We start from the raw sequence: 57417 nt of genomic DNA, 5'->3' as shown, positions 1-57417 counted from the left end.
ATCTGGCCGTGCAGGAGATCTCGGTCGAGCAGCTGGTCACCACCTCGCAGCACCGCTTCGTGCGCCACCAGGTCGACCCGGCGCTGGCCCCTCGTGCCTGGGTCGCGGGGGCCGCGGCCGTGGTCGAGAACCACCCGCGCTGGACCGGCCCGGCCCCCGGACCGCAGCTGGTCTGCCTGGGGCCCGCCGAGGCGCTCGAGCCGCTGATGGCGCGCGTCGCCGCGCTGCACCCCCGCCCCTGGCGGATCACCGTCGAGGCGGCGGCGTACGACGCGCTGCCGGCGGGCTGGGCGCACGACGCGGCCACGCGCTGGGACTGGATGCTGACCCACGAGCAGCCCGCCGAGCCGACCCCGCAGGTCGGCGAGGTCGGCGGACGCGACGACCTGGTCGCCCTGCTCGACGCCGGCAACCCGGGCTCGTTCGCACGCCCCGACAGCCCCGGCGTCGAGGCGTGGCTCGGCGTCGTCGAGGACGACCGGCTGGTCGCCGCCGGCGCGCTGAACCGCCAGCACGACGGCACCGGCCAGCTGCGCGGCATCACGGTGCTGCCGAGCGAGGAGCGGCGCGGCCTGGGCCGCCTGGTCTCGACGGCCCTGACCCGACGGGCGCTCGCCGGCGCGTCGGGCACCGCCAGCCTCGGCGTCTACACCGACAACGCGCCCGCGATCCACCTCTACGAGCGGCTCGGCTACCGCACGGTGCACACGTTCCGCTCGGCCGTGCTCTCCTAGCGTCCCTGGTCGGTCCCGCCGCACGCCGGCCCGAGACCTCGGCGCAGCACCACGGCGGTGGCGCCGTCGCGGTAGTAGCGCCGCCGCCGGTCGACCTCGACGAAGCCGCGCGCGGCGTAGAACGACAGCGCCCCGGCGTTGTCCTCGCGCACCTCGAGCAGCAGCCGGTCGGCGCCGCCGGCCCGGGCCGCGGCCACGACGGCGTCGAGCAGCGCGGTGGCCAGGCCGTCCCGCCGGTGCTCGGGGTCGACGGAGATCCGCTGCAGCTCGGCGATGTCGGCGACCACGCTGAGCACGGCGTGGCCCGCGACCACCGGCCCGGCCGCCGAGACCACCTCCGCCACGAGGTACGTCGCGTAGGGCACGCGGCCCTCGACACCCTCCTGGAGCAGCCCCGGCGGCCAGGCGTCGGCGCCGAGGTTGCGCTGCTCGAGCGAGACGAGCGCGGCCAGGTCGTCGGGGCGCGCCTCGCGGACGGTCACGAGACCGTCTTGCGGCTGCGCGTGACCTCCGCGTCGGGGCGGCGCAGGTACATCGGCTCGGGGTCGACGAGCTCGGCCCGCTCCTCGGCCACCACCCGCGCGAGCCAGCCGGCACCGGGCCGCTGCGGGCCGACCGCGAGCGGGAACGCCTCGGGGTAGAGCAGCGCGCCCTCCCCCACCACCGGCGCGTCGGTGCCCAGCGCGGCGGGCTTGTCGACCACCGGACCGTCGAGCCGCACGCCGTCGGCGTCGTACGACGCGAGGTAGACCTCCTTGCGGCGGGCGTCGGTGGCGACCACGAAGTCGCGGTCGACGGCGCCGGTGTCGACGGCCTCGACCGCCAGCACGTCGAGGGTGCAGACGCCGTAGACCGGGATCTCGAGCACGAAGGCGAGGGTGCGCGCGGTCACCAGCCCGACCCGGAGGCCGGTGAACGGCCCCGGGCCGACCCCCACGCCGATGGCCGTGAGGTCTTGGCGGACCACCCCGACCTGGCGCATCACGGCATCGACGAGCGGCGCGAGCTGCTCGCCGTGCTTCATCGCCCGCTCGGCCTCGAGCTCGGCCACCACGTCGGAGCCGTCGTGCAGGGCCACGGCCACCCGCGGCGTCGCCGTGTCGAAGGTCAGCAGCATGAGCGGCAGGCTAGCCCGGGTCAGCCCGCACGGCGCCCGGCGGCCCGCTCGGCGTAGGCGCTGGCGGCGGCGTGCACGGCCGCGACGTACTCGTCGGAGTGGTTGTAGGACAGCACCGCGCTGGCCCACCCGTCGCCGCGGGCCAGGTCGCGCCCGCCGGCGCACAGGTAGCGCGCCGCGGTCGCGGCGGCGTCGTCGAGGTCGTGCGGGTCGATGCTGCCGTCGCGGTCGCCGTCGGCGGCCCACGGCTCCCACGACGAGCGCAGGAACTGCATCGGCCCCACCGCGTGCTCCCAGGTCGCGTCGCCGTGCCAGGCGCGCGAGGCGGCCGTGGAGCGGATGGCGGCGAAGTCGCCGGAGCCGTCGAGGGCCGGGCCCAGGATCGCCGACGACGAGCGGCCCTCGGCGTCGAGGGTGCGCCCGCCCAGGGTGCCGTGCTGCGACTCGATCCAGCCGATGCCGGCCAGGGTGGTCCACCCGACGTCGCACCCACCGACGCCCGAGAGCTGGGCGTCGGCGTAGGCCCGCAGCGCCGGCGACGGGATGCCCGTGGCCCGGCTGGTGCGGCGCAGCCAGCCCTCGTCGACGAGCTGGGTGCGGCGCGCCTGGGTGCCGGGGTCGGCCTGGGCCGGCACCGGTGCGCCGACGTACGCCGCCGGCGGGGTCAGGTCGACGGTGCGCTCGGGGGTGTAGAGCCGCGACAGCGCGAAGGCCGCCCCCGACAGCGCCAGCAGCAGGCAGGAGAAGAGCACGATCGAGCGCGGGCCCGAGATCACGCGGCGCCCACCTCGCCGACGGGCAGGCCGTGGCCGACCAGGGCGTCGAGCAGCACGTCGTGCCCCTCGTCGAGGTGCCAGTGCACGGCGTGCAGCCCGACCGCGCGCGCGGCCTCGACGTTGGCGGCGACGTCGTCGACGAAGAGCACCTGCGCGGGGGCTGCTCCGATGCGCTCGACGGCGATCTCGAAGTAGGCCGGCTCGGGCTTCTTGGTGCCCAGCTCCCACGAGTAGCAGGAGACGTCGAAGTGGTCGTCGTAGCCGAGCCCGGCGCGCATCAGCTCGCCCCGCTGGCGGTGCTGGTTGGTGCCGAGGTGCACTCCCAGACCGGCCTCGCGCAGCCGCCCGGCCAGGGCCAGCGACTCCTCGGAGACGGTGATGTCGCGCCACAGCGCGTCGTAGACCTCGTGCGGCGCGACGTCGGCGTACGCCGGCACGATCCGCTCGAGCGCCTCGACGAAGTCGCCCTCGCCACGCAGCGGCCCACGCTCGGCGCGCCACAGGGCGTGCGCGAGCTCCTCGGCCCGGTCCCCGGCCCAGGCGCGCAGCAGCCCGACGGGGTCGGGGGCGCTGCGCTGCAGGACGCCGTCGGCGTCCAGCAGCACGTGCTCGACGCTCACCTCACTCGGTGCCGTGGGCGGCGATGAAGGCCAGGATTTGCTCGCTGAGCTCGGGGCGGCAGACCACGAGGTCGGGCAGGTAGACGTCGTCCTGGTTGTAGACCAGCTCGCTGCCGTCGACGCGCGAGGTGAACAGGCCGGCGGCGCGGGCCACGGCCACGGGGGCGGCTGAGTCCCACTCGTACTGCCCACCGGCGTGCACGTAGGCGTCGGCGACGTCGCGCACCACCGACATCATCTTCACCCCGGCCGAGCCCATCGGCACCAGCTCGGCGTCGATCTCCTCGGCCAGGGCCTGCACGAAGGCCGGCGGGCGGCTGCGCGAGACCGCGATCCGCGGCTTCTCGGAGGTGCGGGGCGGCACGACCGGCGCCTGCCCGGTGTTGAAGGTCTCGCCGAGCTCGGGCTGCGCGACGGCGCCGGCGACCAGGGCGCCGCCCTGCCACAGCGCGACGTGCACGGCCCAGTCGTCGCGCGGCGGCTCGGAGAACTCACGGGTGCCGTCGAGGGGGTCGATGATCCAGACCCGGTCGGCCGACAGGCGCGCCTTGTCGTCCTTGCCCTCCTCGGAGAGCACCGCGTCGTCGGGACGGTGCTGGGCCAGCAGGTCCATCAGCAGCTCGTGGGCGGCGGCGTCACCGGCGTCCTTGAGCTCCTTGCCCTCCAGGCCCTCGGCGCGGACCTCCAGCAGGCGGCGGCCGGCGGCCTCGGCCAGCCAGGTGGCCAGCACGTGGTCGTCAGCGGCGGGGGGCGGGGTTCCGGGCTCGAAAGTCACCAGCAGAGGGTAGCCGCGATCAGGAGTTGAAGCGCTGCTGGGTCTTCTCCAGGCCCTCGCCGACCAGGCACTCCACCGCGTCGGCGGCGGTGTCGACCACGAAGGGCAGCACCTTGCGCTCGGCCGGGGAGTAGTTGGAGAGCACGAAGTCGGCGACCTCCTGGCGACCCGGGGGGCGGCCGATGCCGACCCGCACCCGGTGGAAGTCGCCGGTGCCCAGCGAGGAGCGCATCGACTTCAGGCCGTTGTGGCCGTTGTCGCCGCCGCCCAGCTTGACCCGCAGGGTGTCGAAGGCGATGTCGAGCTCGTCGTGGATCGCCACGACCCGCTCGGGCGGCACCTTGTAGAAGGTGGCCAGCGCCTTGACCGGCCCGCCGAGCTCGTTCATGTAGGAGCGGGGCCGCGCCAGCACGACCCGCGGGCCGCCGGTGCCGGGAGCGCCGAGCCGTCCCTCGACGACGTCGGCGCGCCCGGACTTGTGGGCCCGGAACCCCGAGCCGAGCCGCGAGGCCAGCTCGTCGGCCACGAGGTAGCCGATGTTGTGCCGGTGCCCGGCGTACGTCGGGCCCGGGTTGCCCAGGCCGACGACGAGCCAGACGGCGCTGCTCGCGCCGCCGGTCTCACGTTCGTCGGTCATGGTGCTCCCCCGGGCCCGTCGCGATCACTCCTGCGAGTCGCCGGCCTCGGCGTCGCCGGACTGCTCGCCCTCGGTGGACTCCTCGTCGCCCGACTCCTCGTGCTCGATGCCGGCCTCGGCCTCGAGCTCCTCGAGCTCGGCGTCGAGCGACGCCTGGCTCTGCTGCTGGGTGACGTTGACGACCAGGATGTCGCCGTCGGTGAGCAGCTCGGTGCCCTTCGGCAGCTTGAGGTCGGAGGCGTGCACCTGGGTGCCGACCTCGGCGCCCTCGACGTCGACCTCGACGAACTCGGGGATGTGGGTGGCCTCGGCCTCGACCGAGACGACCGAGTTCTCGAGGACCACGAGGGTCTCGGCGACGGCCTCGCCGACCACGTGCACGGGGATGTCGACGGTGACCTTCTCGCCGCGGCGCACGGCCACGAAGTCGACGTGCTCGATGAAGCGCTTGATCGGGTCGACCTGGACCTGCTTGGTCAGCGCCAGGTGGCTCTCGCCGTCGACGTCGATGTCGAGCAGGGCGTTGGCGCCGCCGTGCTTGAGCGCGAGCATGATCTCGTGGCCCGGGAGCGTGATGTGGGTCGGCTCGTTGCCGTGCCCGTAGATGACGGCCGGCACCTTGTCCTCGCGACGGATCCGGCGCGCGGCGCCCTTGCCGAACTCGGTGCGGGCCTCAGCGGCGATCTTCTCGGCAGCCATGTGTGTCTCCTCGTGCGCTACAGCGGTGCGGGGTCCCGGCAGGACCCTCGCAAGGTCGGGTGGTCACCTGCGGGTGGGCCCGGACGCACGAAGCGCCGCGCCCGTCGGGATCACGACACAGCGCGGCGCGAGGGTCTCGCAGCCGACCGCGTCGATCACGGAGCGACCGCGGACGGTCGGCTCCCTCGCCGAGGCAACCGCAGCAGTCTAGCCGCGTGCGCGCGACGAGGGCCAATCCGTCGGCGCGGCCGGGTCGACGGGCCGCCACGGCCGCAGCCGCACCCCCGGTGGGTCGGGCGGACGGGGGTGCGCGGGCTCCGGGGCCGGCGGCCGCCCGGGCAGCTCCAGCGGCGCGAGGCTGCGGGCGACCCGGTCGGCCCAGGGGGCCGACACCCCGTCGAGCCGCAGCTCGCGCGGCGCCCGACCGGGTCGGAGCAGGCGTGCGTACGACGGCTGGCGGGCCCCGATCTCGACCACGTCGGCACAGTCCCGCGGCAGGGCGGTGACGTCGGGTCCGGTGACGACCACCGGCCCGGCGGCTGACGGGTCGGGGGCGGGAGGGCTGCCGTCGCCGGCGTACCCGTGACGCAGCCGCAGGTGGGGGCGGCCCGCCTCGGGGACACGGTCGTGGGGCAGCCAGCGCGACCACGACCAGGCCGGGCCCACCCGTGGGCCCGCGACCTCGAGCGAGAGGTCGGCGGGGGCGTGCAGCGCGCCGAGCTGCAGCAGCCACCAGCGCAGGGCCGCCTCGACCGCGTCGTCGGGCCCGACCAGCCCGACCGGGCCGCCGGACCCGTCGGGCCGCAGCGCCAGCAGCACCGGCTCGTCGTGGTGGCCCACCGTCCCGAGCCGCAGCAGGAGGTGGTCGGGGTCGGCGGGGCGGCGCTCCCAGCGTCGGGGCCAGTCCCGGCCCCTCGGGGTCGCCGAGGCACCGACCTGCGCGGGGTCAACCGGTGCCGGGGCGTACGCCGCCGGCCGCGGGGGCGGGCGGCGCCAGAGCAGCCGGCCGTCCCCGGGCGGGGTGGGCGCGGCCGGCTCCGGGTCGACCGGCCGCACCCGCGCCAGCGAGTCACCGACCGCGAGCACCTCCCCGGGCCGCCAGGTGCGGGGCTCGTGCGGCAGGAGGCCCCTGCCGTCGAGGCGGGTGCCGTTGCTCGAGCCCAGGTCGGTGACGCCGACCGCCGCCGGGGTCACCGAGACCAGGCAGTGCCGCCGTGACAGCGAGTGGTCCTGCCACGAGAGCGCACCGCTGCGGCCCAGCTGGTGCACGCCCTCCGGGAGCGGGTGCACCGAGCCCGCGTCGGGGCCGCTGACCACGTGCAGCTCGAGCCCGTGCGGTGGCGAGCCGGGTCCCTGGTCGAGCGGGTGCCGCTCGCCGAGCACCACCCGGGCCCCCTGCAGGAGCCCGACCTCGTCGAGGCGGGTGTGGGCGTCCCAGGAGTGGCGTGGCTCGCCGTCGCCCAGCAGCGGGTGCTGGACCCGCACGGTGCCCCGGGGTGCTCGCGCCAGGCGGCGCAGCGCGGCCTCCACCTCGGCGGCCGGGGTCGAGCCGGGCGCCTCGAGCAGGACGTCGGTGCTGGCGTCGCCGGACACGACGCTGATCGCGACCCGCACCGGCTCAGCCCCCGGCGCCCTGGATGGTCACCGTGGCCGGCTCGAGCCGGGTGAGGTCGCCGACCTGCGCGGTGACCTCGCAGTCGGCCGCGGGGTAGCGCGCCAGCAGGCTCAACCCGTCGGCCGAGACCGCGACCGCGTCGCAGGCCTGCAGCCGGACGCCGTCGAACCCGCCGGCCACGGCCGAGAGCGCGATGGTCGCCTCGCCGGCGGCGTCGGAGTCGAAGAGGGCACGCACGGGGTCGGGGCCCTCGCCCCAGTCGGGGAGCAGACGCACCCGCACCGGGGCGAAGCCGCTGCGCGCCTTGCGCACCACCGCCGGCACCTCCACGACGACGTCGCGCAGCCGCTGCACGGGGTAGCCGTCGCCGGAGCGCTGGGCCTCGAGGACCGCTCGCGTGCTGTCGGCGGCCTCCCCCACCCAGCCCTCCAGCGCCCCCCCGGGGTCCGCGCCCAGGTCGAGGTCGAAGGACGCCACGACCAGCACCTCACCGTCGGCCGGCACCTGCCCGGGGTCGACCGCGAACCCGCACGCGACCGAGATCCCCGTGCGGGCGGCGAGGTTGTCCTGCACCGTCGCGCCGGTCCAGGTCGGACGCGGGCACTGGGAGCCGCGCGCCGGCAGCACCTCGAGGAACGGACCACGCAGCGGTGCGTCGCGGGCGCTGTAGCGCAGCCGGAGGGTCAGCCGACCCGTGGCCGGGTCGTAGTCGGCCTCCCGGTCGACCCCGAGACCCGTGGGCAGCAGCTGGTCGGTGCGCTCGGCGGCGACGGGGTCGGCGGCCACGGGGTCGGGCTCGTCGCCGGTGGCGACGACGACGCCGGCCACCACCGCGACCAGCGAGAGCGCGGCCAGGGCGGCCGCGGCGACGAGTCCGCGGCGGGGGGCGCGGTGCCGGCGCGCGGCGGCCCGGTCCGGCGCGGGTGGTGCGCCGGGCGGCGCGGGGGCCGCGGGAGGCGCTGCCGCCGCGGACCCGTGCAGGAAGGTCGCGCCGACGTCGACCCGCGCGTCGTCGAGCTCGACCTGCACCGGGCCGGCGCGCACCACCGTGCCCTGCGCGAGGTCCCAGTCGTCGGGGGCGGGCTGCACGGGCAGGGCCGGGACGTCGCGCACCTGCGCGGCGACCTCCCGCAGCGCCGCGGCGGTGCCGGCGGCGCTCAGGCGGGTGGTGGGGTCCTTGGCCAGCATCGTCTCGACGACCTGCCACAGCGCGTCGGGCACCGGCAGGCGCGGCGGTCGCACCGTGGCGTGGCGGAACCCGACGGTGTGGGCGGTGCCCGCACCCGAGAACGGGGTGCGCCCGCCCAGCAGCTCGTAGAGCAGCACGCCCGTGGCGTAGACGTCGGAGGCGGCGCTGAAGCGACCGTGCACGAACAGCTCGGGCGGCATGTAGCCGGGGGTGCCCAGCAGCCCGGTCGCCTGGACCGTGCGCTCCTGGGCCAGCCGGGCGATCCCGAAGTCGGTGAGCAGCACCCGGTCGGCGTACGCGGGGCCGGGCCCCTCGCCGGTCTGCGTCTCGCCACCGCGCAGCAGCACGTTGTCGGGCTTGACGTCGCGGTGCAGGCAGCTCTGCTCGTGGGCGGCGGCGAGCGCGTCGAGGACCGCGCACGTGGTCTCGACGGCGTCGCGGGCGCCCAGGGTGCCGACCTCGCGCAGGTGGCGACGCAGGTCGGTGCCCTCGACGAGGTCCATGACGATGGCCAGCGCCTCGCCCTCCACGACCAGATCGTGCACGCGCACGATCCGTTCGTGGCGCAGCGACATCAAGATGGCACGCTCCTGGACGAAGCGGCCCACGATCTGCTGGTCGCGGGCCAGCTCGCGGCGCAGCAGCTTGGCCGCGACGTACCGCTCGCCGGCGCGGTCCCAGGTGCGCCACACCTCGCCCATGGCGCCCTCGCCGAGCAGGTCGACCAGCTCGTAGCGGCTGCCCAGCGCGCGTCGTCCGCCCGTCACGGGCCTCAGCCTGTCGTGTCGTCGGCGAACCAGTACAGCCGGGGCCCGGCGCCGGCGGCGACCGGACGGGCACCGGGGTCCTGGCCGGTGGCCCGCAGCGCGACGACGTCGGCCGCGGGCAGGGCACGCTCGCCCCCGAAGTCGAGGCCGGGACCGGCCAGGCCCTCGGCCGGGCCGGCCTGCAGGCCGCTGAGGGCCGAGAGCACGTCGGCCGTCTCGACCGAGCCGGCCGCGCGGGCCGCCGCGGCGATCGAGAGGACGGCGTCGTGGCTGGCGGTGTCGGCGTCGGCGGCGACCTCGGCGAACGCCGCGTCGCCGAACAGGTCGGTGCTGGCGTCGTCGCCGGCGGCCAGGCGCAGCGCCGCGAAGAAGGCCGAGACCGCCTCGGCCCGGGCGCCCTGGGCGAGCGAGGTGGCGTCGCCGGCGTCGGTGCCGGCACTCAGGTAGGCCCCCGCGGTGGTGCCCGCGGCCTCGTCGAGCCCCGCCGCGAAGGCGGGGCTGAGGGCCTCGGGCGAGAGCACCACGGGCACGGCGGGCGCGACGCCCTGCAGCGCGGCCACCATCCTGGCCTGGGTGCTGGCCGCGGCGGCCACCACGACGCTGTCGACGCGTCCTGCGTCGTGGGCCGCGGCGACCCGGGCGGCGACGTCGTCGACGTCGGCCCCGATGGTGGCGGCGTCGGCCGAGCCGACGTCGACCTCGACGTCGTCGGCGGTGAGCACGAACGGCCTGCTCAACCCGTCGCCGGCCATCGCCTCGAGCAGCACCCGGTCGACGTCGGCGGCGGCCGGGCCGGTGGCGAAGGCGCCCGCGGGCAGCTCGCCGTCGCGGTCGTAGGGCAGCAGCACCGCGGTGCCGGCAGCGGTCGCGGCCTCGACCGCGGCGTCGAGGTGGTCGCCCCGCGTGGCCGCGACGATGCCGGCGACCTCGGCGTCGAGCAGCTGCTCGACCGCCGCCCCGGCCCCCTCTGCGGTGCCCTGGTCGTCGACGACCTCGAGCTCGACCCGGCCCCCGCCCAGCCCCAGCCGGTACGCCGCGACCGTCGCGCCCTCGGCCGCGCCCACCAGGTCCTGGCCCTGGCCGGGCTCGGAGCGCAGGGTCACCACCACGCCGACGCGCAGCGGCTCGTCGGCGCTGACCTCGGAGACCGTCGTCACCGCGACGGCCGCCGGCGCTCCCGCGGCCGGCCCGCTCGCCGCGGGTGAGCCGGGCCCGGGGGCGTCGCCGCCCGAGCAGCCGCTGGCCGAGAGCCCCAGCACCGCCGCCAGCAACGCGGTCAGCACCGCCGCCGGGGCAGGGGCGTGGACCAGTCGCCGCACCGCTCAGTCCTGGCCGAGGTGGAAGGAGAACACGGTGAGCAGCGAGTCGTCGGCGCCCACGCCGTCGTCGAAGGCCCGGAACTCCTGCTCGCGCTCGAGCGAGCGGATCGTCTGCGCCTGCTGCAGGAACACCTCGTCGAGGGTCCTGCCGCGCACCGCGCCGAACGCCGACGCGCGGGCGTTGGCCAGCTGCACCGAGTCGTTGGCCAGCCCGGTCTGCCCGGCCCCGGTCGCCAGCGAGCCGAGGATGCCGGTGCCGCCGCTCTCCCGGGTGCCGAGGTCGACCAGGACCCGCTGGAGGTCGGCCTGCAGCCGCGCCTCGGACTCGCCGAGGTCGCCGGTGGCGGCGGTGATGTTGGTCCCGATGGTGCGCAGCGCGTCGCCGACGGCACCGCCCAGGCGCGACTCCGCCTGGCGGACCTGCCGGTCGAGGCCGGCGCGCTGGCCCTGGATGCGGCGTCCGCCCTGGGCGACGATGCGCTCGGCGGCACGGTCGGCCCCCTGGCTCAGGGAGCCGAAGAGCTCGGCGACGCGCTCGTCGGCCTTGCCCCGGGCCCCGTCGGTGGCCTCGATGCTGCGACCGATCTCCCCGCCGGTGCCGTCGAGCGCCTTGCGGGCCTCGGCGAAGGCCTTGTCGACCTCCTTCTCGAGCCCGGCCTGGTTGCAGGCCACGCGCTGGTAGGCGAAGCGCAGGGCGTCGACCGAGCCCGCGGGCTCGCGGCCGGTGAGGTCGTCGCAGGAGGGCACCTGCGCCTGCGCGCCCAGCGCGGCCACCCGGGCCACCAGGCCGCGCAGGTCGGCGACGTCGACGGTGTCGTCGATCGCCTCCCCCAGCTCGACCAGCGCGCCGTCGACCGAGGTGCGCAGGCTCGCGAGCGCCCGCGCCACCGAGCCGTCGCCGTCGACGGCCGAGGTCTGCTGCACCGAGACCCACGCCGCCCGCACCGACTGCAGGCGCTGGGCGAGCGTCGTTCCCCCGGCGCAGCCGGCGGCAGCGCGGGCGGCGTCGATGCGGGTGACGAGTCCCTGCTGCAGCTGCTCGAGGACGTCGGCGGGGATGCGTGAGGTGTCGGTGACGTCGGCGAGCCCGGGGATGGCGCACACGGCCGAGGTCAGTGCCTGGGCGCGCTGGGCGATGCTGCCGTCGACGTCGGGGGTGCCGACGGCCTCGGCCTGGGCGCCGGCCAGGGCGTGGATGTCGGCGAAGGCGGCCTGCAGGCCGGTGGCCGCGCCGGGCTGCAGCAGGGTCTTGAGCGACTCCAGCGAGTCGACCAGCGAGCCCAGCAGCAGCGCCAGGGGCCGCACCGGCTGGCCCGAGCCGCCGAGGATCTCGTCGGCGGCGGCCTCCACCGAGGCCAGCTCGTCGACGACCGTGGCCATCGACTCGCCCAGGTCGTCGACCGCGCCGGCGTCGAGGCGACCGGCCAGGTCGGTCCCGAAGAGCGAGAGCACGTCGGCCTGCTCGGCCAGGCGCTCGCGCGCCGCGGCCAGCACGCAGACGGCGGAGGTGGCCTCGGGCCCGCAGTCGGCGAGCTCGTCGGCCGAGCCGATCTGGCGCGCCAGGTCGTCGGCGATCGAGGCGCGGCAGGCGCCGCTGGCGTTCGACAGGGTGCTCAGCCGGCTGCTGACGGCGGCGAGCTGGCCGTAGACGGTCGGTGCGGACAGGTCGCGGCCGAGCTCGACCCGGCACCCCTCGGCGCCGTCCTGCGGCGTGGGGGGCTTGATCCTGGCGGGGTCGCCGAGCACGTCCTTGACCTCGGTGAGGCTGGAGGAGAGCGCCTGGACGGCGTCGTCCTGCACACCGCCCAGCTGCTCGCCCAGCGACCCGTCGAGCCGGGCCAGGTCGGCCGACAGGCTGCCGAGCTGCTCGCTGACACCGACCGAGGAGCTCTGGAGGTCGGCGATGGTCTGCGCACCCAGCCGCTCGGCCGAGTCGGAGAGCCGGGTCTCGATGTCGGTGAGCACGGCGCCGGCCTGGGTCAGCACGCTCGTGACGTCGCCGATGACCTCGATCGTGCGCGCCTCGGTGTCGATGGCCCCGCCCCGGTCGTCGCTGAACGCCTCGTCGAGCAGACCCGTCAGCGAGGTGTCGGTCACCAGGCCGGGCTGCACGCCGATGTCGAAGGACGGCACCTCGAAGTCGTCGGTGTCGAGCACGAGGCGGAAGGTCGCGCTCGGCGCCAGCCGCGGGGGCGCCAGCATCGTGGCCCACTGCACCCGCGGCTCGCCGCCACCGCCACGGCTCAGCACGCCGTTGGTGACGTCGTCGTCGCCCTCCTCGCCGGTGACCACCTCGGCCAGGCTGCCCTCCCCCAGCACGGCCGAGGCGACGACGGTGAGCGGCACCCCGACCAGGGCGAACTGCGAGCGCTGCACGCCGCCGGCGTCGTAGGTGACCTCCTCGGGGCGCACGGTGGTGTTCTGCACGGTCAGGTCGAGGACCACTCGGCCGCTGCGGCCGGCGATCTCGCCGAGGTCGGTGCCGGCCTCGTCGCCGAGCCGGTAGGCGGTCTGGATGCGCACCGGCAGCTCGTCGGCCGCCTCCTGGGTGTCGAGGGCGGTCTGCAGCGCCTCACCACCCTCCTCGCCGCGGCGCACCGACGTCGACTCGACGGCGGTCAGGGCCCCGTCGGTGCCCAGCCGCACGTCGACCTGCTGCAGCACCTGCTCGCCCACGGCCTGCGCGGGCGCGCCGCCGGCCGAGAGCAGCGCCCCCACCAGGGCGACCGCGAGGGAGGCCCGCACGGTGCGGCCGGCGCGGGAGGGACGGATCGCGGCGTGGCGCGCGACGGACATGGGGGGCTCCTCGAGACTCAGGCCGGCCCCTCACCGACGCAGGGAGCCGATCGGGTTCCTGCTCGCCAGGGCCGTCCGGCAAACCAATGTCTAGACATCATGGGTCACCGCGACGGGCGCCGTCGGGTCTTCCCACGATCTGCGTGTCCCGGGCCCGGGGTGCTGCCCGCGTCACCCTCCCTAGGGTGGGCGCATGTCGCTCCCCCTCACCGAGGCCCGCACCCGCTCCGCGCAGGTCACCGACGTCTCCTACGACATCGACCTCGACCTGCGCGACCACGCCGGCGAGACCTTCGGCTCCACGACGACCCTGACCTTCACCACCGCCGCGCCGAGCACGTTCGTCGAGCTCACCGACGCCCGCGACCTCGTCGTCAGCGTCGACGGCCGGGCCGTGGAGGCGGCGTACGACGGGCGGCGGATCACGCTCGAGGGCCTGCCGGTCGGGACGCCCGTGTCGGTGCGGGTCGAGGCGCGGCTGCCCTACGTCAGCGACGGCGACGGCATGCACCGGATGACCGACCCCGTCGACGGCGAGACCTACGTGTCGGCCTACCTCTCCCTCGACATCGCGCAGCGGGTCCTCGCCTGCTTCGACCAGCCCGACATCAAGGCCACGATGGCCGTCGCGGTCTCGGCCGACCCGCGCTGGCAGGTGATCGGCAACGGACGGGTGACCTCGAACGAGGACGGGCGCTGGGTCTTCGCCACGACGCCGCGGCTGTGCCCCTCGCTGTTCGTGGTGTGCGCCGGGCCGTGGCACTCGGTGACCTGGGAGCACGCCGGGCTGCCGTTCGGCTGGCACGCGCGCGCGTCGCTGGCCGCCGAGCTCGACCGCGACGCCGACGAGCTGCGACGCACCACCGACGCCTGCTTCGACCACTACGCGACGCTCTTCGACGAGCCCTACCCCTTCGACTCCTACGACCAGCTCTTCGGGCCCGGCCACAACTGGGGCGCGATGGAGACCCCCGGCTGCGTGACCTACCGCGACGAGCTGCTGCCGCGCGGGCGGGTCACCGACGACCAGCGCTCGCGCCGCGCCACCGTCATCGCCCACGAGATGGCGCACATGTGGTTCGGCAACCTGGTGACGATGCGCTGGTGGGAGGACACCTGGCTCAACGAGAGCTTCGCCGACTACATGGGCTACCGGGTCGCGGCCGAGGGGGCGGGCTTCGGCGGCACGCTCGTGGTGCACGAGGCGACCCGCAAGCCCGCGGCGTACGTCGCCGACGAGCGACGCTCGACCCACCCGGTCGCGCCCGCGCCGGAGGACGTGCCCGACGTCGACAGCGCCTTCACCAACTTCGACTCGATCTCCTACGCGAAGGGCAACTCGTGCCTGCGCCAGCTGGTGACCTGGCTGGGTGACGACGACTTCCTCACCGGTGTCAACGCGCACCTGACCCGGCACCGCTTCGGCAACGCCACCCTCGACGACCTCGTGGCGGCCCTCGACGCCGCCTCGCCGCGCGACGTGCGCGGGTGGGCGGAGGTCTGGTTGCGCCGCACCGGCTTCGACACGATCGCGGTGCGCCGAGGCGACGACCAGGTGCCGGTGCTGGTGCGCGAGGGCGTGCGTCCGCACCGCTTCTCGGTCAGCGCCCTCGACGCCGACGGCGCGCTCGTGGCGACCCGGGTGGTCGACCTCGCCGACGAGGAGGTGGCGCTGACCGGGTGGGCCGGGCTGGCGGTGGTGCCCAACAGCCAGGGCGAGACCTTCGCCCGGCTGCGGCTCGACGCCACCTCGGCCGATGTGGTCGCCCGGTGCCTCGGGACGGTCGAGGACGAGCTGACCCGCACGGTGCTGTGGGCGCACGCCTTCGACGAGGTCCGCACCGGGGCGCTCCCGGTGTCCGGCTTCCTCGACCTGGTCGAGCGGCACCTGCCGGGCGAGCCGCGGCCGGCGCTGGTCTCGGCGGTGCTCGACCGGGCGCTGGGTCCGGTGCTGACCCGCTCCACCCCGGCCGCCGAGGCGCCCGCGGTGGTCGACCGGGTGGCCGCGGCCTGCCGCTCGGCGCTGGCGGCCACCGCCGACGACCAGGTGGTGATCGCGCTGACCCGTGGCCTGGCAGCGACCAGCCGCGACGCCTCCGCACTGCTCGGCTGGCTCGCGGCCGGGCGCACCGACGCCGGGGTCGACCTCGACCCCGGACTGCGCTGGTCGACGGTGGCGCGTCTCGCCGGGCTGGGTGCGCTCGACGAGGCCGGCATCGAGGCCGAGCGGCAGCGCGACCAGACCTTCGCCGGCGAGCTGGGCGCCGCCCGCGCGCTCGCTGCCCGCCCGAGCGCCGAGGCCAAGGCCGCGGCCTGGGCCACGATGAGCGCCCCCGACGTCTCGAACCGGGTCTTCGAGGCCGCCGCCCAGGGCCTGTGGGACCCCGAGCGCGTCGGGCTGTGCACGGCGTACGTCGACGCCTACCTGGCCGACTCCCCCGCCATCTGCGAGCGCCGCGGCCAGGGCTTCTCGCTGGTCGTGGGCCGCAACGCCTTCCCGGCGGTGCAGCTCAGCCCCGCGCAGCGCCAGCGCCTCGCCGACACCCTGGCCTCGGGCTCGGTGCCCACCGTGCTGTCCCGGCTGTGGAACGACCAGCTCGACGACCTCGGCTGACCCGGCCCAGATCTCACGCTGACCCGGCCTGAACTTCGCGCTGACCCGGCCCGAACCTGCAGCTCAGTCGCGGGTCACGGTCGTGGGCACGTCACCGGGTCTCGACACGCTCCGTCGCGGCCTCGTCCCTCGGCCGCGGTCGCTGCTCGACCACCGACGATCGCTGCCGCAGGCTCGGCAGCGATCAGGCGTGGCCGTCGAACATCGAGGTGACCGAGCCGTCCTCGAAGACCTCGCGGATGGCGCGGGCCACCAGCGGGGCGATCGAGAGGATGGTCAGCTTGTCGAAACGGCGGTCCTCGGAGATCGGGAGGGTGTCGGTGACGATGACCTCGACCGCCGGGCTGTTCTTGAGCCGGTCGACGGCGGGGTCGGAGAGGATCGCGTGGGTCGCGGCGATGACCACACCCGCGGCGCCGTCGGCCATCAGGGCCTCGGCGGCCTTCACGATGGTGCCGCCGGTGTCGATCATGTCGTCGGTGAGGACGCAGATCTTGCCCGCGACCTCGCCCACGACGCGGTTGGCGACGGTCTCGTTGGGCCGGTCGGTGCGGCGGGTCTTGTGGATGAAGGCCAGCGGTACGCCACCGAGCTTGGCCGACCAGCGCTCCGCGACCTTGATCCGGCCCGCGTCGGGCGAGACGACGGCGAGCGGCTGGTCGCCGTACTTCTCGTTGACGTAGTCGGTGAGGATCGGCAGCGCCATCAGGTGGTCGACGGGGCCGTCGAAGTAGCCCTGGATCTGGTCGGCGTGCAGGTCGACGGCGATGAGCCGGTCGGCGCCGGCGGTCTTGAAGAGGTCGGCCATCAGGCGCGCCGAGATCGGCTCGCGGCCGCGGTGCTTCTTGTCCTGGCGGGCGTAGCCGTAGAAGGGCATCACCACGGTGATGCGCTTGGCGCTGGCGCGCTTGAGCGCGTCGACCATGATCAGGTGCTCCATGATCCACTCGTTGATCGGAGCGGTGTGGCTCTGGATCACGAACGCGTCGCAGCCGCGCACCGACTCCTCGTAGCGCACGTAGATCTCGGAGTTGGCGAACTCGTAGGCCGAGGTCGGGACCAGCTCGGTCTCGAGGATGCCCGCGACCTCCTCGGCGAGCGCCGGGTGTGCCCGACCGCTGAAGACCATGAGGTTCTTCTCGGTGGTCTTCTTGTATCCGGTCACGAGCAGCTCCTGGGTCGCCGACGGGTGGGGTGCGCCCGACAGTCTGCCCCGCGGACGGTCGGCCGCGAAACCCGAGACCGGGCTGCGCCGCCCCGTGTGACCGACGTGACGCGCAGTCTTTGCCTAGGCAGACCCCGGGGCCCCTCCGGAGCCCTCTCCCGACCCCTCGGCGCGGGCCGCGGCCTCGGCCTGGGCGGTGCCCGCGCGCCGCTGCTGGGCCCACCGCTCGATCACCCGCATCGGCCCCGCGCTCAGCGCCAGCGCACCCGCCGGCACGTCGCCTCGTACGACGGTGCCGCCGCCGGTGCTGGCGCCGTCGCCGATGGTCACCGGCGCGACGAACGTGTTGTTGGAGCCGGTGCGGGCGTGCCGCCCGACGGTGGTGCGGTGCTTGGCCACACCGTCGTAGTTGGCGAAGATCGTGCCGGCCCCGATGTTGGCGCCCTCGCCGATCTCGGCGTCGCCGACGTAGGACAGGTGCGGCACCTTGGCGCCTGCGCTGATGACGGCGTTCTTGGTCTCGACGAAGCCGCCGATCTTGCCGCGCTCGCCCAGCCGGGTGCCCGGGCGCAGGTAGGAGAACGGGCCGACGTCGGCCTGCTCGCCCACCACGGCGAGCTCGCCGTGCACCCGCACGACGCGGGCCCCGGCGCCGATCTCGCAGTCCTTGAGCGTGGAGTCGGGGCCGATGACGGCGTCCTCGCCGACCACGGTCGCGCCGAGCAGCTGGGTGCCCGGCAGCAGCACCACGTCGGGGGCGAGCACCACGTCGGCGTCGATCCAGGTCGTGGCGGGGTCCATCACGGTGACGCCCTCGCGCATCCAGCGCTCGACGATGCGGGTGTTGAGCTCGCGGCCCAGCTCGGCGAGCTGGGCCCGGTCGTTGGCGCCCTCGGTCTGGCGAACGTCGTCGATCGGGTGGGCGCCGACGGTCAGCCCGGCCTCGCGCGCCAGGCCCAGCAGGTCGGTGAGGTAGTACTCGCCGTTGGCGTTGTCGTTGCCCAGCCGCGGCAGCGCCTCGTGCAGGAACGCCGCGTCGAAGGCCATGATCCCGGAGTTGATCTCGCGGATCTCGCGCTGGTCGGTCGAGGCGTCCTTCTGCTCCACGATCGCCACGACCTCACCGTCCTCGTCGCGCACCACCCGGCCGTAGCCGAACGGGTCGTCGACGACGCCGGAGAGCACGCTGACCGCACGCTGCGCCGCCTCGTGCTCGGCCACGAACGCGCGCAGGCTCTCGGCGGTCAGCAGCGGGGTGTCGCCGTAGGCGACCAGCACGGTGCCCTCGCGGGCGTCGGCCGCCTCGACCCCCACGCGGACGGCGTGGCCGGTGCCGGCCTGCTCCTCCTGCACCGCGAGCAGCGCCTCGGGGGCGAGCTCGGCGATGTGGGCACCGACCTGGTCGCGCTGGTGGCCGATCACCGCGACCACCCGTCGCGGCGCGCAGCCGTGGACGGCCACCAGCACGTGGCCCACCATGCTGCGCCCGCCGATGGGGTGCAGGACCTTGGCGGTCTTCGACCGCATCCGTGTCCCGCCGCCCGCGGCGAGGACGATCACGGTCAGGTCGTGCAGCACGGGGTCGGCCACGGGTTCTCCGAATCAGCGGGGGGCAGGAGCGCGCTCACTGTAGAGCCCGCAGGTGAAGCGCGCTCAGGTAGCGCGATCCTGGGCGACGTGGCCGAGGATCCAGGTCGCCACCGACGCGGTGACGGCACCGACCAGGCCGATGCCGACGAGCATCAGCGCCACCGCCACGAAGCGGCCCTCGGTGGTGACCGGGTAGTGGTCGCCGTAGCCGACGGTCGTCACGGTGGTCGCCGCCCACCACAGCGAGTCGCCGAAGCCGGTCAGGTTGGCGCCGGGGGCGCCGCGCTCGGCGTCGAGCACGGCGAGCGCGCCCAGCCCGACCGCCAGGGTGGAGGCGACCGACACGTAGACCAGCACCCGGCCGGCCAGCGACGAGGCGGCCGAGCGGTCGAGCATCCGCACCAGCGTCAGCAGGCGCAGCAGCCGCAGCGGGCGCAGCAGCGGCAGGGCGACCAGCGCGACGTCGTACCAGTGCCGCAGGGCGTAGGCCCGGGCGTCGGGCGCCAGCACCAGCCGCACCGCGAGGTCGACCGCGAAGGCGATCCACACCGCGTAGGAGACCGCGGTCAGGACGGTGGCGACGTCGGCGTCGAGCCGCGGGTCGAGCACCGGCCAGGCGTAGGCGACCAGGAAGGCCAGGGCCAGCAGGACCAGCGGCACCTCGGAGCGTCGCTCCCACCGCTCGACGCGGCTCACCGCAGCGCCACCGGGTCCGGCTCGCCGGTCTGGACCCGCCACAGCGCGGCGTACGCCCCGTCGGCGGCCAGCAGCTCGTCGTGGGTGCCCGCCTCGGTGACGCGCCCGGCGTCGAGGACCCAGATGCGGTGCGCGTGGCGCACCGTCGAGAGCCGGTGGGCCACCACGAGGGCGGTGCAGCTGCGGGTGGCCACCCGCAACGAGCGCTGGATGGCCGCCTCGGTCTCGTTGTCGACCGCGCTGGTCGCCTCGTCGAGCACCAGCACGCTGGGCCGGCGCAGCAGCGCACGCGCCAGGGCGAGGCGCTGGCGCTGGCCGCCCGAGAGGGTCACGCCGCGCTCGCCGACCAGGGTGTCGAAGCCGGCGGCGGTGGCCTCGACGAAGTCGCGGGCGGTGGCGGCCTCGGCGGCCGCGACGACCTCCTCGCGGGAGGCCTCGGGTCGCCCGTAGGCGATGTTGTCGGCGATCGTGCCGGCGAACATGTAGACGTCCTGGGCGACGTAGGCCATCGACCCGCGCAGGGAGTCCCAGTCGAGGTCGCGGGTGTCGTGGCCGTCGAGCAGCACCCTGCCCTCGCGCGGGTCGTCGAAGCGCAGCACCAGGCGCAGCAGCGTGGACTTGCCCGACCCGGTCGCGCCGACGATCGCGTGCGTCTCCCCCGCCGGCACCACCAGGTCGACGCCGTGCAGCACGTCGGGGCCGTCGGCGTACCCGGCCCGGACGCCGCGCAGCTCGATGCGCCCCTGGACCGGACGGGCCAGCGCGGTGCTGCCGGCCGGCACCGAGACCGGCACCGCCAGCAGGGCCAGGATCCGCTGAGTCGAGGCCCGCCCGCGCTGGTAGAGGTCGAGCACGGTGGCGACCTCGGTGAGCGGCCACAGCAGCCGCTGGGTCATGAACACCAGCACCGAGTAGAGCCCGACGGCCAGGTCGCCGCGCAGCACCGACCAGCCGCCGAGCAGCAGCGTGCAGGTGAAGCCGGCCAGGATCGCCATCCGCACCAGCGGCACGAACGCGGCCGAGGAGCGGATCGCGGCGCGGTTGGCCTCGCGGTAGGCGCTGGAGACGCCCGCGATCCGCTCGCGCTCACGGTCCTCGGCGGTGAAGGCCTTGATGGTCGCGACCCCCGCCAGGTTGGCGGCCAGCGCGCCGGACAGGTCGGCCACCGCGTCGCGCACCCGGGCGTAGAGCGGCTCGAGCCGGCGCTGGAAGACCAGCGAGCCGACCACGATCACCGGGATGGGGGTGAAGGCCAGCAGCAGCAGCGTCCACGACGAGGCCGCGAAGACCGCGCCGACGAGCAGCACGTTGAGCACCGTCTGCAGGATCGCGGGCGCGCCGACGTCGAGGAAGCGCTCGAGCTGGTTGACGTCGTCGTTGAGGGTGGCCAGGGTCGAACCGCTCGAGCGCGACTCGTGCCACGACATGTCGAGGTGCTGGGCGTGGTCGTAGGCCTCGACGCGCAGGTCGTGCTCGACGCCCTGGGCCAGGCCCCGCCACAGCACGTCGGCGGCGTACTGCGAGGCCGACTCGACGATCCAGACCACGACGTTGATCGCGGCCAGCCATCCCAGCTGCGCGTAGCGCGACTCCACCCCCAGCACCGCGCCCACCAGGGAGTCGTCGCCGCGCACGACGACGTCGACCGCCGCGCCGATCAGCAGCTCGGGCACCACGTCGGCGACCTTGTTGAGCGTCGACATGACGACGGCCAGGACGAAGCGGCGCCGGTAGGCGCGGTGGCGCTGCCACAGCGCCTGCAACGGCCGGTCGGGGGTGGTCGCGCTCATATTAGGTGACCCTAAGCCAACGGGTCCGACCGGTCGCGGTGGGGCTACTCGGCCTCGACCACGTCGATGAGGAACCACAGGGTCGCATTGCCGGGGATGTTGGGCGGGCTGCCCTGCGTGCCGTAGCCGTAGGCCGGCGGGATCTGCAGCAGCACCCGGCTGCCGACCGGCACGCCGTCGAGGCCGATGCTCCACCCGGGGATCAGTCCGCTGAGCGGAGAGACGAGCGGCTCGCCGCGCGAGTAGCTCTCGTCGAACGGCGCGTCGGCGTCGTACGTCGCGCCGAGGTAGTCGACGGTGACGGTGTCGGAGGCCTTCACCTTCGCCCCGTCGCCCTCCTCGAGCACGACCCGCTGCACGGGGGTGTCGAGCGCGGGCTCGTCGATGCCCTCGAAGTCGAGGCCGACGGGGTCGCCGCCCTCGCTGACCACGCTGGGCTGGCTGTCGGGCGCGGCGTCCTCGGCCTGGTCGCTCGACGGCGTCGGCGCGACCTCCTGCTCCTCCACCAGGTCCATCACGACCACCACGCTGTCGTCGGCGCCCAGCCCGAGGGAGTTGCTCTCGGCGCCCGGGCCCAGCAGGTCGGTGGGCGTGGTGACCGCCACGACCCGCGAGCCGTACGTCGCGCCGTCCATCATCTCGAGGAAGACCTCGCCGACCTGCTCGTCGTTGGGGATCGACTCCGGCGCGCCGTTGTCGTAGTCGCTGAAGACGTCCTCCTGCGTGCTGCCGTTGCCGACGTACACGTAGGTGCTCACCGTGGCGCCCTCGGCGATCTCCTCGCCGTCTCCCTCGACCAGGGTCTCGACCGTGGTCTCCTCCGGCTGCTCGATGGCCCCGCTCCACTCGGCGGTGAGGCTCTCGCCCACCTCGCCGGTGAAGCTGACCTCCTCAGGGCCCCCGGAGGAGCCGGACGAGCCGGTCGCCTCGTCGGCGGAGTCGGACTCGGAGCCGCAGGCCGCCAGGCCGGACAGCAGGACGACGGCGCACAGGGCGGCCAGGGGACGCGAGCGTCGGAGCACGGGCTTCTCCACATCGGAGGGGCGGGGGTCGGGGCGCGAGGGCCCCGGGTCGGGGTCGAACCTACGTCGCCGGTCCTCGCCCCGGCCCGGGCGGGCTCCCCGCACATGCCCGGTGGTGGCCCCCTACGGTGTGCCCATGACCGCTGTGGGAGACCCCGGACCGTTCTCGGCGCACCTCGGGTTCCGGGTGGTGCGCGCCGACCCCGAGGGCGCCGTCGTGGAGGCCGACCCCGGCCCCGAGCACCTCAACGGCGGCGGCATCCTGCACGGCGGCTACCTCAGCGCCCTGCTCGACAGCGCCACCGGCTGGGCGGTCCACGCCGCCGGACCCGAGGGCATGATCGCGCCGCACGTGCAGCTGAGCTCGCAGTTCGTGCGGGCCGGGGTGGCCGGGGAGCCGCTGGTGTGCACCGCGACCTGCACGAGCAGGGGCGGGCGGATCTGCACGACCCAGGGCGAGATCACCCAGGGCGGTCACGTCATCGCCCGCGCCATCGGCACGCACGCGGTGATCTCGCGGGGCTGACCCGGAGCCTGCGAGCTGAGCTCCCCGGGTAGGAGTCGAACCTACGTCGCTAGTCCTGATTCAAAGTCAGGCGGGCCCTGCCGGCAGACCAACCGGGGAATGAGGACACCACCCTAGGGTCCTCGTGGCCCGACGGGTGGGGGTGGTCGGGTCTAGGGTCGATCGCGTGGACCTGCCCGTGATGCCGCCGGTGCGGCCGATGCTCGCCAAGTCCGTCAAGGGCGTGCCCGACCCCGAGAAGCACGGCGGGCTGTCCTTCGAGCCCAAGTGGGACGGCTTCCGCTGCCTGGTGTTCAAGGACGGCGACGAGGTCGAGCTGACCAGCCGCAACACCAAGCCGCTGACCCGCTACTTCCCCGAGCTCGTCACGGCGGCGCGCGAGCAGCTGCCCGAGCGCTGCGTGCTCGACGGCGAGGTGTTCGTGGCGCTCCCGACGCCCGACGGCGGCCAGCGCCTGGAGTTCGAGGTGCTGCAGGAGCGCATCCACCCCGCCGCCTCCCGCGTCGACATGCTCTCGGAGAAGACACCGGCCGGCTTCGTGGCCTTCGACCTGCTCGCCCTGGGCGGCGAGTCCTACGTCGACCGGCCCTTCGCCGAGCGCCGCGCCGCGCTCGAGGAGGCCCTGGCCCACCTCTCCGACCCCGGGGCCGCCGGGCCGTGCCACCTGACCCGCACCACGACCGACCCGGCCGTGGCCGAGCGGTGGCTGGAGCAGTTCGAGGGTGCCGGGCTCGACGGCGTCGTGGCCAAGCCGCTCGGGGCGGCGTACGTCGAGAACGCGCGCACGATGCTGAAGATCAAGCACGAGCGCACCGCCGACGTGGTGCTGGCCGGCATGCGCGAGCACAAGACCTCCACGCCGGAGCGGCCGCTGCTCGGCAGCCTGCTGCTGGGGCTGTGGAGCGAGGGCGACGACGGGCCGGTGCTGCAGCACATCGGCGTCAGCGCCAGCTTCACCGAGAAGCGACGCGCCGAGCTGTGGGACGAGCTCTCCGAGCTGGCCTGCCCGATCGAGGAGCACCCGTGGGCGCGCTGGCACGAGGGCGCGATCGCCAACCCCGACCGGGTGCCGGGCACCCAGAGCCGCTGGAGCGCCGGCAAGGACCTCTCGTTCGTGCCGCTGCGCCCCGAGCGGGTGCTGGAGGTCAAGTACGACCACATGGAGGGGCGCCGCTTCCGCCACACCGCGCACTTCAAGCGCTGGCGCGACGACCGGGACCCCACCTCCTGCGGCTACGAGCAGCTCGACGAGGTCACCGGCTACGACCTCGACCAGGTGCTCGGACAGGGGTAGGTCCGGGCCGTTGCGGGACTACGATGGAGCCATGGCCGACTACGACGTCGTACTCCTGATCGAGAAGGCGCTCTCCACCGCCGACGCCGCCCAGGTGCGCTCGCTGCACACCGAGCTGACCGCGGAGGGCGAACGGGTGCGCTACCACGTGCTGCTGCCGCTCGAGGACGCCGCGGCGCGCGTGGAGGCCGCGATGGGCTCGCTCTCGGGCGGCGAGATGCTGGCCTCGCCGGCCATGACGATGTCGGAGATCGACCTCGACGCCGTGCGCCAGGACTGCCGCGAGCGCTCCGAGGCCGAGCTCGGCGCGACCCTGGAGCACCTGCGCCGCGCCGGCGCCGAGGCGACCGGACGGATCATCACCGAGCCCCCGGTCGACGCGCTGGCCGCCGAGGTGGCCGCCGTCGACGGCCGTGAGGCGATCGTGCTGACCCGGCCCCACATCGTCGCCGAGCTCTTCCACCTCGACTGGACCTCGCAGGCCCGCCGCAAGCTGGGCGTGCCGGTGCTGCACCTGCTCGAGCACGAGACCTTCGACGAGCAGGCCGGCGGGCCCGAGGGCATCAGCGGCGCCTGAGCGGGCGGCGTACGCCGGCTGGAGCGGCTAGAACTCGTAGCCGAAGCGCTCGAGGTCGGCCGCGAAGACCTCGGCCACCCGGTCGCGCATCTCGTCGGTGTACTGCACCCGGTAGTCGCTGCTGGGCCCGGTGTTGGCGTGCATGGTCGTGCCGGGCCAGGCCAGCTCGAGCCGGTCGAAGACCTCGTGCAGGTCAGCGTCGAAGCGCTCCTGGCGGCCGATGAAGTCGGCCTCGCGCTGCTTGGTGCGCAGGTAGCTGACCTGGGTGCGCCGCAGCTCGCGCTGCTCCTGGGTGCCGCGCAGCACGAACGCCTCGAAGTCGGGGCAGGTCGCGAGCACCCGCTTCCACAGCCGGTTGTGGTCCATCTGGTTGGCGGCCTTCTCGACGCCCGCCGCCGCGTCGGCCTCGGCGCGCTTGATCATCGCCCACCACGAGTAGAGCCGCGCCCACGGGTTGCGCACGAAGCCGAAGACGAAGTAGTCCGACAGCTCGGGGTAGGTGCGCAGCGCCGGACCGAGCCGGGCGTGGCGGCCGCCGCCGAGCCCGGGCAGGAACTCGAAGTCGGGCAGCGCCTCCTGCAGCATCCGGTCGATGGTGATGCCACCGGTCTTCTGCACGTGCACGAACAGCACGCGGGCCGAGTGCGAGACCATCATGGGCGCAAAGTACCAGCGCCTCGTCGCCCGCAGACCGCACCCGCGGTGTTACCAAACCCTGGACCGATTGTGGATGAGGCGTTCCCCCACGTCGCCGGTTCCGCTCCTAGTGTTGAGCCATGAGGTCGCCGGGGGGCGGCCTCACCGGTCGGACCGGGGAGCATGCCGCGATTCTGGGGGGAACGCGGACTCGCTCCGGACCGACCAGCGCGTCCGAGAATCCGGGGGGAGACTCGGACGCAGAGACGGGAGCCCGTCCGGTGCAGCTGAGACTCCGCCGGGCGGGCCCTTTCCGTTCTCAGGCCCCGCCGGCCGCCGGCGTCAGTCCTCGATGCGGTTGCCGTCGGCGTCCCAGTGCCCGGCCACCTTCTTGCTCGGCTGCACCCGCGGCGGCTCACCCGGCATCTTCGGGTGGTCCGGCGGGTAGGGCATCTCTCCCCCGGGCAGCTCCTCGTAGAGGTCGAGCAGCGGCTGGATCGAGAACGCCTCGTCGTCGATGCCGGCCCACGGGTCACCGCCGTCGGCGAGCCGCTCGGGCACCGTGAAGAGGTTCAGCTCGCGCGGGTCGGCGATCCCGGCCAGGTCGTCCCACGACAGCGGTGTCGAGACCGGTGCGCCGGGCAGCGGACGCAGCGAGTACGCCGAGGCGATGGTGCGGTCGCGGCAGTTCTGGTTGTAGTCGACGAAGATCCGCTCGCCCCGCTCCTCCTTCCACCAGGCCGTGGTCACCTGCTCGTCACGGCGCTCCAGCGCACGGCCGAAGCCGATGGCGGCGTGCCGCACGTCGAGGAACTCCCAGCGCGGCTCGATGCGCACGTAGACGTGCACACCCCGGTTGCCCGACGTCTTCACGTACGCCGTGAGCCCCAGCTCGGCGAGCAGCTCGCGCGCCACCCCGGCCACCCGCACGGCGTCGGCGAAGCTCGTGCCGGGCTGCGGGTCGAGGTCGATGCGCAGCTCGTCGGGGTGGTCGACGTCGTCGCGGCGCACCGGCCAGGGGTGGAAGGTCAGCGTGCCCATGTGGGCGCACCACACGGGCACCGCGATCTCGGTGGGGCAGATCTCGTCGGCGGTGCGCCCCGAGGGGAACGTGACCGTGGCGGTCTCGAGGTAGTCGGGCGCCCCCTTGGGCACCCGCTTCTGGTAGAACGCCTCGGCCTTCGAGTCCTGCGGGCCGGTGGCCAGGCGCATGCCCTCGCGCACCCCCGAGGGCCAGCGCTCCAGCGCGGTGGGGCGGTCGCGCAGCGCGCGCATCAGCCCGTCCTCGACCGAGGCGACGTACTGCGCGACCATCAGCTTGCTCACCTCGGGCGTGCGCCCGGTCGCCTCGTAGATGATCCGGTCGGGGCTCGAGACGCGCACCGCGCGCCCGCCCGCCTGCACCTCGGCCGCGCTCACCTTCACCATGGCGCCACCCTAGGCGGCCCCGCCCCACCGTTGGTCGAGCAGCGAGGGCCCCCGTTGGTCGAGCAGCGAGGGCCGAAGGCTCGAGCGACGCCGAGACCCCATGGCGTACGGCGCGAGGGCACCTCACCGGGTCTCGGCGACGCTCCTCGCTGGCGCTCGTCACTGCTCGACCAACGGCGGTCGTTGGTCGAGCAGCGAGGGCCGAAGGCTCGAGCGACGCCGAGACCCAGTGACCACCCGGCGTACGGCGAGCACGTCAGTCACCGGGTCTCGGCGACGCTCCTCGCTGGCGCTCGTCACTGCTCGACCAACGGCGGTCGTTGGTCGAGCAGCGAGGGCCGAAGGCTCGAGCGTCGCCGAGACCCCGTGAGCCCATGGCGTACGGCGAGCGCGTCACGTCTCGGCGACGCTCCTCGCTGGCGCTCGTCACTGCTCGACCAACGGAGGCGACGCTCCTCGCTGGCGCTCGTCACTGCTCGACCGACGACGGCGGATATCGCGTGGAGGGGTGGGTAGGGGTGCTCCTAGGGTGTCGGGGTGAGTGAGCCGCACGCCGACCTGACCTTCCGCAGCCTCGAGCCCGGCGACGAGGGCGCCGACGCGGCGTTGCTGCGGGGGTGGTTGGAGGGTCTGGCCCGCGGCTTCCACGACGGCCGCAACGACCAGGCCGAGTTCGACCGCTGGCGCAGGTACGCCGGGCGGGACGGGGCGGTGGTGCGCGGCGCCTGGCCCACCGCCCGGGTCGCCGACGGCACGCTGCCGGTCGGCACCTTCGCCAGCTGGGCCGGCGAGCTCAACGTCGGCGGCGACCGCACGCTCGGGCTGCACATGATCAGCGACGTCACCGTCGCACCCACCCACCGTCGCCAGGGGCTGCTGCGCCGGCTGATGACCGAGGACCTCGACCACGCGCTCGCGCAGGGCCGGCCCTTGGCGGCGCTGACCGCGACCGAGGGCTCCATCTACGGCAGGTTCGGCTTCGGCCCGGCCGTGCGCGGGCGACGCGTCGAGATCGACACGGGCTCCCGCTTCGGGCTGCGCGACCTCGACGACCCGGGCAGCCTCGAGATGGTGGAGCCGGCCGAGGCGTGGCCGCACGTGCGCGAGGTCTTCGACCGCCACCTGCAGCGCACCCGCGGCGCGGTCAGCCGGCCCGCGTTCTACGAGATGTTCCTGACCGGCGAGTACGACTGGGACAAGGGCGCCCCCGACAAGATGCTGCGCGCGGTGCTGCACCTCGACCCCGCCGGCGCCGTCGACGGCTACGCCCTCTTCAAGCACAACGGCGACCACCGCAAGGACGCGGCGGTCGAGCTGGTCGACCTCGCCGCCGACACCCCGACCGGCTACCTGCGGCTGTGGCGCTTCATCGCCGACATCGACCTCGTCGAGAAGGTCCGCTGGGGCCGCAGCCCGCTGCTCGGCACGCTCGACCTCGCGCTGGTCGACCCGCGGGTCGTGACCACCACCGCCCTGCACGACACGCTGTGGGTGCGGGTGCTCGACCTGCCGGTCGCTCTCGAGGCCCGTCCGTGGCAGGCCGACGGCGACGTCGTGCTCGACGTCGACGACGCCCTGGGCCACACCTCCGGGCGCTGGCGGGTCACGACCCGCGGCGGCGCCGCGACGGTGCGGCGTACCGACGACGAGGCGGGGGTGCGGCTCTCGGCCGAGACGCTGGGCCAGCTCTACCTCGGCGACGTGGACGTCGCCGATCTGGCGGCCGCCGGGCGGGTCAGCGGCCCCGACACCGACGCCTTCGCCGCGATGGCCGACGGCGGTCCGACACCCTGGTGCACCACGGGGTTCTGATGCTCCCCGTCCCGCGGCCCGCCCGCACCCTCGAGGAGTGGGCGCTGCGCGGCGGGCACTGGCAGGTCGTCGCCTCCTCCCCCGCCCACACCACGGTCGCGCTGCTGACCTGCGACGGCGGCGAGGAGATGGACCGGGTCGAGGCCGACGGCCCCGAGCTGCACGCCTGGCTCGCCGGGCGTACGTCGTCGGCCGGCTGAGCCGCGCGCGGGCCCGGCCTCACAGCACCCCGTGGCCCTTGCGGCGCTCGAAGACCAGCTGGGTCTCGGTCGAGCGCACCACGGGGTGCACCGTGACGTGCTCGAGCACCAGGTCGCGCAGCGCCTCGGGGTCGGCGACGGCCACCAGCAGGTGGAAGTCGTCCTCGCCGGCCACGTGCAGCGCCTGCAGCACGCCCGGGGCCTCGACCAGGGCGTCGTACAGGCGGGTCACGTGCTGCTGGTCGTGGCTGCCCAGGCGCACCTTGATGACCGCCTGAAGCGGGAAGCCCAGCGTGGCGACGTCGACCTGCACGCTGGTGCCGACGATGACGCCGCGGTCGCGCAGCGAGCGCACCCGGTAGGCGCAGGTCGACTCGGCGACCCCCAGCCGCGAGGCGAGCGCCTTGTTGGTCAGGCGGCCGTCGGCGCCCAGGGCGCGCAGGATGTCGAGGTCGAGGGAGTCCAGGCCGGCGGCGGCCCGGTCGACGGGTTGTGATCCAGGCAACGCAGGCTCCTCAACAGGCTGGTGTTCTTGCTTCTTCTCCAACAGATAGGTGTTCAGACTACGCCTTCGACAGCAGCGCGCGTCGTACGGCGACTTCTCAGCGAGACTCGTCGCATGCGCCTCGACTCCCTCGCCGTGCACAGCGGCCGTGACGACCTGACCGCCCTGGGCGTGCACGCCCTGCCGCTCGACCTCTCGTCGACGAACCCGCTGCCCGACCTCGACACCGGCGGCGAGTCCTACGAGTCGATGGCCACCGGCGGTCACCCCACCGAGGGCGGCCACGTCTACCAACGGCTGTGGAACCCCACCGTGGCCCGCTTCGAGACCGCGCTCGCCACGCTGGAGCACGCCGAGTCGGCGGTGGCCTTCGCCTCCGGCATGGCCGCGATGTCGGCCGCGGTGCTCTCGCGCACGATGCTGAGCGGCAAGCGCCACGTCGTCGCGGTCCGCCCGATGTACGGCGGCTCCGACCACCTGCTCTCCACCGGGCTGCTCGGCACCGAGGTCACCTGGTGCACCGAGGCCGAGATCGCCGCCTCCGTGCGCCCCGACACCGCGCTGGTGGTCGTGGAGACCCCGGCCAACCCGACGCTGGAGCTGCTCGACATCCGCGCCGCGGAGGCCGCCGCCGGCGACGTGCCGGTGCTGGTCGACAACACCTTCGCCACCCCGGTGCTCCAGAACCCGCTCGACCACGGCGCCGCGATGGCGCTGCACAGCGCCACCAAGTACCTCGGCGGGCACGGCGACGTCGTGGGCGGCGTCATCGCCTGCGACGAGGAGACCGCCAACGGGCTGCGCCAGGTGCGCGCGGTGACCGGCGGCATCCTGCACCCGCTCGGCGCCTACCTCCTGCACCGCGGCCTGGCCACCCTGCCGCTGCGGGTGCGCGCCCAGCAGGACGGCGCGCACCGCCTGGTCGAGTTCCTCCAGGGCCGCGACGAGGTCGCCACCGTGCACCACCCCGGCCTCGACGACCCCCGCGGGCTGGTCGGCACCCAGATGCGCGGCTCGGGCGCGATGGTCGCCATCACCCTGCACGACGGGTACGACGCCGCCGCGCGGCTGACCTCGGCGGTGCGGCTGTTCACCCACGCGGTCTCGCTGGGCGGCGTCGACTCGCTGGTCCAGCACCCCGCGGCGCTGACCCACCGCCCGGTCGCGCCCCACGCGCGGCCCGGCGCGGGCGTCGTACGGTTCTCGGTCGGGCTGGAGGACCCGCTCGACCTGCTCGACGACCTCGCCGCGGCGCTGGACGCCAGCCGGGTGGCCACCCCGGCGACCCCTCCGGTGGCACAGTGGCGCCCCAGCACCCAGGCGCCCCAGCCCGCCGGCGTCTGACCGACCCCCTCCGGAGGAGACCCGTGACCACGCCCGACCCCGCCCTGCTCCGCGAGGTCTCGCGCCGCGTGCTGTGGCTGGCGACCTCCATCGTCGACGCCGCCAACGCCGGACGCCCCAACGACAGCGGGGTCAAGGTCGGCGGCCACCAGGCCTCCTCGGCCTCGATGGTCGACATCATGGTGGCGCTGTGGTTCGCCGAGCTCGAGCGCGACGACCGGGTCTCGGTCAAGCCGCACGCCTCGCCGGTGCTGCACGCGCTCAACTACCTGCTCGGCGACCTCGACGAGGCCTACCTGCCGACGCTGCGGGCCAAGGGCGGGCTGCAGTCCTACCCCTCGCGGCTCAAGGACCCCGACACCGTCGACTTCTCCACCGGCTCGGTCGGCATCGGCGCGACCGCGGCGCTGTGGGCGGCGATGTCGCACCGCTACGTCACCTCCCGCTTCGCCGACGCTCCCCCGGCCGGCCGCTTCGTCAGCCTGCTCGGCGACGCCGAGCTCGACGAGGGCGCGATCTGGGAGGCCGTGGCCGACCCCGCGGTGGCCCGGCTCGGCGAGGTGCTGTGGGTGGTCGACGTCAACCGGCAGTCGCTCGACCGGGTCGTGCCCGAGCTGCAGATCGCCCGGCTGGCCGGCATGTTCGAGGCGGCCGGCTGGCAGGTCGTGACGATCAAGTGGGGTCGTCGCATCAGCGAGCTCTTCGAGCGCCCGGGCGGTGCCGAGCTGCGCGCCCGCCTGGAGCAGATGCCCAACGAGGAGTACCAGCGGATGCTGCGCGCCGGCAGCGACGAGCTCGCGACCCGGCTGCTCGCCGAGTCGGAGGCGTGGTCGCCCTCGACCGAGCTGCGCGGCCTCGTGGACTCCCTCGACGCCGACGACCTGGCCGGCCTGGTGCGCGACCTCGGCGGCCACGACCTCGGGCTGCTCGTCGACACCTTCGCCGACGTCGCCGACGACCGGCCCACCGTCGTGTTCGCCTACACGATCAAGGGCCGCGGGCTGCCCACCGAGGGCCACCCCAACAACCACTCCGCACTCCTGACCGGTGAGCAGATGGACGCCCTGGCCGAGCGGACCGGCGGCGACCGCTCCGCGCCGTGGTCACGCTTCCCCGCGGGCAGCGTCGCCGCCGAGCTGTGCGAGCAGCGCGCCGCGACCCTGCGTCGTACGCCGCAGCCGCCGACGACCCCGCTCCCGGTGCCCGTCGCGCTGGGCCACGCCCACAAGCGCCCGGTCTCGACCCAGGCGGCCCTGGGCCGGCTGCTGGCCGACCTGCACCGCGACGCGCCGGCGGTGGCCGCGCGGTTGGTCACCTGCAGCCCCGACGTGGCCTCCTCGACCAACCTCGGCGGGTGGATCAACAAGGCCGGGGTGTGGTCGGTGGAGGACCGGCGCGACTGGTTCGCCGACGACACCGAGCGGCTGCTGCGCTGGTCGGAGCGCCAGAGCGGCCAGCACATCGAGCTCGGCATCGCCGAGGTCAACCTGGTCTCGCTGCTGGGCGAGCTGGGCGCGACCTGGTCGCGGTGGGGCGAGCGGCTGATCCCGATCGCGACCATCTACGACCCGTTCGTCTCGCGCGCGCTGGAGCCGTGGTCCTACGGCATCTACTCCGGTGGGCAGTCGATCCTGGTCGGCACCCCGTCGGGCGTCACGCTGGCGCCCGAGGGCGGGGCGCACCAGTCGATCACCACGCCGTCGATCGGCCTCGAGCAGCCGGGCTGCACCGCCTGGGAGCCGGCGTTCGCGCAGGACCTGGAGTGGTGCTTCCTGGCCGCGATGGAGTCGGTCGGCGTGCCGGGCGGCACGTCGTCGTACTTCCGGCTCTCCACGCGCCCCCTCGACCCCACCCTCGCCGAGCTGCCCGACGACCCGGCGCTCGTCGAGCGGCGCCGCCGACAGGCGGTGGCCGGCGGCTACCGGCTGCCCGCCGAGCACGCGCTCGACCAGGAGCAGGTGACGCTGGTCGGCGTCGGCGCGCTCATGCCCGAGGTGCTCGCGGCGGCCGAGAGCCTGCGCGGGCAGGGCGTGCGGGCCGGGGTGGTCTGCCTGACCAGCCCCGACCTGGTCTTCCGCTCGTTCCAGCAGCGCGGCCGCCGCGGCGGCGGCACCGGCGGCGACGTCCTCGCCGAGCTGCTCCCCGCCTCGGCACCGGCGCCCCTGGTGACCGTGCTCGACGGCCACCCGCACACGCTGTCGTTCCTCGCCGGCGCCCGCGGCGACCGCATCCGCTGCCTGGGCGTCGAGGAGTTCGGGCAGTCCTCCGGGCTCGCCGACGCCTACCGCCTGCACGGGCTCGACGTCGCCGCGATCGTCGACGCGGCGCTGGGCCTGGTGGAGTGACGACCCTCGGCCCGCTGGCGCTGGCTCCGCTCACCCGGGACCAGGCGGCCGACGTCCGCACCTGGCGCTACCCGGCGCCGTACGACGTCTACGACATGACCGACGCCGACCCCGGTGCCCTGGCCGACCCCGCGTCGGGCTTCCACGCGCTCACGGCGGGCGGGCGCCTGGTCGGCTTCCGCTCGTTCGGCCCTGACGGGCAGGTGCCGGGCTGGGCGTACGACGACGCCGCCCTCGACACCGGCGGCGGACTGCACCCCGAGCTGGTCGGCCAGGGCCTCGGCCGCGAGGCCGTCCGGGCCGGGCTGGCGCACGGCCGCGCGCGCTTCGCCCCGGCGGCGTACCGGATGACGGTCGCGAGCTTCAACACGCGCGCGCTGCGGGTGGTGGAGTCGCTCGGCTTCGAGCGGGTCGGGCACTTCCGGGCGCCGACCGGGGTGGACTACGAGGTCCTGGTGCGCCCCGAGCGCTGAGTCAGGTCGTGGTCCGGATCGTGGCTCGGGTCGTGGCTCGGGTCGTGGCTCGGGTCGTGGCTCGGGTCGTGGCTCGGGTCGTGGCTCGGGTCGTGGCTCGGGTCGTGGCTCGGGTCGTGGCTCGGGTCGTGGCTCGGGTCGTGTGCCTCAGGACGCGCCATGGAGCGTCCAGGGACCACGACCCGGACCACGACCCGGCGTGCGGCTGCGGGGCCGACGTGGCGACCATACGGACCTGCCCAGGAGACCCGGCTGCCCCTGGGGCGGAGAGGAGGCCTCAGCGGCGAGTGCCACGGGACAGCGACTCCACCAGGAGCCGGTAGGTGTCCTCCGGTGCCCCCTCGATGCTCGGGACGACCTGTGCCGACGGGCGTCGCGCCTGCAGCTCCTCGAGCGCCACCCAGCAACGCACCAAGGCGGTCTCACCACCCTGGCGCTCGACGATCACGCGCACCTGGTCGTGCCAGGGGTCCTCTGGACGAGAGGCGCCGCGCCGACCGAATCGCTGCACGCTGGCTTCCTGCTCGTCCATCAGGAACCGCTCGACGTACGTCGCCCCGGCCGCGACAGCGCGGCTCTCGAAGAGCTCCACCTGCGCAGGGTCGATCAGCATCTGGGGCAGGACCACGTCGTGACCGTGCCCCAGGTAGGCCTCGATCATCGCCAGGGCTGCGGGGCGGATCAGGGCACCAGCCCCGGCGAAGTCCTCTGACCACCCCCCGATGAGAGTGCGGAGCAGGTCGATGTCGCAGTTCAGCACTCCCGGGTGCTCAGCGACGTAGCGCCGGGCGATCGTCGACTTGCCGATGCCCGGCGGGCCGTTGAGGTGGATGAGGCGCGCCACGCGAGCACGGTAGCGCCACGGCGCCGACCACCCCGGGACCACGACCCGGGACCCCGCCTGGGGACGACCGACCAGGCACCCACGTCTGGGGAAGCCCCGTCCCAGGTCGCGGTCCGGGGTGTCTAGCTGCTCGGAGTCGCGCGCAGGTCGGCCTCGACCAGGATGTCACCGTGGCCGCGTCGCCAGCCGACGTCGTACGCCGCGCGATGACCACTGATGATGGTCCGACCCGGCCGCGTGGCCGTGATGCCGACCAGCAGCTCCCGGCGGACACCCGGCTCGGCGACCAGGCGCGCGCCCAGGGCCGGCGAGGTGGTGGCGCAGGAACGGCGTACGGCCATGTCCCGGAGCCCGTAGCCGAAGCTGCCGACCCCGTCCTCGGCCAGTGCTTCTTCGTCGAGGGCGCAGACCAGGTACTCCACGTCCACCGCAGCCCCGTCGCGCTCGATGACGGGCTCGAGCTCGGTGAAGGTGATCGCGGACGAGCCGATGCTCTGGGAGTCGGCCAACGTCGTCCACACCGTCTCGCCGACGGCCCGCTTCGACCCGATGCCGTAGCCGTAGTCGAAGGCGACGTCGGGGTGGCTCCGCTCCCACGCCAGCACGCCGGCCCCGACGACCAGGGCGAGCACCGCGGCGAGCAGTCCCCACCGCCGCCACCGCTGGGCGGGAGTCGCCGGGACCTCGTCGCTCTTCATGACGGCAAGCTATACCGACGCCAGGGCACTCGCGCCGCGAGCTCCACCACGCCGGGCTGGCTCAGGTCGTGGTTCCGGTCGTGGTTCGAGTCGTGGTCCGGGTCGTGTGCCCCTGGACGCGCCATGGCGCGTCCAGGAACCACGACCCAAGCCACGACCCAGACCACGACCCAGGCCACGACCCAGGCCACGACCCGGACGAACCTCAGAGCAGCGAGTTCGGCTCGAACGTCGGCCGCCGGTCGGCCGCACCAGCGACCGGCCGCACGAACTCGAACCCCGCGGTCAGCACCACCCGCCAGTCCGGCGAGCCGGCTGCCAGGCCCCGAGCGCAGTCCTCGTGCAGCGGCGGGGCGTGGAAGGCGTTGCGCGCGACCTCGTCGGCGTCGCCCACGAACGCGATCGGGCGACCCAGCGACTCGGCGCACGCCCCGCAGATCCGGCTCAGCGCGCACTGGGTGACCCGCGCCCCCATGAGCGCGGGTCGACCCTGCTCGTCGGGCTCCCACGCGAAGGGCGCCGTACGCGCGTCGACGTCGCGGCCCAGGCCGCGGATCACGAGGCCCGCCCGATGCCCGAGCGCGACCACCCGCCGAGCTCGGAGCGGCGCGGGGGCAGCTCGGCGTCGGACTTGCGGCCCTTGTCGACCGGCGGCGCCTCGACGGCGTCGGGGCGGTTCGGCGGCTCCGGCGGGGAGTCGGACGAGGTGAAGCGGTTGGGCAGCGAGAGCTTCATGATCGTGCGCAGCGTCTGCCCGTACTGCCGGTGCAGCGGGCCGGTGGTGTACGGCAGGTCGTACTTGTCGCAGAGCGCGCGCACCCGCTCCGAGATCTCGGCGTAGCGGTTGCTGGGCAGGTCGGGGAAGAGGTGGTGCTCGATCTGGAAGCCGAGGTTGCCCGAGAGGATGTGCAGCAGCGGGCCGCCCTCGAAGTTGGCCGCACCCAGGATCTGGCGCAGGTACCACTCCGAGCGGGTCTCGTCCTCGAGCTCCTCCTCGGTGAAGTGCATCGCCCCGTCGGGGAAGTGCCCGCAGAAGATGATCATGTAGGACCACAGGTTGCGCGCCAGGTTGGCGGTGGCGTTGGCCTTGATGGTGGTGCGCCAGTGCGGCCCCGACAGCGCCGGGTAGACGACGTAGTCCTTGAGCGCCTGGTTGCGGCCCTTGCGCCAGATCTGCTTGAGCTGGCGCTTCATCTCCTTCGGGTCCTTCTCGCCCTTGCGGATCTTCTCGAGGTCGAGGTCGTGCAGCGCCACGCCCCACTGGAACAGCGAGGCCAGCAGCGCGTTGTAGACCGGCTGGCCGAGGTTGGCGGGGTTCCAGCGCTGCTCGCGGGCCATCCGCAGGACGCCGTAGCCGATGTCGTTGTCGTAGCCGAGCACGTTGGTGAACTGGTGGTGGATGTAGTTGTGCGAGTGCTTCCACTGCTCGGCGGGCTGGGCGGTGTCCCACTCCCAGTTGGAGGAGTGGATCTCGGGGTCGTTCATCCAGTCCCACTGCCCGTGCATGACGTTGTGGCCGATCTCCATGTTCTCGAGGATCTTGGCCAGGCCGAGCATGGTCGCGCCGGCGACCGCGCCCGGCACCCGCGCCTTCCTCGAGTGGCAGGTCGTCATCAGGGTGACCCGGCCCGCCGCCGCGAGACCGCGCTGCACCTTGATCATCCGGTTGATGTACGCCGCGTCCGCGGCGCCGCGCGACTCCTCGACGTCGGCGCGGATGCGGTCGAGCTCGCGGCCGATCTGCTCGACCTCGTCGTCGGTGAGGTGGGTGTACTCCTGGACGTCGGCGATCGCCATGTCGTCTCCTCGGTGCTCGTGGATCGGTGCTCGTGGGTCGTGCTCGTGGGTCGTGCTCGTGGGTCGGTGCTGGGTGGTTCAGATGTCGATGACGCAGTCGCCGACGGCGGCGGTGACGCAGGTCTGCACCTGCTCGTTGGGCTGGGCGAACTCCTCGCCGTTGCGCAGGTCGCGCACGGTGCCCGAGACCAGCGTCAGCGTGCAGGTGTGGCAGATGCCCATCCGGCAGCCGTAGGGCATCCCGACGCCGGCCTGCTCGCCGGCCTCCAGGACGGTCGTGGCGCCGTCGACCTCGACCTGCTTGCCGGAGTTGCGGAAGCTGATCGCCCCGCCCTCGCCGCCGTCGCCGCCCAGCTGCAGGGTGAAGCGTTCGAGGTGCAGCCGGTCGTCGACGCCCTGGGCCTCGAAGTGCTCGGCGACCGCGTCGAGCATCGGGCCCGGACCGCAGGCCCAGGTCTCGCGCTCGCGCCAGTCGGGGCACACCGCGTCGAGCCCGCGCTCGCGGTCACCGACCTCGAGGAGCCCGTCGGTGTCGGTGTGGAGCCGGTGCACGGTGAGGCCCTCGTGCGCCTCCTCGAGCCGCGCCAGCTCGTCGCGGAAGATCATCCGCTCGGGCGTCGGCGAGGAGTAGTGCAGGACGACGTCGGGCATGCTGGCGCGCCGGTCGAGGGTGCGCAGCATCGCCATCACGGGGGTGATGCCCGAGCCGCCGACCAGGAAGAGCATCCGCGGCGGCGGCGGGTCGGGCAGCACGAAGTCGCCCTCGGGCTTGGCCAGCCGCACGATCGTGCCCGGCGCGAGCCCCTTGACCAGGTGGCTGGACAGCAGTCCCTCGGGCATCGCCCGCACCGTGATCGCGATGTGGCGTCCCGAGCGCCGCGGGGGCGAGCTGACGGAGTAGGAGCGCCACTGGAAGCGGCCCTCGACCTGCACCCCGATGCCGACGTACTGGCCGGGGCGGTGGTCGAAGCGCCAGCCCCAGCCGGGCCGGATCACCAGGGTCGCGGCGTCCTCGGTCTCCTGCACGACCTTCTCGACCCGCCCGCGCAGCTCGCGCTGGCTCCACAGCGGGTTGATCAGGGAGAGGTAGTCGTCAGGGTGCAGCGGTGTCGTCAGCTTCGCGCCTGCGCGGCGCACGCGCTCCCACGGGATCGTCGCGCTCAACCGGTGCCTCCTCGGACGGGGATCTTTACCGAGCACAGTGAACAGCCGTGCACCGACGCTCGTCAACGCCCTGGAGGGATGAGGTGGCCCACGTAGGCTGGAGGCATGGGCTACGACGTGGAGAAGACCGACGCCGAGTGGCGCGAGCAGCTCTCACCCGAGGAGTACGCCGTGCTGCGCCAGGCGGGCACCGAGCGCGCCGGCGTGGGGCGGCTGACCGACACCGAGACGACCGGCGTCTACCGCTGCAAGGCGTGCCAGGCCAAGCTGTTCGAGTCCGACACCAAGTTCCACTCGGGCTGCGGCTGGCCGTCGTTCTACCAGCCGATCAGCGAGACGATCGAGTACATCGAGGACACCTCGCACGGCATGAAGCGGGTCGAGGTCCGCTGCGCCGGGTGCGGCTCGCACCTGGGCCACGTCTTCCCCGACGGCTACGGCACCCCGACCGGTGACCGCTACTGCATCAACTCGGTCAGCATGACCCTCGAGCCGGCCGACGGCTCCGGGCCCGTCGCGGGCTGAGCCCGCCAGGGCGGCCGGGCTCTGGGTCGCTCAGCCCGCGTCGACGAGCTGCGGGACGACCAGCACCGCGTTGGCGCCGTGCTGCTCGTCGAGGCGCTGCTGCAGCGCGCCGTCGTCGTAGGCCACCTCGGCGACGACCTGGTTGTCCTCGACGTAGGTGCCGACCACGCCCGGCAGCCCGCTCACCTCGCGGGCGATCTCGTTGATCGAGGCCTCGTCGCGCTGGCGCAGCGGCGGGGGCGGGTCCTGCTCGCCCTCGCGCACCGGGCTGTAGAGCGCCGCGGGGATCGCGTCGGAGACGGTGAAGGTGGTGCCGTCCCAGTCACCGGTGAGCGCGAAGTAGCCCCAGCGCACGTCGCCGGCCTTGTCGAAGGCCTGCTGGTCGCGCCAGCGCCAGCCCTCGATGGCGGGGCCGCTGCACTGCGGCGGGTAGGACTCCGCCACCGGGCCCAGGCACATCTCGGGCCCCTCACCGGTGTCCATCACCATCACCAGGTCGCGGGTGCGCACCGAGCCGGGCGCCGGCTGCGGCTCCAGGGGCGCCGGCGAGCTCGCCGCGCCGTCGTCGACGGCCACCTCGTCCTCTCCCCCGCCGCACGCGGAGACCAGCAGCAGCGGGGCGACGAGCAGGGCGAGACCGGTCGTACGCCGGCGGGCTGGGGTGCGCATGGGGGTGGGACGGTTCCTCTCGGGCGGGGGTTCCATCATCGCCGACCCGGCCCAGATCTCCCGCTGACCCGGCCCAGACTTCGCGCCGAGCCGGCCCGTTCTTCGCATCGAGCCGGCCCGGACCTGCACCTCTCGCACGGGCGTAGGTCCAGGCCGGGTCGACGCGAGATATGGGCCGGGTCAGCGTGAGATTCAGGCCGGGTCAGCGCGCGATTCGGGCCGGGTCAGGGCAGACGGTGCAGGAGGTCGGGGACGGGAGTCAGGGCGCCGGTGTAGAACGGCACCTCCTCGCGCACGTGGCGGCGGGCGGTGGAGCCGCGCAGGTGCCGCATCAGGTCGACGATGCGGTAGAGCTCGTCGGCCTCGAAGGCCAGCATCCACTCGTAGTCGCCGAGGGCGAAGCTGGCCACGGTGTTGGCGCGCACGTCCTTGTAGTCGCGCGCCATCTTGCCGTGCTCGGCGAGCATCGCGCGGCGCTCGTCGTCCTCGAGCAGGTACCACTCGTAGGAGCGCACGAAGGGGTAGACGCAGATGTGCTGCTTGGGCTCCTCGTCGGCGAGGAAGGCCGGCACGTGGCTCTTGTTGAACTCGGCCGGGCGGTGCAGCGCCATCTGCGACCACACCGGCTCGAGCCGGGCGCCGAAGGCGGTGCGGCGGAAGCGGTGGTAGGCGTCCTGCAGCTGCACCGAGTCGACCGCGTGGGTCCAGACCATCACGTCGGCGTCGGCGCGCAGCCCGCTGACGTCGTAGACGCCGCGCACCACCACGTCGTCGCCCGCGAGCGCCTCGAGGAGCTCCTCGACCTCGGCCGCCTCGGCGGCACGGTCGGCGCCGTCGCCGAGCACGTCGCGCAGGCGGAAGACCGACCACATCGTGTAGCGGATCGAGTCGTTGATCTCCCGGACCCGGGAGGCGTTGCTCTGGGTGTCGCTCATGGGCTCATTGTGCCAACCGTCCCCACCCGCGCTGCACCTGGTGGCGGTCTCAGCCGCGCCCCAGCCCCGCCTCGCGCGCCAGGATGATCGCGGCGGCCCGGTCGGGCGCGTGCAGCTTGGCGTAGACCGACGAGACGGCGTTGCGCACCGTCTTGCCCGAGACGAACAGCTCGGCGGCGATCTGGTCGTTGCTGCGACCGGCGGCCAGCAGGTCGAGCACCCGGTGCTCGCGCTGGCTCAGCTGCGGGAAGGCCGGGGCGGCCGGTCTCGAGGCCTCGGCGAACAGCTCGGCGACGCGGGCGGCCACGGACGCCCCGAAGACCATCCCACCGGTGGCAGCCGAGCGCACCGCGTGCAGCACCTCGTCGGCGCCGGCGCCCTTGAGCAGGTAGCCCGAGGCCCCGGCCCGGATCGCGCTGACGACCATGTCGTCGTCCTCGGTCATCGTCAGCATCACGACCCGCACTCCGGGGTGCCGCCCGGCCAGGAACCGGGTCGCCTCGATGCCGTCGAGCACCGGCATCTGGATGTCCATCACCACCACGTCAGGCAGCACCTCGTCCACCACGTGCAGCGCCTCGCGCCCGTCGGCGGCCTCGCCGACGACCTCGATGCCCTCGAGCGCCCCCAGCAGCGAGGCAAGCCCCTCGCGCACGATCCGGTGGTCGTCGACGACCACGACCCGCAGCCCGCTCACCGTGCCCCCACTCCACCCACCGGCAACCAGGCGCGCACCAGCGTGCCCGCGCCGTCGAGGCCGGGGCACACCACCTCCGTGCGTCCCCCGAGCTCGTCGGCGCGTTCGCGCAGCGACACCAGTCCCACCCCGGCCTCCGCCTCCGCCGGCACGCCGACGCCGTCGTCGGCCACCTCCACCAGCAGGCCGCCCCCCTCGCAGCCCAGCCGCACCTCGGCACGTGTGGCCCCGGCGTGGCGCGCCACGTTGACCAGCGCCTCGGCCGCGATCCGGTACGCCGCGACCTCGACCGCCGCCGGCAGCTCCGGCAGGTCGCCGGCCCGCACCACCACCGCGGGGCCGGTCCGCTCGGCGAGCTGGCGCAGCGCGCCGACCAGCCCACGGTCGTCGAGCGCGGGCGGACGCAGGTCGTGCACCAGGCGGCGTACGTCGGCGACGACGTCCTGGACCATCGCCGCGGTGTCCTGCAGGGTCGAGCGGGCCGCGGCCGGGGCGGTGTCCACCTGCAGGCGCGCCGACTCGAGCCGGAAGACCACACCCCCCAGCGCCGGGCCGAGGCCGTCGTGCAGGTCGCGGCGCAGGCGACGACGCTCCTCCTCGCGCGAGACCACCAGGCGCTCGCGGCTCTCCTGCAGCTCCTCGGCCAGCCTCGAGGTGCGCACCGCCAGGGCAGCCTGGCGCACCAGGTCGCCGAGCAGCCGCTCGTCGCGCGGCGACAGCCGGCTGCGCATCCCCCGGGCCGGCAGCAGCAGCCGGCCGACCGGGCGGTCGCGGTCGGTGATCGCCAGCGCCCGCACCTGCGCGGGCTCGTCGCCGTGGCTGACCGCCAGCGTCTCCCCGCCGCCCCGCTCGACCTCGACGCGCACGAACGTCACCCCGAACGCCGCCGCCACGGCCGCCGCCACCTCGCCCAGCTGGCCCGGGGCGTCGTCGGTGTGCTCGAGGCGGGCGGCCAGCCGGGCCACCACGTCGTACGGCGCCGCCCGCTCGCCGAACGTCAGCCGGCGCGCCCACGCCCAGACCCGCGCACGCAGCGGCACGTGCACGAGCGCCGAGACCAGGAGCACCAGGGCCACCACCTCGCGCCGGGAGAGCCCGTCACCGCCCCACCTGGCCAGCAGCGCGTCGAGCAGGCCCACAGCGGCCAGGTCGACGACCAGGACGAGCACCCCGAGGCCGCTCCAGGCCAGGGTGCGGGCCAGCAGGTCGCGCACCGGCACCAGCTCGGGCTCGACGACCGCGACGACCATCGCCGCCACCGGGAGCACCATCACCGCGAAGCTGGTGAACAGGTCGTCGCCGGGGCCGTCGTAGAAGACGCCGGCGACGATGGCCAGGGTCATCACCAGCACGCTCCACAGCAGCCACCGCACCCGGTCGCGCTCGACGCCCGCCGAATGGCGGTAGCGCACCACGACGCTGGCGATGGGCACGGCGAAGGCGAGCACCGTGACGGTGCGGGCGACCGAGGGCGCGGAGCCGGTGAGCCAGCCCACCGACAACGGGTCGGGGTCGAGCGTTGCTGGCAGCACCTCCGGCACCGGCGCGGGGGTCAGCATGAAGACCAGCACCGAGCTCGACATCAGCGCCAGCGCCGCCCACGACGCGCGGCCCCACCCGCCGGGGAGGAGGCGCCCGGTGGGGAAGATCAGGATCAGCACGGCGGCGACCACCGGCAGCAGCGAGCCGACCCGACCCCAGAACCACAGCGCCGCCGTGCTGCCCGGCCACGCCGACGACTCGGTGACGCCGGCGTACAGCCACGACTGGGCCAGCCCGTCGAGGGCCCAGAAGACCCCGAAGCCGGCGAGCACCCATCCGAAGCGCGAGCGCGGGTCGCGCGAGGTGACGACCGCGGCGAGCGCGGCGATGACCAGCCCGTTGAGGGTCCACGGCCATCCCGGGCCCTCGGTGAGCCGCTCACCCAGCGACCCGGCCTGCCCGCGGGTGTCGACCGCGATGCTGGCCACCAGCGCCACCGCGCACAGCAGCGGCACGCCGGGGCCGGAGACCAGCCGTCCGGCGGGCGTGCGGGCGGGTCGGTGGCCGGCCACGAGCACGACCTCATTGTGGGCGCGCCGACGCCGGCCCGGGAACTGATTTCCCGGGCCGGCTCCGTGCAGCGGCACGCGACTGCTCCGCTCAGGCGTCGGCGCCGTCGCGGCGGGCCCGGTCACCGACGGCGAAGCCGATCGCGGTGACCAGCAGCCAGACCGGGCCGGTCATCCCGGCCATGTACTGCAGCGGCGAGATGCCCAGCAGCAGCGTCAGCCCGCCGAGGACCAGCCCGACCCGACCGATCCAGGTCGGCACGGCCCCGACCCGGGAGGCACGCCACACCGCGACCCCGGCGAGACCGGCGAGCACCCAGCACCACGGGATGGTGCCGATCCAGTGGTTGTAGAAGACGACCGCGTGCGGGTCGGCGGCCCCGTCGCCGGCCTGGGAGGCGAAGAGGAACTCGGTGTCCAGGCCCGTGCCCAGGACGGTCACCAGGGCGGTGCCGAGCAGACCTGCAGCGGCCACGGCGGGGGCCAGCCCGGCGCCCGGCCGAGCGGCCAGCCGGCGGTGGAGGCCCGCGGCGAACACGACGGTCGCGACGGCACCCAGCAACCCCAGGACGTGGAAGGCCACGATGACCGGCGCCTTGTCGCCGACCGCCTCCGCGATCCGCTCGGGATCGCCGGCCAGGGCCGGGTCGTAGACGGCCGCGACCAGGCTGGAGGCGACGACGGCCCCGGCACCGGCCAACGCCGCGACGACACCGGTCAGGGCCCAGGCCCGCGGGGGCGGTGGCGCAGCGGCGCCGGGTCGCGGGAGGTCCCCGCGGTCGGTACGGACGGGGTTGCTGGTGGTGGCGGTCATGGCCGGCCCCTCTCGGTCGATCCTGGATGGAGGACCCGACAGTGCGGGGCAGGGTGTCCCGACCGACAGGGACAACCAGGCACACCTGGTCCCGTCCCGGCCCCGTCCCGGCCCCGTCCCCGGCCAGGTGCCGCGGGGTGCTCAGGGCCCGACGACCTCGCGCACCGCCAGGCGCGCCGAGCCGATCACCGCCGGGATCCCCACGCCGTCGTACGCCGCCCCGCAGACGGCGAGCCCCGGTACCTCGCCCACCGCGGCGCGCACCCGCGCGACCAGCGCCAGGTGGCCCACGGCGTACTGCGGCAGCCCGCCGCCCCACCGCTGCACGTGGGTGTCGACGGGCCGGCCCCGCAGCCCCACGGCGGCGCTCAGGTCAGCCAGCGAGAGCTCGACGAGCCGCTCGTCGGGGGCCTGCAGAGCGGCCTCGTCGCCGTGCCGGCCGATCGAGGTGCGCAGGTGCACGACACCCTGGGCGGCGCCGGCCTCGCGCACCCACGCCCACTTCGTGCACGAGAAGGTCGAGGCCTTGATCGCGCGCCCCTCCACCGGCGGCACCAGGAACCCCGACGAGCCGCTGGTGACCAGGTCGGGCACGTCGTCGACCGCGAAGGCGAGCGTGACGACCCCGACCGAGGCGGCCTCGACGCCGGCCAGCGCCTCGGCCGCGACCGGGGCCACCTCGCCCAGCAGGCGCGCGGTCGCGGCGGCCGGGGTGGCCAGCACGACGGCGTCGGCGGTGATGGTCTCCGGCGCGGTCGTGGGCCCCACGGTCAGCCGGAAGCCGGCGCCGTCGCGGGCCAGCACCCGCACGGTCGCGCCGGTGCGCACCTCGCCGCCGGCCGCGCGCACCGCCTCGACCAGCACGCCGGGCAGCCGGCCCATGCCGCCGGCGATGCCCGCGAAGACCGGGGCGGCGTACGTCGCACCCGCGGGCGCCATCGCCGCGCCCTGCTCGACCAGCGAGCCGCGCTCGGCCATCGCCACCAGCTGGGGCACGGCCGCGCGCGCGGAGATCCGCCGGGCGCGACCGGCGTACACCCCGCCCAGCAGCGGCTCGACGAGCAGGTCGGTGACCGCGGGACCCAGCCGCGCGTCGACGAGGTCGCCGACGCTGAGGTCGTCGCCGACGTCGGTGGGCGGCAGCGACGGCTCGGCCCGCACCCGGGCCAGGGCCTCCTCGTCGAGGACGCCCGAGGCCTCGAGCTGGTCGAGGTCGAGCGGCACACCCATCAGCGAGCGCGGCAGCGGCCGCAGCGACCCCCCGGTCCAGATCCGGGACGACACCACGGCGGGGTGCTCGACCTCGAGACCGACCGCCCGGGCCAGGTCGACGCCCTCGGGGCGCCGGTTGAGCATCGCCTCGGCCCCCACGTCGACGCCCACGCCGGCCACCTCGCGGACCCGCAGCTTGCCGCCGGTCTCGGGCGAGCCCTCGAGCAGCAGCACGTCGCGCCCGGCCAGGGCCAGCTGGTGGGCGGCCGCCAGCCCGGCGATCCCGCCCCCGACGACCACGACGTCCCTGCGCACGCCCCCCATGCTGGCACGCGCACCCGCCCCGGGAACCGGGCGGTCGCGGGCGGCGTCCCACCCCCATGGACGCCACCTCGCCCCGCCTGCTGCTCGCCGGCACCTGCCTCGCCCTGCTCACCACGCTGAGCGCCTGCTCGGGCTCCGGCGGCGGGTCCGACTCCTCCTCCGGCGAGGCGGCGCCGCTGTCGGGCGCCGACTCCGCGGTCGAGGACCGCGCCGGGCGCAACGCCTTCTCCTCGGCGGGCGGCTCGACCGACGAGTCCGTCACCGAGGCGGGGGGCGTCGAGGCGAGGCCCGTCGACGCGGTGGAGGCCCAGCAGCCGGCGCTCATCTCCACCGGCACCGTCTCGCTGCGCAGCGACGACGTCGCCGACACCCGCTTCGACGTGCAGAAGGTCGCCGACCGCTACCGCGGGCAGGTCACCGACAGCGAGACCCGCACCGACCAGGAGGGCGAGGTGCGCGACGCGCGGCTGGTGCTGCGGGTGCCCAGCGCGGAGTTCACCGAGGCGATGGACGAGCTCGAGAAGGTCGCCGACCTCGAGGCCTCCACCTCGACCAGCGAGGACGTCACCACCCAGGTCGTCGACACCCGGGTGCGCATCCGGGTGCAGCGCGCGAGCATCGCCCGCATCGAGGAGCTGCTGCAGCGCGCCGGCTCGATCCGCGACGTGGTCGCCGTCGAGCAGCAGCTGACCCAGCGCCAGGAGCGGCTCAACTCGCTGCTGCGCCAGCAGGCCTACCTGGCCGACCAGACGTCGATGTCGACGATCACCGTGCACGTCGAGCGCGCCGACGCCGCGCGCACCGAGCCCGAGCCCGTCGAGGCCGGCTTCCTCTCCGGCCTGCGGGCCGGCTGGGACGGCCTGACCACGGTGCTGCTGGGCCTGGCCACCGTCACCGGGGCGGTGCTGCCCTTCGTGGCGCTGGGGCTGCTGCTCGGGGCGCCGGCCTGGCTGCTGCTGCGTCCGGTCGTACGCCGCCGCCGTGCGGCCGCCTGAGCTGCGGGCCCAGCGGGGTCAGCGCTGCTCGAGCGGGTAGCCCTGCACGAACTCGGTCAGGCGCGCCAGCTGGTCGGGGTCGGTGGCGGGGATGACGCCGTGGCCGAGGTTGAAGATGTGCCCGCGGGCGGCGCGGCCGGCCTCGATGACCTGGGCGGCCCGGGCGGTCATCACGTCGGTGGGGGCGAAGACCAGGGTCGGGTCGAGGTTGCCCTGCACCGCCCGGTCGCCGACCAGCGGGATCGCGCGCTCGAGCGGGGTGCGCCAGTCGACGCCGACGACGTCGGCGCCGGCCTCGCCCATCAGGTCGAGCAGGTTGGCGGTGCCGACCCCGAAGTGGATGCGGGGCACGCCCAGGGCGCCCGCGCGCCCGAGCACCGCGGTGGAGTGCGGCGCGACGTGCTCGGCGTAGTCGGCGGGGGTCAGCGCCCCGGCCCAGGAGTCGAAGAGCTGCACGGCCGAGGCGCCGGCCGCGACCTGCACCTCCAGGTAGGAGGCCGCCATGCCGGCTATCTTGCGCATCAGCGCGTCCCACACCTCGGGGGCGCCGAACATCATCGCCTTGGTCTTGGCGTGCTCCTTCGAGGGCCCGCCCTCGACGAGGTAGGAGGCGACGGTGAAGGGGGCGCCGGCGAAGCCGATCAGGGGGGTCGAGCCCAGCTCGCCGACCAGCCCGCGCACGGCCTCGGTGATGAACCCGACGTGCTCGGGGGTCAGGTCGGGGATCCGCTCGACGTCGGCCAGGGTGCGCACCGGCTCGGCGACCACGGGCCCGACACCGGGCACGATGTCGAGGTCGACGCCGACCGCCTTGAGCGGCAGCACGATGTCGGAGAAGAAGATGGCGGCGTCGACGCCGTAGCGGCGCACCGGCTGCATCGTGATCTCCACGACCAGCTCGGGGTCCATGCAGGCGTCGAGCATCGCGACGCCCTCGCGCACGCGCAGGTACTCGGGCAGCGAGCGCCCGGCCTGGCGCATGAACCACACCGGCGTGTGCGGCACGTCCTGCCCCCGGGCGGCACGCAGGAACGCGCTGTCGTGGGCGGGGCTGGTCTGACCGGACGGGTCGGCGGCAGTGCTCACAGGGCAAGGGTCGCAGGTGCCACGGCGTGTTCGCACATCGGTTCGACGCCCTCGCGCCTACCCTGGGGGCATGGTCGTCCGCCAGGAGACGCACCCCGGCGCCGGGGTGCCCACTGCCCCCGCCGAGTTCACCGCGGCCGTCGCCGGGCTGCGCACGGCGCGCCTGCGACCCGAGGTGCTGTGCGAGGAGATGCCCGCCCCGCAGCGCATCGCGCCCTGGTCCTCGGCCCTCAGCGCCGACGTCACCGTCGACGACACCGACGTGGCCACCGGGCGGATCATCCTGCTGCACGACCCCGAGGGCAACGACGCCTGGGGCGGCACCTTCCGCTGCGTGGCCTACGCCCGCGCCGAGATCGAGGTCGACCTGGTCAGCGACCCGCTGCTGGCCGGCGTCGGCTGGAGCTGGCTGACCGACGCGCTCGACGCGCACGGCGCGGCGTACTCGCACCAGTCCGGCACCGTCACCCGGGTGGCCACCGAGGCCTTCGGCTCGATGTCCGAGGAGGGCGGGACCGCCCAGATCGAGGTCCGCGCGTCGTGGACCCCGGCGCTCGGCGACGACGGGGTGCCCGACACCGCCCCGCACGTCGAGGCCTGGGGCGAGCTGCTGTGCACCGCCGCCGGTCTCGAGCCGGTGCCCGACGGGGTCGCGGTGCTGCCGAGCCGGCGCGGTCAGCGCGGCGCGCGCTGATGGCGACCCGCTCCGAGGAGGTCGGGCCCACCGGCTCGGCCGAGCCCACCGACACCACCGACACCACCGCCCCCACCCCGTCTGTCGAGCAGACCGAGCCGGTCGAGCCCGTCGAGGAGGTCGAGCCGGCCCCGCTGCTGACCCTGCGCGACGGGCTCGGCGAGGTCGTCGACACCGAGGCGGGGCTGCTGGCGCTGTGCGAGGCGATCGCCGGCGGCCAGGGGCCGGTGGCCATCGACGCCGAGCGGGCCTCGGGCTACCGCTACTCCAACCGGGCCTACCTGATCCAGCTGCGCCGCGAGGGCTCGGGCACCCACCTGCTCGACCCGATCGCCTTCGAGGGCCTGGCCCCGCTGCAGGAGGCCATCGGCGAGGCCGAGTGGATCCTGCACGCGGCCACCCAGGACCTGCCCTGCCTGCGCGCCGAGGGCCTGTGGCCCACCGAGCTCTTCGACACCGAGCTGGCCGGCCGGCTGCTGGGCTACCCCCGCGTCGGCCTGGCCACCCTCGTCGAGACCCTCATCGGGCGCCGGATGAAGAAGGAGCACTCGGCCGTCGACTGGTCGACGCGTCCGCTGCCGCGGCCCTGGCTCGAGTACGCCGCCCTCGACGTCGAGGTCCTCATCGAGCTGCGCGACCTGATCGCGGACGAGCTGGTCGCGACCGGCAAGGACGACTGGGCGCGCCAGGAGTTCGACGCCCTGCGCGGCTTCGAGCAGCCGGTGCGTGTCGACGCCTGGCGGCGTACGTCGGGCCTGCACAAGGTCCGCGGTCGTCGGGCCCTGGGCGCGGTGAAGGCGATGTGGGAGCTGCGCGACGAGATCGCCGAGCAGCGCGACGTGACCCCGGGCCGCATCGTGCCCGACTCCGCGTTGACCGCCGCCGCCACGGCTCCCACCCTGCCCACCGACCGCGCGACCCTGATGGCGCTCAAGGGCTTCCACGGGCGTGGCGCCGACCGCTACTCCGCGCGCTTCGCCGCCGTGCTGCGCGAGGTGGCCGAGCTGCCCGAGGCCGAGCTGCCGGCGCGCAACCCGCGCACCGACGGCCCCCCTCCCCCGCGCGCCTGGGCCGACCGCGACCCGGTCGCCGCCCGCCGCCTGGTGCTGGCCCGCGAGGCGATGAGCGCGCTGGCCGAGGAGCACGGCATGCCGCTGGAGAACCTGCTGACCCCCGACTCGCTGCGCCGCGTGCTCTGGGCGCCGCCGTCGACCCGCGATCCGCAGGAGCTGGCCGAGGCCGTCGCCGAGGCGCTCGCCGCGATGGGCGCGCGCCCCTGGCAGGTCGGCCTCGTCGGCCCTGTGGTGGTCGACGCCGTGCTCGGCGGCGACGTCGAGCCCGAGCCGCCCGCCGACCCGATCGAGCCCGGGGCAGCCGAGCCCGCGGACGGATAGTCCCAGACGTTCCGCACCGCCCACCCGCGCGTCGCGGTGAGCAGGGTCAGGGACTATCCCTCGGAGTCGGTCTCCCCCGAGTCGGACTCCTCGGTCTCGTCGGCCTCCGGCTCCAGCACCTGGCGCGACAGCTCGTCGATCACCTCGGTGGCGGTCTCGAGGTCGAGCACGCCCGGCGCGTTGACCAGCTCGGCGATCGGCCCGTCCACCAGGCGCTGCAGCTGGGTCCAGGTGTCGAGCAGCGGGGGCACCCGCATCGATCGCACGGCCGAGGTGAAGACGTCGGAGCGGTCCGGCTGCAGGGCGGGCTGGGTGAAGTCCTCGGTGAGCGCGACCTGCTGGTTGGCCGGCACCAGGTAGCCGGTGCGGGTCAGCTCGCTGACCACCTCGTCGGAGATCATGTGCACCAGCAGGTCGGCGGCGTCGGCGATCGACTCGGTGGCGGGGTTGAGGCACAGGCCGGTCAGGTCGCCGATGGTCGCCGAGGAGTCGAGCGTCGGCATCGGCAGCACGTCGAACTCCAGGCCCTCGACGTCGCGCAGCTCGGGCACCAGGTCGCGGTAGCCCGCGATCATCCCGAGCCGGCCGCGCTCGAACCACTCCTGGGCCGTGGCCTTGTCGAGCTGCTCCTCGGTGAGGGTCAGGCTCGGGCGGCGCAGCAGCTCGAGGGTGCGCTCGAGGGCGTCGCGCGACTCGTCGCTCGAGAGCGCCAACGAGGTCGGCGTGTCACCGTCGTCGAAGATCTCGCCGCCGCCGGAGTAGACGAACGGTGCCAGGCCGCGCAGGGACGGCTCGATGTAGACGCCCTTGCTGCGCCGGCGCGGCTTGGTGGCGAACTCGGCCGCGGCCGCGAACTCGTCGAAGGTGAAGCGGTTCGACTCGGGCGAGGGCGTGTCGAGCTCGAGCTCGACCATCCGCTCGAAGTCGACGAGATCGGTGTTGCGGTAGATCACCATCGGTGAGACACCGAAGGGCATGCACTGCAGCCGGGTGTCGGCCGAGAACGCCTCGAGGGCGTCGCGCGAGTAGCCGTCGCCGAACTCGACCGAGCGCTCGTCGAGCAGCTCGTCGACCGGGGTCGCGTAGCCCTCCTCGCGCAGGAAGGTCAGGTCGCGCCGCGAGGCGAGGTAGACGTCGGGGCTGGCCTCACCGGCGCGCAGGGCGTCGTCGAGCTCGTCGCGGTCGGCCCACGACTCGAGGGTCACGGTGCTGGTGGTGGAGGTCTGGTTGTAGTCGTCGACGACGCGCTGGTAGCCCGCGACCTCCGCCTCCTTGCCCCACACGGCCAGGGTCAGCTCCGTCTTGGCCTGGGGCGCCGGCACCGGGTCGGGCCCGGGCAGCGGCTCGCCGCTGCCGGCGTCACTGTCGCACGCCGTGGCCACGAGCCCGAGGGACAGCAGGGCGACGATCGTGGCCGCACCCCGCCGGGCCTGCCTGCGCTTGCTCTCCACTGCCACCTCGTCCGTCGGGGATCTGCCGCGCCACCCTATCCAGCACCGCCGCGAGGCCGGGGCCGAGCACGGTCACGATCGCGCAACGTGAGCAGCCTCTCCCTCACCCCAGACGGTGGAAGCGCCGGGCCCGGGCGACGACCGCGTCGAAGACCGGCCGGTCCAGCGCCGCACCCTCACGGCGCACGTCGGCGGGGTCCAGGCGCAGCAGCCGGTCGAGCCGCACCTCGCTCGGGCGTCGCTCGCGGTCCCAGCCGCCCGAGCCGACGTCCATCCAGTGCCGGCCCCAGCGGGCCTCGTCGGCGGCGTCGCGGTCGTGGTCCTGGCTGGTGAGCATCAGCCCGTAGACGTGGGTGCGGTCGGAGGCCAGCAGCAGCACCGGGCGGTCCTTGCCCTGCGAGGCGTCCTCCTCGTAAGGCACCCACGCCCACACGACCTCGCCCGGGTCGGGCCGCCCGTCGCTCAGCGGCGCGTAGCGCACACGGGGGCCGCGTCGCAGCAGCCGCCCGCCCGCGCGGGGGGCGCTCGATCGGCGGGCCTTGGCGAACGCCTTCGACACGATGCTCATGAGGCAAGTGATGGTACGCCGGACCGGGAGCGCCTCACGGCGCGTGGCCGCTCGTAGCGGCTATATGTGGGACCCGGGGCTGCCGCGGTCCGGCGCACCGTGGTCCAGCATAAACGCTGAGCCACACGACTCAAGTCCGGTCTGCACAGGTGCGCGCCGGCGCCCTGCCAGCGCTCGGGCCGGCGATCAGGCCAGGCGCCCGGCCAGCTCGGCGTGGCCCGCGGCCTCGAGCTGCTCGGCCACCGCGAGCATGCGGCGTACGTCGTCGTGGACGGTGTCGGCGCGACCCGCGCGGCCGGCGCTGACGACCCGCGCGAAGGCGGCGCCGCGGAAGAGCACGTCGGCGAAGTCACCGCTCGCGATGCCGCGCAGCACCTCGTCGACCATCGCCTTGAGCTCCTCGGGGCCCGGCGGCTCCGCGACCCCGGCGACCACGCGGGCGACGGGTGCCCGACTGCGGCCCTCCTCGAACTCCCCCGCGGCACGCACCGGCTCGGCGTGCACCCAGGCGCGCAGCAGGTAGAGCCGCCACAGGCAGCCGGCCAGCGAGTCGGCCGGCGAGCCCGCCCAGACCTCGGCCACGGCCTCGATGCCCTCGGTGTCGGCCAGGTGCAGCAGCCGCTCGGCGACCGCCTCGTCGTCGCTCTCGCGGGCCCCGCGCACCAGGAGCTGGGCGGCGCGGTCGGCGGCCTCGGTGACCAGGGCGGGATCGACCCCGCCCTCGACGTCGTCGAAGAAGGCGCTGGTCATCTGCATCGGGCGGTGGTGGGGCCGTGGCTGCTCGCTGCTCACCTGCTCCACGCTACGCCGGAGGTGGCCGCGGGTGGCCGCGGGTGGGCTCAGCCCAGCACCTTGCGGATCCGCTGGTCGGAGACCGGCCCGTCGGTGCCCAGCTGCTGGGCCCACAGCGAGACGCGGTACTCCTCCAGCATCCAACGCACCCGGCGCAGCGCCTCGCCCGGTGGGCGGCCCTCGGGCAGCGCGGCCAGGCGGTGCAGGTAGGACTCCTGCAGCTCGGCCACCGCGTCCATCAGCCGTCGGTCCTGGCTCACCGCCAGGTGTCCGCCGTCGAGCTTCTCGCGCCGGGCCAGCAGCGCGGCGAGGTAGGTGGGGTAGCGGCGCAGCCGCGCCGGGCCGGCCTGGGCGACGAAGCCGCGGTGCACCAGCCGCTCGAGCTGGGCGCGCATGTCGGTCAGCGCCGGCAGCACCATCATCTCCGCGCGCCCCGACAACGCCTTCTCGGCGCGCCGCCACACCTCCAGCACCCGCACCACGTCGGCCAGCACGCCGCGCAGCCGGGCCTCCAGGTCGCCGCCCACGACGCCCAGCAGCGCGTCGTACGCCGCCCGGGTGCGCACCGCGGGCCGCGCGTCGACGGCGTCCTGCACGACGGCCGCCCGGCAGTCCTCGAGCAGCTCGGCCACCGAGGAGTAGGGCGAACCGGCGAGGCCGAGCTTCTGGGCGTTGTCGAGGCTGTCGAGCACCCGCTTGACCGAGGCGTCGCCGCCGCGGTCGAGGTCGAGCAGCAGCAGGCGGCGCACCCCGAGCCGGTGCCGGGCGTCGCGCTCGTCCTCGGAGCCGGCGACCTGCAGCCCCACCGTGGCGCCCTCGTCGACGAGGCCGGGGAAGGCGGTGACCTCGTGGCCGGCGCGCTTCTGGGTGAAGGAGGACTCGAGGTCGCCGAAGACCCAGGTGGTCTCGCCGGTGCGGGCCAGGCCGGAGTCGGTGGCCACGTCGGCGAGCGCCTGGGTGAACTGCCCGCGAAGCGGCGCCTTGAGCGCCTCGAGATCCTTGCCGCGGGCCTGCTCGCGGCCGTGGTCGTCGACGACGCGGTAGGTGGGGCGCAGGTGCTCGGGCACCTTGGCCCAGTCCCACGCCTCGCGCGGCACCACGACGCCGGCGGTGGCCCGGCACCAGCGCTCGAGCGCGTCGAGCAGCGTCTCCTCGCCCGGCGGCGTGTCGCGCAGGAAGTCGCGGGCCCGGTCGGGGGCGGGCACGAAGCTGACGCGCAGGTTCTTGGGCAGGCTGCGGATCAGGCTGGTGACCAGCTCCTCGCGCATGCCGGGCACGTTCCAGGAGAAGTCGTCGGCGGCGACCCGGTTGAGGGTGGCGACCGGCACGTCGATGGTCAGGCCGTCGTCGGCGGCGCCCGGCTCGAAGTGGTAGGCGATCGAGAAGGTCAGCCCCTCGCCCTCCCACTGCTCGGGGTAGTCGTCGGCGCGGACCTCCTCGGCGGTGTCGTGGGTCAGCATCGAGGGGTCGAGGTCGAGGAGCCGGCCGTTGCGCTGGCGCTCCTGCTTCCACCACTGGTCGAAGTGGGCGCCGCTGACGACCTCGGGGCCGACCCGGGCGTCGTAGAAGTCGAAGAGGGTCTCCTCGTCGACGACGATGTCGCGCCGACGCGCCCGGTGCTCGAGCTCGGCGGCCTCCTCGAGCCGGGCGCGGTTGCGCTCGAGGAACTTCTGGTTGGTGCGCCACTCCCCCTGCACCAGGGCGTGGCGGATGAACAGCTCACGAGCGACCTCGCGGTCGACCTTGCCGTAGGAGACGAGCCGGTCGGCGACCAGCGGGACGCCGTACAGGGTGGCGCGCTCGTAGGCCATCACCGCGGCGCGCTTGGTGCTCCAGTGCGGCTCCGACCAGGTGCGCTTGACCAGGTCGCCGCCCAGCCGCTCGGCCCACGCGGGGTCGATCGCCGCCACCTGGCGCGCCCAGAGCCGGCTGGTCTCGACGAGCTCGCCGGCCATCACGTACGCCGGGTTCTTCCGCGACAGCGCGCTGCCGGGGAAGATCGCGAAGCGGGCGCCGCGGGCGCCCTGGTACTCGCGCATCGGGCGGCGGCCCTTGGGCTTGGCCCCCGGCGACGGCTTCTCGCGCTCCTCCAGCAGCCCGATCTGGCTGAGCAGCCCCGAGAGCAGGGCCTGGTGGATGCCGTCGGCGTCGTACGCCGCGCCGCCCGACGAGCCGCTGCTGCCCAGGTCGAGGCCCATCTCCTTGCAGACCTGGCGCAGCTGGGACTCGAAGTCCTGCCACTCGCGCACGCGCAGGTAGTTGAGGTGCTCGCGCTTGCACATCCGCCGGAACGCGCTCGAGCTGAGCTCCTTCTGCTGCTCCTTGACGTAGCGCCACAGGTTGAGCCAGGTCAGGAAGTCGGACTCCTCGGCGTTGAAGCGGGCGTGCTGCTGGTCGGCCTGCGCGCGCTGCTCGGCCGGCCGCTCGCGGGGGTCCTGCAGGCTCAGCGCGGCGGTGATGACCAGCACGTCGCGCAGGCAGCCCAGGCGCTCGGCCTCGAGCACCATCCGGCCCAGGCGCGGGTCGAGGGGCATCCGGGCCAGCCGCTGGCCCACCCGGGTCAGCCGCGGCTCCTTCTCGCCGCCCACCTGCAGGGCACCGAGCTCCTCGAGCAGCTGCACGCCGGAGGCGACGTTGCGCCGGTCGGGCGGCTCCACGAACGGGAAGCCGGCGACGTCGCCGAGGCCCAGGCTGGTCATCTGCAGGATGACGCTGGCCAGGTTGGTGCGCAGGATCTCGGGGTCGGTGAACTCGGGGCGGCCCTCGAAGTCCTCCTCGGAGTAGAGCCGGATCGCGATGCCGGCCGCGACGCGGCCGCAGCGCCCGGAGCGCTGGTTGGCCGAGGCCTGGCTGATCGGCTCGATCGGCAGCCGCTGCACCTTGGTGCGTGCCGAGTAGCGCGAGATCCGCGCGACGCCGGTGTCGACGACGTACCGGATGCCCGGCACGGTCAGCGAGGTCTCGGCGACGTTGGTGGCCAGCACGATGCGGCGCCCGGTGTGGGAGGAGAAGACGCGGTGCTGCTCGGCGGCCGAGAGCCGCGAGTAGAGCGGCACCACCTCGGTGCCGCCACCGCGGGTCGAGGTGGTCAGCTCGGCCAGGGCGTCGGCGGTGTCGCGGATCTCGCGCTCGCCGGGCAGGAAGACCAGCACGTCGCCCGGACCCTCGGCGCTGAGCTCGCGCACCGCGTCGACGATCGCCTCGGTCTGGTCGCGCTGCACCGGCTCGCCCTCGTCGTCGTCCTCGCCGAGGTCGAGAAGGGGCCGGTAGCGGACCTCGACGGGATAGGTGCGCCCCGAGACCTCGACGACCGGGGCGGGGTTGCCGTCGCGGTCGGCGAAGTGGGCGGCGAAGCGCTCCACGTCGATGGTGGCCGAGGTGATGACCAGCTTGAGGTCGGGCCGGCGCGGCAGCAGCCGCTTGAGGTAGCCGAGCAGGAAGTCGATGTTGAGCGAGCGCTCGTGCGCCTCGTCGATGATGATCGTGTCGTACTTCCACAGCATCCGGTCGCGCTGCAGCTCGGCGAGCAGGATGCCGTCGGTCATCAGCTTGACCCGGGTGGAGCGCGAGGTGCGGTCGGTGAAGCGCACCTGGTAGCCGACCACCGACTGCTCGCCCAGCGGCCGGCCGAGCTCGTCGGCGATCCGCTCGGCGACCGAGCGGGCCGCGATCCGCCGGGGCTGGGTGTGCCCGATCAGCCCGCCGCGCCTGCGGGTCTTCCCGTCACGTGCGGTGTGCTCGGTGGAGCGCCCCCGGCCCAGCTCGAGGCAGATCTTCGGCAGCTGCGTGGTCTTGCCCGACCCGGTCTCGCCGGCGACCACGACGACCTGGTGGTCGCGGATCGCCTCGGCGATGTCCTCACGGCGCTGGGTGACCGGCAGCTCGGGCGGGTACGAGATCTCGAACGGGCTGCTGCTCGGCTCGGGTGCCGTCGTACCTGCCGCGTCCATGACCCGCCGATCCTCTCAAACACCCCCACACCCCGCCGACTCGGCTGGTTCGAACGAGCCGGGTCGGCGCTCAGCCGGTGGCGACGTCCACCAGCTCGCGGTAGCGACCGCGCACCCGGTACTCGTCGACGTCGTAGCGGCTGCCCTGGGTCAGGCCGACGTGCCAGATGATGTAGGGCCGATCCGTCTTGCGGTCGTGCACCATGTCGTCGCCGACCTCGTCGAGGCGCCACTCCTTGTAGCGGCTGCCCAGCTGGGTGCGCTCGACGAGCCGACCCTTCCGGTCCTCGAGGTGGACGACGAGGTAGGGCAGCGCGCCGTTGCGGTGCCGCTTGGAGCGGCCGCCCCTGACGCGCAGCTGGACCTTCTCGTAGCGGCCGCCCGCGGAGGGCGGGAGGTAGACGCCGTTCGCGGTGACGGCGTGCTCCTGGTCCGCCTTGTCGCAACGCAGCCCCGAGAACAGACCGATCGATCCGGGGACCCGGCGCGAGGACGGGCTCTTCACCCGCGCGCACCGGCCCACGTCGCGGTCGATCTCCACGTCGGTCGGGCGCAACCGCAGGTCGATCTTGCGCTCCGCCATGCGCTGGGCCACCACCGAGACCGTGGTCTCCACGGGCGCGCTCCGGTTGCCCGCCCGGTCGACCAGGGTCGTGCGCACGAGGTAGTCGCCCGTGGGCAGGCTCCTGCCGTTGCGCTCGCCGCGCCAGCTCGTGACCCAGAGCCGCTTGCCCGGACGCTTGCCGAGCCCGCCGCGCGCGACGACCTCGCCGGCGGCGTCCTCGGCCACGTAGCTGCCGCCGGCCACGTCGGCGGGGCCCGAGACCTTGACGGTGGTGGTGTCCTGGTACTCGTCACGCGGCGGGTAGACCGTGTCGCGGGACAGGCTCAGCGAGCCGATGACCGGGGCGGTCCGGTCCACCACGACGGTGCCGCTCACCTCGCCCTCCAGGTCGCCGTACGTCGTGGAGCTGTGGGAGAGGCGGGCCCGCAGCACGTGCGCGCCCTCGGGGAGCCCTGCGGGGACGACCGGGTAGAAGGTCAGCCTCGAGCCCGCCGTGAGCCGGCGCGCCTCGTACCCGGTCTGCCCGCTGGCCAGCGGAGCTGCCGAGGGGTCGGGGCCCAGGACCTCCCAGGCGACACTGCCCTCCCCGGCCGGGAACGGGCTGTCGATGGTGGCGCGGGCGACCACCTTGCCCTCAGCCACCCGGACGGTGCGGCCCCACGACGCGTGCAGCGCGCGCAGCACGACGAGGCGCGGCGAGCGCGCGATCTCGGTGCAGGACCGCTTCACGCAACCCTCGACACGAACGACGCTCTTGCCGTCCACGGGAAGCCCGACCACGGTGGGGCCGTCCAGGGCCAGCTCGGTCCGGTGCCCCTGCCAGGAGGCTCGTAGCCGGTCGTAGTCGTTGTCGGCGACCTCGACGACGTACTCGTCCCGGTCGGGGTTGATCCCCCTGACGTCGGGGAAGACGACCGTGGCGGACCGGGAGCCGACGTCGGCACCATCGGCGTCCTCGGCGGAGACGGGGGCCGTGACCCCCAGGAGGAGGGCGGCGAGGAGGAGGGCGGAGAGCACGGAGGCGTGCGCGCGCGGGAGGAGCATGGAACGGTCCAGACGGTCGGGCGGAGCGGCACCAGACCGCGTGTCAGGCGGCAGGGTATGCCGCGACGGCGCCCCGACGGTCAACGC

General features: G+C 74.6%; 50 protein-coding genes and 1 tRNA gene. 14 read left to right on the top strand and 37 right to left on the bottom strand.

All coding sequences use genetic code 11. The features are described from left to right. Positions 1-8 precede the first annotated feature (8 nt). Positions 9-734: a GNAT family N-acetyltransferase gene (locus JOE61_RS22580; protein ID WP_193666966.1), complete on the top strand. Its 726-nt coding sequence runs from the start codon at positions 9-11 to the stop codon at positions 732-734. Here JOE61_RS22580 and JOE61_RS14985 read toward each other — a convergent pair. The 11 genes from JOE61_RS14985 to JOE61_RS22260 form a co-directional block, all read right to left on the bottom strand. Beyond that, positions 731-1216, bottom strand: coding sequence for a GNAT family N-acetyltransferase (locus JOE61_RS14985; RefSeq protein ID WP_193666965.1), 486 nt, complete (start codon positions 1214-1216; stop codon positions 731-733). The two genes, JOE61_RS22580 and JOE61_RS14985, sit on opposite strands and share 4 nt — an antisense overlap. Further along, complete coding sequence (gene tsaB / locus JOE61_RS14980; protein WP_193666964.1) at positions 1213-1851, bottom strand: tRNA (adenosine(37)-N6)-threonylcarbamoyltransferase complex dimerization subunit type 1 TsaB; 639 nt, start codon at positions 1849-1851, stop codon at positions 1213-1215. Before tsaB ends, JOE61_RS14985 begins: the two co-directional genes overlap by 4 nt. Positions 1852-1871: 20 nt before the next feature. After that, positions 1872-2627, bottom strand: a complete 756-nt coding sequence (locus JOE61_RS14975; RefSeq protein ID WP_307823038.1) for a lytic murein transglycosylase — start codon at positions 2625-2627, stop codon at positions 1872-1874. Further along, positions 2624-3247 carry an HAD-IA family hydrolase gene (locus JOE61_RS22575; protein ID WP_193666963.1) on the bottom strand — a complete coding sequence of 208 codons (624 nt, stop codon included), beginning with the start codon at positions 3245-3247 and terminating at the stop codon, positions 2624-2626. The genes JOE61_RS14975 and JOE61_RS22575 overlap by 4 nt, the downstream gene beginning before the upstream one ends. 1 nt (position 3248) lies before the next feature. Then, entirely contained in the window at positions 3249-4022 is a 774-nt protein-coding gene (locus JOE61_RS14965) for a 3'(2'),5'-bisphosphate nucleotidase CysQ (protein WP_193666962.1), read from the bottom strand. Positions 4023-4041: 19 nt separating this feature from the next. Further along, a complete protein-coding gene (pth, locus tag JOE61_RS14960; protein WP_193666961.1) occupies positions 4042-4659 on the bottom strand; it encodes an aminoacyl-tRNA hydrolase in 618 nt (205 codons plus the stop codon). Positions 4660-4683: 24 nt separating this feature from the next. Next, entirely contained in the window at positions 4684-5358 is a 675-nt protein-coding gene (locus JOE61_RS14955) for a 50S ribosomal protein L25/general stress protein Ctc (protein ID WP_193666960.1), read from the bottom strand. A gap of 207 nt (positions 5359-5565) precedes the next feature. After that, complete coding sequence (locus JOE61_RS14950; RefSeq protein ID WP_193666959.1) at positions 5566-6972, bottom strand: FHA domain-containing protein; 1407 nt, start codon at positions 6970-6972, stop codon at positions 5566-5568. A gap of 4 nt (positions 6973-6976) precedes the next feature. Beyond that, positions 6977-8929, bottom strand: coding sequence for a serine/threonine-protein kinase (locus tag JOE61_RS14945; protein ID WP_193666958.1), 1953 nt, complete (start codon positions 8927-8929; stop codon positions 6977-6979). Positions 8930-8934: 5 nt separating this feature from the next. Then, positions 8935-10248 (bottom strand): ABC transporter substrate-binding protein, encoded by a 1314-nt coding sequence (locus tag JOE61_RS14940; RefSeq protein ID WP_193666957.1) that lies wholly within the window; start codon positions 10246-10248, stop codon positions 8935-8937. 3 nt (positions 10249-10251) lie between these two features. Next, complete coding sequence (locus JOE61_RS22260) at positions 10252-13044, bottom strand: hypothetical protein (protein ID WP_193666956.1); 2793 nt, start codon at positions 13042-13044, stop codon at positions 10252-10254. Positions 13045-13237: 193 nt separating this feature from the next. Between JOE61_RS22260 and pepN the strand changes: the two genes are divergently transcribed. Beyond that, positions 13238-15658, top strand: a complete 2421-nt coding sequence (pepN, locus tag JOE61_RS14930; protein WP_193666955.1) for an aminopeptidase N — start codon at positions 13238-13240, stop codon at positions 15656-15658. A 184-nt stretch (positions 15659-15842) separates the two neighbouring features. Here pepN and JOE61_RS14925 read toward each other — a convergent pair whose 3' ends face one another. The 5 genes from JOE61_RS14925 to JOE61_RS22570 form a co-directional block, all read right to left on the bottom strand. Continuing rightward, positions 15843-16823, bottom strand: coding sequence for a ribose-phosphate diphosphokinase (locus JOE61_RS14925; protein WP_193666954.1), 981 nt, complete (start codon positions 16821-16823; stop codon positions 15843-15845). Between the two features lie 123 nt (positions 16824-16946). After that, positions 16947-18413 carry a bifunctional UDP-N-acetylglucosamine diphosphorylase/glucosamine-1-phosphate N-acetyltransferase GlmU gene (gene glmU / locus JOE61_RS14920; protein WP_307823037.1) on the bottom strand — a complete coding sequence of 489 codons (1467 nt, stop codon included), beginning with the start codon at positions 18411-18413 and terminating at the stop codon, positions 16947-16949. 63 nt (positions 18414-18476) lie between these two features. After that, the gene (locus JOE61_RS21785) at positions 18477-19109 is read right to left on the bottom strand and encodes a potassium channel family protein (RefSeq protein ID WP_204797251.1); all 633 of its coding nucleotides are present in this window, start codon (positions 19107-19109) and stop codon (positions 18477-18479) included. Continuing rightward, positions 19106-20899 carry an ABC transporter ATP-binding protein gene (locus tag JOE61_RS14910; protein ID WP_193666953.1) on the bottom strand — a complete coding sequence of 598 codons (1794 nt, stop codon included), beginning with the start codon at positions 20897-20899 and terminating at the stop codon, positions 19106-19108. The genes JOE61_RS21785 and JOE61_RS14910 overlap by 4 nt, the downstream gene beginning before the upstream one ends. A gap of 44 nt (positions 20900-20943) precedes the next feature. Then, the gene (locus JOE61_RS22570; RefSeq protein ID WP_193666952.1) at positions 20944-21921 is read right to left on the bottom strand and encodes an FKBP-type peptidyl-prolyl cis-trans isomerase; all 978 of its coding nucleotides are present in this window, start codon (positions 21919-21921) and stop codon (positions 20944-20946) included. A gap of 136 nt (positions 21922-22057) precedes the next feature. Here JOE61_RS22570 and JOE61_RS14900 point away from each other — a divergent pair, with 136 nt between their 5' ends. Next, positions 22058-22447 carry a PaaI family thioesterase gene (locus tag JOE61_RS14900; protein WP_193666951.1) on the top strand — a complete coding sequence of 130 codons (390 nt, stop codon included), beginning with the start codon at positions 22058-22060 and terminating at the stop codon, positions 22445-22447. A 20-nt stretch (positions 22448-22467) separates the two neighbouring features. Here JOE61_RS14900 and JOE61_RS14895 read toward each other — a convergent pair. Then, positions 22468-22546 (bottom strand) — tRNA-Gln (locus JOE61_RS14895). Positions 22547-22613: 67 nt separating this feature from the next. Between JOE61_RS14895 and JOE61_RS14890 the strand changes: the two genes are divergently transcribed. Continuing rightward, the gene (locus JOE61_RS14890) at positions 22614-23741 is read left to right on the top strand and encodes an ATP-dependent DNA ligase (protein WP_193666950.1); all 1128 of its coding nucleotides are present in this window, start codon (positions 22614-22616) and stop codon (positions 23739-23741) included. Positions 23742-23772: 31 nt separating this feature from the next. Continuing rightward, positions 23773-24318 (top strand): hypothetical protein, encoded by a 546-nt coding sequence (locus tag JOE61_RS14885; protein WP_193666949.1) that lies wholly within the window; start codon positions 23773-23775, stop codon positions 24316-24318. A gap of 27 nt (positions 24319-24345) precedes the next feature. Here the strand turns inward: JOE61_RS14885 and JOE61_RS14880 are convergent, their stop codons facing one another. Continuing rightward, positions 24346-24975 carry a sulfotransferase family 2 domain-containing protein gene (locus tag JOE61_RS14880; protein ID WP_193666948.1) on the bottom strand — a complete coding sequence of 210 codons (630 nt, stop codon included), beginning with the start codon at positions 24973-24975 and terminating at the stop codon, positions 24346-24348. Between the two features lie 321 nt (positions 24976-25296). Continuing rightward, positions 25297-26382: a DNA polymerase domain-containing protein gene (locus JOE61_RS14875; RefSeq protein ID WP_193666947.1), complete on the bottom strand. Its 1086-nt coding sequence runs from the start codon at positions 26380-26382 to the stop codon at positions 25297-25299. 537 nt (positions 26383-26919) lie between these two features. Here JOE61_RS14875 and JOE61_RS14870 point away from each other — a divergent pair. Beyond that, positions 26920-28194, top strand: a complete 1275-nt coding sequence (locus JOE61_RS14870; protein ID WP_193666946.1) for a GNAT family N-acetyltransferase — start codon at positions 26920-26922, stop codon at positions 28192-28194. Next, positions 28194-28394, top strand: coding sequence for a hypothetical protein (locus tag JOE61_RS14865; protein WP_193666945.1), 201 nt, complete (start codon positions 28194-28196; stop codon positions 28392-28394). The genes JOE61_RS14870 and JOE61_RS14865 overlap by 1 nt, the downstream gene beginning before the upstream one ends. Before the next feature lie 19 nt (positions 28395-28413). Here JOE61_RS14865 and JOE61_RS14860 read toward each other — a convergent pair whose 3' ends face one another. Then, the gene (locus JOE61_RS14860; RefSeq protein WP_193666944.1) at positions 28414-28899 is read right to left on the bottom strand and encodes an Lrp/AsnC family transcriptional regulator; all 486 of its coding nucleotides are present in this window, start codon (positions 28897-28899) and stop codon (positions 28414-28416) included. A 114-nt stretch (positions 28900-29013) separates the two neighbouring features. On the opposite strand from JOE61_RS14860, the gene JOE61_RS14855 reads away from it, so the two are divergent. From JOE61_RS14855 to JOE61_RS14845, 3 genes are read left to right on the top strand one after another with little or no spacing between them, the layout of a single operon-like run. Further along, positions 29014-30243: a trans-sulfuration enzyme family protein gene (locus JOE61_RS14855; RefSeq protein WP_193666943.1), complete on the top strand. Its 1230-nt coding sequence runs from the start codon at positions 29014-29016 to the stop codon at positions 30241-30243. A 23-nt stretch (positions 30244-30266) separates the two neighbouring features. Beyond that, positions 30267-32588 (top strand): thiamine pyrophosphate-binding protein, encoded by a 2322-nt coding sequence (locus tag JOE61_RS14850; RefSeq protein ID WP_307823036.1) that lies wholly within the window; start codon positions 30267-30269, stop codon positions 32586-32588. Continuing rightward, positions 32585-33061, top strand: a complete 477-nt coding sequence (locus JOE61_RS14845) for a GNAT family N-acetyltransferase (protein ID WP_193666942.1) — start codon at positions 32585-32587, stop codon at positions 33059-33061. The genes JOE61_RS14850 and JOE61_RS14845 overlap by 4 nt, the downstream gene beginning before the upstream one ends. Positions 33062-33338: 277 nt before the next feature. Here the strand turns inward: JOE61_RS14845 and JOE61_RS14840 are convergent, their stop codons facing one another. The 5 genes from JOE61_RS14840 to JOE61_RS14820 form a co-directional block, all read right to left on the bottom strand. Beyond that, positions 33339-33905, bottom strand: a complete 567-nt coding sequence (locus tag JOE61_RS14840) for an AAA family ATPase (protein WP_193666941.1) — start codon at positions 33903-33905, stop codon at positions 33339-33341. A 122-nt stretch (positions 33906-34027) separates the two neighbouring features. Next, positions 34028-34603 carry a hypothetical protein gene (locus tag JOE61_RS14835; RefSeq protein ID WP_193666940.1) on the bottom strand — a complete coding sequence of 192 codons (576 nt, stop codon included), beginning with the start codon at positions 34601-34603 and terminating at the stop codon, positions 34028-34030. A gap of 205 nt (positions 34604-34808) precedes the next feature. Beyond that, positions 34809-35162: a hypothetical protein gene (locus JOE61_RS14830; protein ID WP_193666939.1), complete on the bottom strand. Its 354-nt coding sequence runs from the start codon at positions 35160-35162 to the stop codon at positions 34809-34811. Beyond that, complete coding sequence (locus JOE61_RS14825) at positions 35159-36400, bottom strand: fatty acid desaturase family protein (RefSeq protein ID WP_193666938.1); 1242 nt, start codon at positions 36398-36400, stop codon at positions 35159-35161. Before JOE61_RS14825 ends, JOE61_RS14830 begins: the two co-directional genes overlap by 4 nt. A 78-nt stretch (positions 36401-36478) precedes the next feature. Beyond that, positions 36479-37564, bottom strand: coding sequence for a ferredoxin reductase (locus JOE61_RS14820; protein ID WP_193666937.1), 1086 nt, complete (start codon positions 37562-37564; stop codon positions 36479-36481). A 105-nt stretch (positions 37565-37669) separates the two neighbouring features. Here JOE61_RS14820 and msrB point away from each other — a divergent pair, with 105 nt between their 5' ends. Continuing rightward, positions 37670-38089, top strand: coding sequence for a peptide-methionine (R)-S-oxide reductase MsrB (gene msrB / locus JOE61_RS14815; RefSeq protein WP_193666936.1), 420 nt, complete (start codon positions 37670-37672; stop codon positions 38087-38089). 30 nt (positions 38090-38119) lie between these two features. Here msrB and JOE61_RS14810 read toward each other — a convergent pair whose 3' ends face one another. The 6 genes from JOE61_RS14810 to hemG all read right to left on the bottom strand — a co-directional run bounded on the left by JOE61_RS14810 (position 38120) and on the right by hemG (position 44782). Continuing rightward, positions 38120-38758 (bottom strand): hypothetical protein, encoded by a 639-nt coding sequence (locus tag JOE61_RS14810; RefSeq protein ID WP_193666935.1) that lies wholly within the window; start codon positions 38756-38758, stop codon positions 38120-38122. Positions 38759-38982: 224 nt separating this feature from the next. Beyond that, positions 38983-39693 carry a hydrogen peroxide-dependent heme synthase gene (gene hemQ / locus JOE61_RS14805; protein ID WP_193666934.1) on the bottom strand — a complete coding sequence of 237 codons (711 nt, stop codon included), beginning with the start codon at positions 39691-39693 and terminating at the stop codon, positions 38983-38985. A gap of 49 nt (positions 39694-39742) precedes the next feature. Beyond that, on the bottom strand, positions 39743-40390 hold the full coding sequence (locus tag JOE61_RS14800) for a response regulator (protein ID WP_307823035.1): 648 nt from the start codon (positions 40388-40390) through the stop codon (positions 39743-39745). Then, on the bottom strand, positions 40387-42450 hold the full coding sequence (locus JOE61_RS22565) for a sensor histidine kinase (protein WP_193666933.1): 2064 nt from the start codon (positions 42448-42450) through the stop codon (positions 40387-40389). The genes JOE61_RS14800 and JOE61_RS22565 overlap by 4 nt, the downstream gene beginning before the upstream one ends. Positions 42451-42532: 82 nt before the next feature. After that, entirely contained in the window at positions 42533-43255 is a 723-nt protein-coding gene (locus JOE61_RS14790; protein WP_204797250.1) for a hypothetical protein, read from the bottom strand. Positions 43256-43396: 141 nt separating this feature from the next. Next, entirely contained in the window at positions 43397-44782 is a 1386-nt protein-coding gene (hemG, locus tag JOE61_RS14785; RefSeq protein ID WP_307823034.1) for a protoporphyrinogen oxidase, read from the bottom strand. Between the two features lie 65 nt (positions 44783-44847). Between hemG and JOE61_RS14780 the strand changes: the two genes are divergently transcribed. Beyond that, positions 44848-45786, top strand: a complete 939-nt coding sequence (locus JOE61_RS14780) for a DUF4349 domain-containing protein (protein WP_193666931.1) — start codon at positions 44848-44850, stop codon at positions 45784-45786. 18 nt (positions 45787-45804) lie between these two features. Here the strand turns inward: JOE61_RS14780 and hemE are convergent, their stop codons facing one another. Then, the gene (hemE, locus tag JOE61_RS14775; RefSeq protein ID WP_193666930.1) at positions 45805-46872 is read right to left on the bottom strand and encodes a uroporphyrinogen decarboxylase; all 1068 of its coding nucleotides are present in this window, start codon (positions 46870-46872) and stop codon (positions 45805-45807) included. 70 nt (positions 46873-46942) lie between these two features. On the opposite strand from hemE, the gene JOE61_RS14770 reads away from it, so the two are divergent. Together JOE61_RS14770 and JOE61_RS14765 are read left to right on the top strand one after the other, a co-directional pair. Next, positions 46943-47566: a DUF3000 domain-containing protein gene (locus tag JOE61_RS14770; protein ID WP_193666929.1), complete on the top strand. Its 624-nt coding sequence runs from the start codon at positions 46943-46945 to the stop codon at positions 47564-47566. Continuing rightward, entirely contained in the window at positions 47566-48960 is a 1395-nt protein-coding gene (locus JOE61_RS14765) for an HRDC domain-containing protein (RefSeq protein WP_193666928.1), read from the top strand. The genes JOE61_RS14770 and JOE61_RS14765 overlap by 1 nt, the downstream gene beginning before the upstream one ends. Positions 48961-49013: 53 nt before the next feature. Here JOE61_RS14765 and JOE61_RS14760 read toward each other — a convergent pair whose 3' ends face one another. From JOE61_RS14760 to JOE61_RS14740, 5 genes are all read right to left on the bottom strand, one after another. After that, the gene (locus JOE61_RS14760) at positions 49014-50411 is read right to left on the bottom strand and encodes a sugar ABC transporter substrate-binding protein (RefSeq protein ID WP_193666927.1); all 1398 of its coding nucleotides are present in this window, start codon (positions 50409-50411) and stop codon (positions 49014-49016) included. Positions 50412-50514: 103 nt separating this feature from the next. After that, a complete protein-coding gene (locus tag JOE61_RS14755; protein WP_193666926.1) occupies positions 50515-50979 on the bottom strand; it encodes a type II toxin-antitoxin system PemK/MazF family toxin in 465 nt (154 codons plus the stop codon). A gap of 186 nt (positions 50980-51165) precedes the next feature. Then, positions 51166-51771, bottom strand: coding sequence for a hypothetical protein (locus tag JOE61_RS14750; RefSeq protein WP_307823033.1), 606 nt, complete (start codon positions 51769-51771; stop codon positions 51166-51168). Positions 51772-51818: 47 nt separating this feature from the next. After that, positions 51819-55721, bottom strand: coding sequence for an ATP-dependent RNA helicase HrpA (gene hrpA / locus JOE61_RS14745; RefSeq protein WP_193666925.1), 3903 nt, complete (start codon positions 55719-55721; stop codon positions 51819-51821). A gap of 70 nt (positions 55722-55791) precedes the next feature. Beyond that, entirely contained in the window at positions 55792-57330 is a 1539-nt protein-coding gene (locus JOE61_RS14740) for a hypothetical protein (RefSeq protein WP_193666924.1), read from the bottom strand. Positions 57331-57417: the final 87 nt, after the last annotated feature.

Source organism: Nocardioides salarius (genome assembly GCF_016907435.1).
Taxonomy (GTDB): Bacteria; Actinomycetota; Actinomycetes; order Propionibacteriales; family Nocardioidaceae; genus Nocardioides; species Nocardioides salarius.
This window is presented reverse-complemented; position numbering and strand designations above follow the sequence as displayed.

Bases quoted from the DNA above. Each gene is read 5' to 3' on its own strand.
- tsaB (WP_193666964.1), bottom strand. From the start codon at position 1,851: ATGCTGCTGACCTTCGACACGGCGACGCCGCGGGTGGCCGTGGCCCTG.
- pth (WP_193666961.1), bottom strand. From the start codon at position 4,659: ATGACCGACGAACGTGAGACCGGCGGCGCGAGCAGCGCCGTCTGGCTC.
- JOE61_RS14955 (WP_193666960.1), bottom strand. From the start codon at position 5,358: ATGGCTGCCGAGAAGATCGCCGCTGAGGCCCGCACCGAGTTCGGCAAG.
- JOE61_RS22260 (WP_193666956.1), bottom strand. From the start codon at position 13,044: ATGTCCGTCGCGCGCCACGCCGCGATCCGTCCCTCCCGCGCCGGCCGC.
- pepN (WP_193666955.1), top strand. From the start codon at position 13,238: ATGTCGCTCCCCCTCACCGAGGCCCGCACCCGCTCCGCGCAGGTCACC.
- JOE61_RS14910 (WP_193666953.1), bottom strand. From the start codon at position 20,899: ATGAGCGCGACCACCCCCGACCGGCCGTTGCAGGCGCTGTGGCAGCGC.
- JOE61_RS14900 (WP_193666951.1), top strand. From the start codon at position 22,058: ATGACCGCTGTGGGAGACCCCGGACCGTTCTCGGCGCACCTCGGGTTC.
- JOE61_RS14885 (WP_193666949.1), top strand. From the start codon at position 23,773: ATGGCCGACTACGACGTCGTACTCCTGATCGAGAAGGCGCTCTCCACC.
- JOE61_RS14880 (WP_193666948.1), bottom strand. From the start codon at position 24,975: ATGATGGTCTCGCACTCGGCCCGCGTGCTGTTCGTGCACGTGCAGAAG.
- JOE61_RS14875 (WP_193666947.1), bottom strand. From the start codon at position 26,382: ATGGTGAAGGTGAGCGCGGCCGAGGTGCAGGCGGGCGGGCGCGCGGTG.
- JOE61_RS14865 (WP_193666945.1), top strand. From the start codon at position 28,194: ATGCTCCCCGTCCCGCGGCCCGCCCGCACCCTCGAGGAGTGGGCGCTG.
- JOE61_RS14855 (WP_193666943.1), top strand. From the start codon at position 29,014: ATGCGCCTCGACTCCCTCGCCGTGCACAGCGGCCGTGACGACCTGACC.
- JOE61_RS14835 (WP_193666940.1), bottom strand. From the start codon at position 34,603: ATGAAGAGCGACGAGGTCCCGGCGACTCCCGCCCAGCGGTGGCGGCGG.
- JOE61_RS14825 (WP_193666938.1), bottom strand. From the start codon at position 36,400: ATGGCGATCGCCGACGTCCAGGAGTACACCCACCTCACCGACGACGAG.
- msrB (WP_193666936.1), top strand. From the start codon at position 37,670: ATGGGCTACGACGTGGAGAAGACCGACGCCGAGTGGCGCGAGCAGCTC.
- JOE61_RS14810 (WP_193666935.1), bottom strand. From the start codon at position 38,758: ATGCGCACCCCAGCCCGCCGGCGTACGACCGGTCTCGCCCTGCTCGTC.
- hemQ (WP_193666934.1), bottom strand. From the start codon at position 39,693: ATGAGCGACACCCAGAGCAACGCCTCCCGGGTCCGGGAGATCAACGAC.
- JOE61_RS14790 (WP_204797250.1), bottom strand. From the start codon at position 43,255: ATGACCGCCACCACCAGCAACCCCGTCCGTACCGACCGCGGGGACCTC.
- JOE61_RS14780 (WP_193666931.1), top strand. From the start codon at position 44,848: ATGGACGCCACCTCGCCCCGCCTGCTGCTCGCCGGCACCTGCCTCGCC.
- JOE61_RS14770 (WP_193666929.1), top strand. From the start codon at position 46,943: ATGGTCGTCCGCCAGGAGACGCACCCCGGCGCCGGGGTGCCCACTGCC.
- JOE61_RS14765 (WP_193666928.1), top strand. From the start codon at position 47,566: ATGGCGACCCGCTCCGAGGAGGTCGGGCCCACCGGCTCGGCCGAGCCC.
- JOE61_RS14755 (WP_193666926.1), bottom strand. From the start codon at position 50,979: ATGAGCATCGTGTCGAAGGCGTTCGCCAAGGCCCGCCGATCGAGCGCC.
- hrpA (WP_193666925.1), bottom strand. From the start codon at position 55,721: ATGGACGCGGCAGGTACGACGGCACCCGAGCCGAGCAGCAGCCCGTTC.
- JOE61_RS14740 (WP_193666924.1), bottom strand. From the start codon at position 57,330: ATGCTCCTCCCGCGCGCGCACGCCTCCGTGCTCTCCGCCCTCCTCCTC.